56 protein-coding genes and 1 tRNA gene (2 of these 57 running past the window's edge) are annotated in these 56,091 nt (G+C 60.1%); 21 read left to right on the forward strand and 36 right to left on the reverse strand.

The window, feature by feature from the left end; translation table 11 throughout:
• The 3 genes in view from OOZ52_RS00620 to purM are tightly spaced (at most 3 nt apart) and all read right to left on the reverse strand, a layout consistent with a single transcriptional unit that may run on beyond the window.
• Positions 1-681 carry the 5' portion of a sulfotransferase family protein gene (locus tag OOZ52_RS00620; protein WP_274696548.1) on the reverse strand. It extends 522 nt beyond the left edge of the window, so the window shows 681 of its 1,203 coding nt (coding positions 1-681); its start codon is at positions 679-681; the stop codon falls past the left edge of the window.
• 3 nt (positions 682-684) lie between these two features.
• Positions 685-1,659 carry a phosphoribosylglycinamide formyltransferase gene (purN, locus tag OOZ52_RS00625; RefSeq protein ID WP_274696549.1) on the reverse strand — a complete coding sequence of 325 codons (975 nt, stop codon included), beginning with the start codon at positions 1,657-1,659 and terminating at the stop codon, positions 685-687.
• Entirely contained in the window at positions 1,652-2,749 is a 1,098-nt protein-coding gene (gene purM, locus OOZ52_RS00630) for a phosphoribosylformylglycinamidine cyclo-ligase (RefSeq protein WP_274696550.1), read from the reverse strand. The genes purN and purM overlap by 8 nt, the downstream gene beginning before the upstream one ends.
• Positions 2,750-2,817: 68 nt before the next feature.
• On the opposite strand from purM, the gene OOZ52_RS00635 reads away from it, so the two are divergent.
• The 4 genes from OOZ52_RS00635 to OOZ52_RS00650 are packed head-to-tail and all read left to right on the forward strand — an operon-like array spanning position 2,818 to position 5,833.
• Entirely contained in the window at positions 2,818-4,104 is a 1,287-nt protein-coding gene (locus OOZ52_RS00635; RefSeq protein WP_274696551.1) for a heavy-metal-associated domain-containing protein, read from the forward strand.
• A gap of 8 nt (positions 4,105-4,112) precedes the next feature.
• Positions 4,113-4,718, forward strand: coding sequence for an HdaA/DnaA family protein (locus OOZ52_RS00640; RefSeq protein WP_274696552.1), 606 nt, complete (start codon positions 4,113-4,115; stop codon positions 4,716-4,718).
• Between the two features lie 30 nt (positions 4,719-4,748).
• Entirely contained in the window at positions 4,749-5,474 is a 726-nt protein-coding gene (gene epsC, locus OOZ52_RS00645; RefSeq protein ID WP_274696553.1) for a serine O-acetyltransferase EpsC, read from the forward strand.
• Complete coding sequence (locus OOZ52_RS00650) at positions 5,474-5,833, forward strand: DUF2794 domain-containing protein (protein WP_274696554.1); 360 nt, start codon at positions 5,474-5,476, stop codon at positions 5,831-5,833. The genes epsC and OOZ52_RS00650 overlap by 1 nt, the downstream gene beginning before the upstream one ends.
• 9 nt (positions 5,834-5,842) lie before the next feature.
• Here the strand turns inward: OOZ52_RS00650 and OOZ52_RS00655 are convergent, their stop codons facing one another.
• The 3 genes from OOZ52_RS00655 to OOZ52_RS00665 all read right to left on the reverse strand — a co-directional run bounded on the left by OOZ52_RS00655 (position 5,843) and on the right by OOZ52_RS00665 (position 8,135).
• Positions 5,843-6,271: a hypothetical protein gene (locus OOZ52_RS00655; RefSeq protein WP_274696555.1), complete on the reverse strand. Its 429-nt coding sequence runs from the start codon at positions 6,269-6,271 to the stop codon at positions 5,843-5,845.
• A gap of 69 nt (positions 6,272-6,340) precedes the next feature.
• Positions 6,341-7,396, reverse strand: a complete 1,056-nt coding sequence (locus tag OOZ52_RS00660) for a hypothetical protein (protein WP_274696556.1) — start codon at positions 7,394-7,396, stop codon at positions 6,341-6,343.
• 67 nt (positions 7,397-7,463) lie between these two features.
• Complete coding sequence (locus OOZ52_RS00665) at positions 7,464-8,135, reverse strand: HAD-IA family hydrolase (protein ID WP_274696557.1); 672 nt, start codon at positions 8,133-8,135, stop codon at positions 7,464-7,466.
• Between the two features lie 62 nt (positions 8,136-8,197).
• Between OOZ52_RS00665 and glmU the strand changes: the two genes are divergently transcribed.
• From glmU to OOZ52_RS00695, 6 genes are all read left to right on the forward strand, one after another.
• Positions 8,198-9,559, forward strand: a complete 1,362-nt coding sequence (glmU, locus tag OOZ52_RS00670) for a bifunctional UDP-N-acetylglucosamine diphosphorylase/glucosamine-1-phosphate N-acetyltransferase GlmU (RefSeq protein WP_274696558.1) — start codon at positions 8,198-8,200, stop codon at positions 9,557-9,559.
• The gene (locus tag OOZ52_RS00675; RefSeq protein WP_274696559.1) at positions 9,556-9,867 is read left to right on the forward strand and encodes a hypothetical protein; all 312 of its coding nucleotides are present in this window, start codon (positions 9,556-9,558) and stop codon (positions 9,865-9,867) included. The genes glmU and OOZ52_RS00675 overlap by 4 nt, the downstream gene beginning before the upstream one ends.
• A gap of 65 nt (positions 9,868-9,932) precedes the next feature.
• Positions 9,933-10,160: a ribbon-helix-helix domain-containing protein gene (locus OOZ52_RS00680; RefSeq protein ID WP_274696560.1), complete on the forward strand. Its 228-nt coding sequence runs from the start codon at positions 9,933-9,935 to the stop codon at positions 10,158-10,160.
• Positions 10,160-10,525 carry a PIN domain-containing protein gene (locus OOZ52_RS00685; RefSeq protein ID WP_274696561.1) on the forward strand — a complete coding sequence of 122 codons (366 nt, stop codon included), beginning with the start codon at positions 10,160-10,162 and terminating at the stop codon, positions 10,523-10,525. Before OOZ52_RS00680 ends, OOZ52_RS00685 begins: the two co-directional genes overlap by 1 nt.
• A gap of 14 nt (positions 10,526-10,539) precedes the next feature.
• Complete coding sequence (gene glmS / locus OOZ52_RS00690) at positions 10,540-12,363, forward strand: glutamine--fructose-6-phosphate transaminase (isomerizing) (RefSeq protein WP_274696562.1); 1,824 nt, start codon at positions 10,540-10,542, stop codon at positions 12,361-12,363.
• A gap of 55 nt (positions 12,364-12,418) precedes the next feature.
• Positions 12,419-14,779, forward strand: a complete 2,361-nt coding sequence (locus OOZ52_RS00695) for a putative bifunctional diguanylate cyclase/phosphodiesterase (protein WP_274696563.1) — start codon at positions 12,419-12,421, stop codon at positions 14,777-14,779.
• A 3-nt stretch (positions 14,780-14,782) separates the two neighbouring features.
• Here OOZ52_RS00695 and purQ read toward each other — a convergent pair whose 3' ends face one another.
• The 4 genes from purQ to purC all read right to left on the reverse strand — a co-directional run bounded on the left by purQ (position 14,783) and on the right by purC (position 19,620).
• Positions 14,783-15,454, reverse strand: a complete 672-nt coding sequence (purQ, locus tag OOZ52_RS00700) for a phosphoribosylformylglycinamidine synthase subunit PurQ (RefSeq protein ID WP_274696564.1) — start codon at positions 15,452-15,454, stop codon at positions 14,783-14,785.
• Positions 15,454-15,687 carry a phosphoribosylformylglycinamidine synthase subunit PurS gene (gene purS, locus OOZ52_RS00705; protein ID WP_274696565.1) on the reverse strand — a complete coding sequence of 78 codons (234 nt, stop codon included), beginning with the start codon at positions 15,685-15,687 and terminating at the stop codon, positions 15,454-15,456. The genes purQ and purS overlap by 1 nt, the downstream gene beginning before the upstream one ends.
• 123 nt (positions 15,688-15,810) lie before the next feature.
• The gene (locus tag OOZ52_RS00710; protein ID WP_274696566.1) at positions 15,811-18,660 is read right to left on the reverse strand and encodes a M16 family metallopeptidase; all 2,850 of its coding nucleotides are present in this window, start codon (positions 18,658-18,660) and stop codon (positions 15,811-15,813) included.
• Between the two features lie 150 nt (positions 18,661-18,810).
• A complete protein-coding gene (gene purC, locus OOZ52_RS00715) occupies positions 18,811-19,620 on the reverse strand; it encodes a phosphoribosylaminoimidazolesuccinocarboxamide synthase (RefSeq protein ID WP_274696567.1) in 810 nt (269 codons plus the stop codon).
• Positions 19,621-19,798: 178 nt separating this feature from the next.
• Between purC and OOZ52_RS00720 the strand changes: the two genes are divergently transcribed.
• A complete protein-coding gene (locus OOZ52_RS00720) occupies positions 19,799-21,424 on the forward strand; it encodes an FAD-dependent oxidoreductase (RefSeq protein ID WP_274696568.1) in 1,626 nt (541 codons plus the stop codon).
• Between the two features lie 76 nt (positions 21,425-21,500).
• Here OOZ52_RS00720 and OOZ52_RS00725 read toward each other — a convergent pair whose 3' ends face one another.
• The 6 genes from OOZ52_RS00725 to infA all read right to left on the reverse strand — a co-directional run bounded on the left by OOZ52_RS00725 (position 21,501) and on the right by infA (position 24,331).
• Positions 21,501-22,022, reverse strand: a complete 522-nt coding sequence (locus OOZ52_RS00725) for a hypothetical protein (protein WP_274696569.1) — start codon at positions 22,020-22,022, stop codon at positions 21,501-21,503.
• A 186-nt stretch (positions 22,023-22,208) separates the two neighbouring features.
• A tRNA-Phe gene (locus tag OOZ52_RS00730) sits at positions 22,209-22,283 on the reverse strand.
• Between the two features lie 88 nt (positions 22,284-22,371).
• Entirely contained in the window at positions 22,372-22,536 is a 165-nt protein-coding gene (locus OOZ52_RS00735; protein ID WP_274696570.1) for a DNA gyrase inhibitor YacG, read from the reverse strand.
• On the reverse strand, positions 22,533-23,492 hold the full coding sequence (locus OOZ52_RS00740; protein ID WP_274696571.1) for a ribonuclease: 960 nt from the start codon (positions 23,490-23,492) through the stop codon (positions 22,533-22,535). The genes OOZ52_RS00735 and OOZ52_RS00740 overlap by 4 nt, the downstream gene beginning before the upstream one ends.
• Positions 23,485-24,066 (reverse strand): Maf family protein, encoded by a 582-nt coding sequence (locus OOZ52_RS00745; RefSeq protein ID WP_274696572.1) that lies wholly within the window; start codon positions 24,064-24,066, stop codon positions 23,485-23,487. The genes OOZ52_RS00740 and OOZ52_RS00745 overlap by 8 nt, the downstream gene beginning before the upstream one ends.
• A 10-nt stretch (positions 24,067-24,076) precedes the next feature.
• A complete protein-coding gene (gene infA / locus OOZ52_RS00750; protein WP_274696573.1) occupies positions 24,077-24,331 on the reverse strand; it encodes a translation initiation factor IF-1 in 255 nt (84 codons plus the stop codon).
• A 222-nt stretch (positions 24,332-24,553) separates the two neighbouring features.
• Here infA and OOZ52_RS00755 point away from each other — a divergent pair, with 222 nt between their 5' ends.
• Entirely contained in the window at positions 24,554-27,403 is a 2,850-nt protein-coding gene (locus tag OOZ52_RS00755) for a hypothetical protein (RefSeq protein ID WP_274696574.1), read from the forward strand.
• Here OOZ52_RS00755 and OOZ52_RS00760 read toward each other — a convergent pair.
• Genes OOZ52_RS00760 through OOZ52_RS00770 form a run of 3 tightly spaced genes read right to left on the reverse strand, consistent with a single transcriptional unit; the run spans position 27,400 to position 30,651 of the window.
• Positions 27,400-28,581, reverse strand: a complete 1,182-nt coding sequence (locus OOZ52_RS00760; protein WP_274696575.1) for an NAD(P)/FAD-dependent oxidoreductase — start codon at positions 28,579-28,581, stop codon at positions 27,400-27,402. The genes OOZ52_RS00755 and OOZ52_RS00760 overlap by 4 nt on opposite strands.
• Before the next feature lie 4 nt (positions 28,582-28,585).
• Entirely contained in the window at positions 28,586-29,872 is a 1,287-nt protein-coding gene (locus tag OOZ52_RS00765; RefSeq protein WP_274696576.1) for an APC family permease, read from the reverse strand.
• 56 nt (positions 29,873-29,928) lie between these two features.
• On the reverse strand, positions 29,929-30,651 hold the full coding sequence (locus OOZ52_RS00770) for a CPBP family intramembrane glutamic endopeptidase (protein ID WP_274696577.1): 723 nt from the start codon (positions 30,649-30,651) through the stop codon (positions 29,929-29,931).
• A gap of 115 nt (positions 30,652-30,766) precedes the next feature.
• Here OOZ52_RS00770 and uvrC point away from each other — a divergent pair, with 115 nt between their 5' ends.
• Entirely contained in the window at positions 30,767-32,725 is a 1,959-nt protein-coding gene (uvrC, locus tag OOZ52_RS00775) for an excinuclease ABC subunit UvrC (protein WP_274696578.1), read from the forward strand.
• Positions 32,726-32,729: 4 nt separating this feature from the next.
• Here uvrC and OOZ52_RS00780 read toward each other — a convergent pair whose 3' ends face one another.
• From OOZ52_RS00780 to OOZ52_RS00800, 5 genes are all read right to left on the reverse strand, one after another.
• Positions 32,730-34,340, reverse strand: a complete 1,611-nt coding sequence (locus tag OOZ52_RS00780) for a serine hydrolase (RefSeq protein WP_274696579.1) — start codon at positions 34,338-34,340, stop codon at positions 32,730-32,732.
• Between the two features lie 25 nt (positions 34,341-34,365).
• Complete coding sequence (locus OOZ52_RS00785; RefSeq protein ID WP_274696580.1) at positions 34,366-35,262, reverse strand: acyl-CoA thioesterase; 897 nt, start codon at positions 35,260-35,262, stop codon at positions 34,366-34,368.
• A gap of 33 nt (positions 35,263-35,295) precedes the next feature.
• Positions 35,296-36,180 (reverse strand): cupin-like domain-containing protein, encoded by an 885-nt coding sequence (locus tag OOZ52_RS00790; protein WP_274696581.1) that lies wholly within the window; start codon positions 36,178-36,180, stop codon positions 35,296-35,298.
• Positions 36,180-37,373, reverse strand: coding sequence for a GNAT family N-acetyltransferase (locus tag OOZ52_RS00795; RefSeq protein ID WP_274696582.1), 1,194 nt, complete (start codon positions 37,371-37,373; stop codon positions 36,180-36,182). Before OOZ52_RS00795 ends, OOZ52_RS00790 begins: the two co-directional genes overlap by 1 nt.
• Positions 37,374-37,545: 172 nt before the next feature.
• Entirely contained in the window at positions 37,546-39,660 is a 2,115-nt protein-coding gene (locus OOZ52_RS00800) for a sodium-translocating pyrophosphatase (RefSeq protein ID WP_274696583.1), read from the reverse strand.
• Between the two features lie 209 nt (positions 39,661-39,869).
• Between OOZ52_RS00800 and OOZ52_RS00805 the strand changes: the two genes are divergently transcribed.
• Both OOZ52_RS00805 and OOZ52_RS00810 read left to right on the forward strand, forming a co-directional pair.
• On the forward strand, positions 39,870-40,067 hold the full coding sequence (locus tag OOZ52_RS00805; protein ID WP_274696584.1) for a hypothetical protein: 198 nt from the start codon (positions 39,870-39,872) through the stop codon (positions 40,065-40,067).
• Positions 40,064-40,963 carry a fatty acid desaturase gene (locus tag OOZ52_RS00810; RefSeq protein WP_274696585.1) on the forward strand — a complete coding sequence of 300 codons (900 nt, stop codon included), beginning with the start codon at positions 40,064-40,066 and terminating at the stop codon, positions 40,961-40,963. Before OOZ52_RS00805 ends, OOZ52_RS00810 begins: the two co-directional genes overlap by 4 nt.
• A gap of 8 nt (positions 40,964-40,971) precedes the next feature.
• Here OOZ52_RS00810 and thiL read toward each other — a convergent pair whose 3' ends face one another.
• Genes thiL through hisG form a run of 4 tightly spaced genes read right to left on the reverse strand, consistent with a single transcriptional unit; the run spans position 40,972 to position 44,265 of the window.
• On the reverse strand, positions 40,972-41,844 hold the full coding sequence (gene thiL / locus OOZ52_RS00815; RefSeq protein ID WP_274696586.1) for a thiamine-phosphate kinase: 873 nt from the start codon (positions 41,842-41,844) through the stop codon (positions 40,972-40,974).
• On the reverse strand, positions 41,841-42,293 hold the full coding sequence (gene nusB / locus OOZ52_RS00820; RefSeq protein ID WP_274696587.1) for a transcription antitermination factor NusB: 453 nt from the start codon (positions 42,291-42,293) through the stop codon (positions 41,841-41,843). Before nusB ends, thiL begins: the two co-directional genes overlap by 4 nt.
• Entirely contained in the window at positions 42,290-43,585 is a 1,296-nt protein-coding gene (gene hisD, locus OOZ52_RS00825; protein ID WP_274696588.1) for a histidinol dehydrogenase, read from the reverse strand. The genes nusB and hisD overlap by 4 nt, the downstream gene beginning before the upstream one ends.
• Positions 43,585-44,265, reverse strand: coding sequence for an ATP phosphoribosyltransferase (gene hisG, locus OOZ52_RS00830; RefSeq protein ID WP_274696589.1), 681 nt, complete (start codon positions 44,263-44,265; stop codon positions 43,585-43,587). The genes hisD and hisG overlap by 1 nt, the downstream gene beginning before the upstream one ends.
• Before the next feature lie 43 nt (positions 44,266-44,308).
• Between hisG and OOZ52_RS00835 the strand changes: the two genes are divergently transcribed.
• Positions 44,309-45,385 carry a DUF2332 domain-containing protein gene (locus OOZ52_RS00835; protein ID WP_274696590.1) on the forward strand — a complete coding sequence of 359 codons (1,077 nt, stop codon included), beginning with the start codon at positions 44,309-44,311 and terminating at the stop codon, positions 45,383-45,385.
• Here the strand turns inward: OOZ52_RS00835 and OOZ52_RS00840 are convergent.
• Genes OOZ52_RS00840 through OOZ52_RS00855 form a run of 4 tightly spaced genes read right to left on the reverse strand, consistent with a single transcriptional unit; the run spans position 45,382 to position 47,799 of the window.
• Positions 45,382-46,275: an alpha/beta fold hydrolase gene (locus OOZ52_RS00840; RefSeq protein WP_274696591.1), complete on the reverse strand. Its 894-nt coding sequence runs from the start codon at positions 46,273-46,275 to the stop codon at positions 45,382-45,384. The two genes, OOZ52_RS00835 and OOZ52_RS00840, sit on opposite strands and share 4 nt — an antisense overlap.
• Positions 46,276-46,277: 2 nt before the next feature.
• A complete protein-coding gene (locus tag OOZ52_RS00845; protein ID WP_274696592.1) occupies positions 46,278-46,778 on the reverse strand; it encodes an FKBP-type peptidyl-prolyl cis-trans isomerase in 501 nt (166 codons plus the stop codon).
• Between the two features lie 38 nt (positions 46,779-46,816).
• Complete coding sequence (locus OOZ52_RS00850; protein ID WP_274696593.1) at positions 46,817-47,524, reverse strand: glutathione S-transferase; 708 nt, start codon at positions 47,522-47,524, stop codon at positions 46,817-46,819.
• Positions 47,521-47,799 (reverse strand): BolA family protein, encoded by a 279-nt coding sequence (locus OOZ52_RS00855; RefSeq protein ID WP_274696594.1) that lies wholly within the window; start codon positions 47,797-47,799, stop codon positions 47,521-47,523. Before OOZ52_RS00855 ends, OOZ52_RS00850 begins: the two co-directional genes overlap by 4 nt.
• Before the next feature lie 55 nt (positions 47,800-47,854).
• On the opposite strand from OOZ52_RS00855, the gene OOZ52_RS00860 reads away from it, so the two are divergent.
• Entirely contained in the window at positions 47,855-48,445 is a 591-nt protein-coding gene (locus OOZ52_RS00860; RefSeq protein WP_274696595.1) for a DnaJ domain-containing protein, read from the forward strand.
• On the opposite strand, the gene OOZ52_RS00865 is transcribed toward OOZ52_RS00860, so the two are convergent.
• The 4 genes from OOZ52_RS00865 to OOZ52_RS00880 form a co-directional block, all read right to left on the reverse strand.
• Positions 48,446-49,300 carry an oxygenase MpaB family protein gene (locus OOZ52_RS00865; protein ID WP_274696596.1) on the reverse strand — a complete coding sequence of 285 codons (855 nt, stop codon included), beginning with the start codon at positions 49,298-49,300 and terminating at the stop codon, positions 48,446-48,448.
• 39 nt (positions 49,301-49,339) lie between these two features.
• A complete protein-coding gene (locus OOZ52_RS00870) occupies positions 49,340-49,945 on the reverse strand; it encodes a glutathione S-transferase family protein (protein WP_274696597.1) in 606 nt (201 codons plus the stop codon).
• The gene (locus OOZ52_RS00875) at positions 49,942-50,739 is read right to left on the reverse strand and encodes a VOC family protein (protein WP_274696598.1); all 798 of its coding nucleotides are present in this window, start codon (positions 50,737-50,739) and stop codon (positions 49,942-49,944) included. Before OOZ52_RS00875 ends, OOZ52_RS00870 begins: the two co-directional genes overlap by 4 nt.
• A gap of 67 nt (positions 50,740-50,806) precedes the next feature.
• Positions 50,807-51,166: a DUF1428 domain-containing protein gene (locus OOZ52_RS00880; RefSeq protein ID WP_274696599.1), complete on the reverse strand. Its 360-nt coding sequence runs from the start codon at positions 51,164-51,166 to the stop codon at positions 50,807-50,809.
• Between the two features lie 79 nt (positions 51,167-51,245).
• On the opposite strand from OOZ52_RS00880, the gene cobS reads away from it, so the two are divergent.
• The 4 genes from cobS to OOZ52_RS00900 form a co-directional block, all read left to right on the forward strand.
• Positions 51,246-52,220: a cobaltochelatase subunit CobS gene (gene cobS, locus OOZ52_RS00885; protein WP_446698095.1), complete on the forward strand. Its 975-nt coding sequence runs from the start codon at positions 51,246-51,248 to the stop codon at positions 52,218-52,220.
• 136 nt (positions 52,221-52,356) lie between these two features.
• A complete protein-coding gene (locus OOZ52_RS00890) occupies positions 52,357-53,985 on the forward strand; it encodes a M28 family peptidase (protein WP_274696601.1) in 1,629 nt (542 codons plus the stop codon).
• Between the two features lie 159 nt (positions 53,986-54,144).
• The gene (locus OOZ52_RS00895; RefSeq protein WP_274696602.1) at positions 54,145-55,062 is read left to right on the forward strand and encodes a leishmanolysin-related zinc metalloendopeptidase; all 918 of its coding nucleotides are present in this window, start codon (positions 54,145-54,147) and stop codon (positions 55,060-55,062) included.
• Positions 55,063-55,258: 196 nt separating this feature from the next.
• Positions 55,259-56,091, forward strand: partial view of a transglycosylase domain-containing protein gene (locus OOZ52_RS00900; RefSeq protein ID WP_274696603.1) — the 5' portion only. It continues 1,366 nt past the right edge of the window; 833 of the gene's 2,199 nt are visible here — the first part of the coding sequence; its start codon is at positions 55,259-55,261; the stop codon falls past the right edge of the window.

The following is a 56,091-nucleotide window of genomic DNA, read 5'->3' on the forward strand; positions in this document are numbered from 1 at the left end:
ATCTTCGGAAAAGGCGGTGAAACTCGGCACACGCCATTGTGCTTCATAGGCACAGTGATCGAGTGCGCAGGCGAGCCAGCCAAGCTCTTCGTCGGGGCGGGTAGTGCCAAACGGGTGGATCGAATCGAGCCATGGATCGAGCGTACGGGCGAAGAGAAGCGTGAGCGCGGACCATGCCGGGCGCGTGTCGGGTTTGCGGGGAACAGGATGCCAGCTGTCGCAAAACCGGGTTGCCGCAAGGATAGGGTCAGCTGCCAGCAGGCGGTGGACACGCGTGGTACCGCTGCGCATCTGGCCGACGATGATGATCGGTGGGGCAAGCTCGGTTTCGATCAGATCGGGCTGCTGGCTCCAGAGCTCACCCAGTTCCAGCCTTTGCCGGATAACGCGGACCAGTTGCCCGTGCGCCATCGTCAGGCCGAGCGCGTTGAGCTTTGCCTCGCGTTGCAGGGATTCGGCCAGCACTTCCAGCCTTAGACGGAAGTCGGCCATGTCGGCTTCGCTGCGCGGCCCACGTTCGCCTTCTGCCGGAACATCGCGCAGTGCCTTGCCCCAGAGAACGTCCACGTCGAGCGAGGGGCGACTGGTGATGCCGCGTGCCCAGCTCTTCTCCAGCCATCCGCAAACCCGTTCAACATGAGGTGATCGCGCGAGAGGGTGAGGGCGGGGCGGTAAGCTCATGCGCTAGAACTGGTCCGCCGCGTCGTGCAGCTTGGTCAATCGCTTGGGCGCCACCATGCGCCAGCTACGTTCGATCCACTCGGTAACCAGGTCCCAGTCAACGCCCGGACGATTGAGAATGATCCCGACCCAGCCGCTGGCGCCGTAATAGGCGGGCTTGAAATAAGTTTCCGGCGCTGTCTCGGAAAGGCCGATAACCTCGTCCGGTCCGCTGGTTTTTACCAAAATCGAAATGTGCTCGGTCCCGTGGAACTGGTCGAGGAAGTGGGCGAAGAACTTCCCGCTTTTTCCGCCCGTGTGCCAAGCGGGTGAGCCGTGGCTTTCGCGGTGTTCGGCTTCGGGTTGGGCGAGAGCGAGTTTGCTCACCTTCTCCAGCAGCCAGTCCGCCCGATATTGCCGCCCGACATATTCGGCGAACAGGCGAGGGTAGAGCTGGTATTCGGCAAGTATCACCCGCGCGGCCAGGCTGTCTGCGGTGTCATCGGGCAGAATGGCGACGGGCACCTGACCCAGCAGAGGCCCCCCATCGAGCTCTGCTGTCACCAGATGGATCGAGCAACCACCGAACTTGTCTCCTGCATCAATGGCGCGCTGGTGAGTGTCGAGCCCCTTGTACTTCGGCAGCAGCGATGGGTGCGTGTTGACCATCCGGCCTTCCCAGCCGGCCACGAAGTCCTCTGTCAGGATGCGCATGTAGCCGCACAGGGCGAGATACTCTGCACCGCTTTCACGCAGGGCCGCGTCCATAATCTCTTCGTGCTCGCGTCGGTCCATGCCCTTGCTGGGATGGGCGAAGGTGGCGATGCCTTCAGCTTCGGCGATTTTCAGTCCCGGCGCATCGGGGCGGTTGGAGGCGACGAGGACTATTTCATAAGGGCAGCCCGGCAGACGGGACTGGAACAGCAGCGCAGACATGGTCGTGCCATTGCCCGAAAGCAGACAGGCGACCTTTACCTTGAGCTCACTGCCGTCAGGCATCGTGGCCGGCTTCCCAGTCTTCCTTGCCGCTCCAGGTGCCCGCAGAGCCGCGAACGGTGCAGCCGCGCTGACCTTCGGTGATAACGCCGATGTTGAGGACCTCTTCGCCAGCGTCGAGAAGCGAGGCGGTGACTGCATCGACATTGTCCGGCGACACGGCCAACACCATTCCGACGCCGCAATTGAACGTGCGCGCCATTTCGCCAGGCTCGATATTGCCTTGCGCCTGCAGGAACGCCATCAGTCGTGGCTGCTCCCAGCTATCGGCATCTACTACGGCGCGAGCCCCTTCAGGAAGGACGCGCGGCAGATTCTCCAGCAATCCACCGCCGGTAATATGAGCAAGAGCATCGATCTTTCCGGCCCGCACGACAGGCAGCAGGCTCTTAACGTAAATACGCGTCGGCTCGATCAGCGCATCGATCAACAGGCGATCTTGATCGAACAGGGCAGGGCGGTCGAGCCGCCACATCTTGTCCTTTGCCAGGCGACGGACGAGCGAGTAGCCGTTCGAATGTACGCCTGAACTGGGCAGGCCGAGCAAGACATGGCCGGGTGCAACGCGCTCCCCGGTCAGCTGCTCACCGCGTTCCACCGCGCCGACACAGAAGCCCGCTAGATCGTAATCGCCATCGGCATACATGCCCGGCATTTCCGCTGTCTCCCCGCCAATCAGCGCGCATCCGGCTTGCTGGCACCCCTCCGCGATCCCGGCGATCACACGCTCTGCGACGCCGTTGTCCAGCTTTCCGGTGGCGAAGTAATCGAGGAAAAACAGCGGCTCTGCGCCCTGAACGATCAGGTCATTTACGCACATGGCGACGAGATCGATGCCGACGGTATCGTGCCGGTCATTCTCGATGGCGAGCTTCAGCTTGGTGCCGACACCATCATTGCCCGCAACGAGCAGTGGATCTTTGTAGCCAGCCGCTTTGGGATCGAAGAAGCCGCCAAATCCGCCGATTTCGCCATCCGCACCCGGGCGCATGGTGGCTTTCACAAGGGGGCCAATCGCTTTCACGAGACGGTTGCCCGCATCGATCGAGACACCCGCCTGCTCGTAGGTGTAAGAAGTGTTGTCTGCGCTCATGGCACTGCCATAGTCTTTCGGGCTTGGATTTCCACTCGTCATTGGGCAAAAGGCACTCGATTTCCCCGATGAGCATACTTTCGATCACTTCTCGCCCCCAGGCATTGCGCAATCCGGCCCTGTTCGGACTGGTTGCGGCTGCATTGCTGTGCCTGATCGCGGGCGCTTCGCTCGTTGCGCAGGTCTCGGGAGATCGCGGTATCGCGCCCGTGGCGAGCAGTACCGATATCGATGTTCAGGGAATCGAAGTAAACGCGACCGGCGATTCGGCAGAGGATGCCCGCGCCAACGGCTGGCGGCAGGCACAGCGCCTCGCGTGGCAGCAGCTGGGTGGCCCGGCCATCCCCGATTCGCGGCTCGAATCGCTGGTGGCGGCCATAGTGGTGGAAGAAGAGCAGATTGGCCCGCGTCGTTATGTCGCAAGACTCGGCGTGATTTTCGATCGCCAGCGTGCAGGCTCGTTGCTCGGATCTTCGGGACGCCGCGCGCGGTCCGCGCCGATGCTCACCTTGCCGACGCTTATCTCGGGCGGAACACAGACGATGTTCGAGGTGCGCAATCCGTGGCAGCGCGCATGGGCGGAATACCAGTTCGGCAATAGCGCGATCGACTATGTGCGTCCCTCGGGCTCCGGCGGTGAATCGCTGCTCCTTACCTATGGTCAAACCGGTCGCCGCAGCCGTGCCTGGTGGAACAATATCCTCGATCAGTTCGGCGCGGCAGACGTTGTGGTGCCGATTGCCAATCTGGAATTCCAGTATCCGGGCGGTCCGGTGACCGGACGCTTCACCGCGCGCTATGGACCGGACAATCGCTATCTCGACAGCTTTATACTGGAGGCGGACAATGCCGCGCAGCTTCCCGCCATGCTCAATCGCGCGGTGGAGCGGTTCGACTCCATTTTCGCCGAAGCACTGGCATCGGGCCGCTTGCGTCCGGACCCGACTCTGACGCTCGACAATATCGAAATCAGCCCGGAAATCCGCGCCTTGCTCGACGAAGCGCGACGCGCCGAGGCGGCTGAACGTGCTGCCGCTGCAGGGGAGGATGATAGCGTCGCTTCTGCCGGACTTCCTGAAGGAGAGCAGCCCGCCACGCCAGACCAGCCTGCAGCAGCTGCGGCCACCTATGTGGTGCAGGTCGCGACCCCCGATGCAGCGTCTTACGACACGGCGCTCAGCAATCTGCGCGGTACGCCGGGCGTGAGCGGCGTGGCGATCACGTCGACAGCAATAGGTGGCAATTCGGTTATGCGCGTGACCTACTCGGGCGAGCTGTCCGCGCTCGCAGGCGCACTGCGATCACGCGGATGGGCGGTCAATGAAGGGCAGAACGCGCTCGGCATTTCGCGGTAGGTTTGGCCGTGGAGCAGATCGCATTACCTCTGAAGGCCGGAAAAGGCCCCGCAAGCATCGTCATCGGCCATGGAAATGCGCATGTCGCTGAGGCGCTGACTGCGCCCGAAAGTTGGCCCTTCTGCGCCGCTGTTCTCACAGGTCCGCCGCGTTCGGGGAAATCGCTGTTCGCGCGCTGGTTCGCCGAGAGCGGGAAGGGCGAGGTCATCGATGATGCGCAGGCGATGGACGAGGACGCTGTTTTCCACCAATGGAACCGCGCACAGGAAGGTGCCACCGCATTGCTTGTTATAGGCGGAGAGCCACCGTGGGACATTGCCTTGCCGGACCTTAAGTCGCGCCTTGGCGGTTCGCTGCAGCTCGAAATCGGGCAGCCAGACGATGACATGGCGCGCGACCTGCTGCTCTCGCTTGCGGAAGAGCGCGGATTGCCGTTGCGCAGCGATGCAGCGGACTATCTGGTTCCGCGCGCCAGCCGGTCACATGCGGCGCTGGAGCGGCTGGTGGAGACCATCGATCGCTTGTCTCTGGAACGAAAAGCCCCACCTAACCTTGGTATCTGGCGCGCCGCGCTTGAAGCCGTGCACGGCCCGGAAGAGCCGCGCTTGCTTTAGGCAGGTTTTAATGGGAAACTGGTTTGCACCATGTTTGAACGGTTGATCAGCTATCTGGACTCTATCCGTGAAAGGGATCCGGCACCGCGTTCGCGTTGGGAAATTCTGCTTTACCCGGGTGTTATTGCGCTGGGTTTTCATAGGGGTGCGCACTGGCTGTTTGAAGCCAAGTTGTTCTTCCTTGCGCGATTTGTGAACCACTTCAGCCGCTTCCTGACCGCGATTGATATTCACCCGGGTGCCAAGATCGGGAAGAACTTCTTCATCGATCATGGTTTTACGGTAATCGGAGAAACCGCAGAGATCGGCGACAACGTCACCATCTACCAGTGCGTGACGCTTGGCGGCACCAACCCGACCAATGGCAAGGGCGGAAAGCGTCATCCGACGCTGAAGGACAACGTCATTATCGGCTCGGGTGCGCAGGTGATCGGTCCGATCACAGTCGGCGAACGCGGCCGCGTGGGTGCCAATGCTGTTGTCACAGATGATGTGCCCGAAGGCGCAACGATGATCGGCCTGAAAGCCCGCTCCACTCTCGTACCGGCAGAGGAATGGGTGAAGGAATTCATTCCCTATGGCACGCCTTGCGATGATCCTTGCGCAGAGGGTGAGAGCAGCGATTGTGTCGAGAAGCTGCAAAAGGACGTGACGCGGCTACAGGAACAGCTTGAAGCCCTACAAAAGCAACGCGCAGGCAAAGTTGAACCCGCACCTGACCTGTTCGCTGAGCGGAAGAGTGGCACCAAGAGCTGATGCAGCCGGGACCGGTTTCTCCCAACGTTATTGCATTCCCCGGCAACAGGCCGCCATCACAAGTCGGTTTTGACCGGCAGGAACTCGCACGCATTCTCGACCTTTACGGGCGTATGGTCGCAGCGGGTGAGTGGCGCGACTATGCGATGCACTTTGACAAGCACTGTGCGAGTTTTGCCGCTTTTCGCCGCACTGCGGAAGTGCCGCAGTTGCGCGTCGAGAAACGTCCTGCAATGCGCAACAGGCAGGGCATGTGGGCGCTGTTTGGAGAGCAGGGGCAGGTGCTCAAGCGCGGGCATGAGCTTAGTAATGTACTCGCTCCGGTCGAGCGGCGGCTTGTGAAAGTAATCGAAGACTGACAGCAACGTTCAGCCAACGTGCTCCGAGCTCGCTATTTGTGCTTTGCGCCGTCTAATCCCGATTGTCGCTAGCGTGATAAGCGTCGGGAAAAGAAATCCCATGAAATATGACAGCGGGTGGCGGCCTTCGGTGAAGTCCACCTGAAAATCGGTCAGATGCGCCCATAATTGCGTTCCCACCAACGAGCCGATGCATATCCACATCAGCCACAGACCTCCCCGGACACCCAATAACACGCACGACAGGCTGATAGCTATCGCTGCACGCAGGGCGGATTGGAGATACTCGAACCCGGTATGCGTGCTGCTGCCCGGGGAGATGTAGAGATCGAACAACGTGTACGTGTGATACCCTATCAGCAAACCAGCAAGAGCCAGAATTACAAGGCGTAACACCAGCTGGAGGCTGTCAAATCGTGAATTTGTAGCAGAAGCCATATTTTGAACCTTCCCAAGAAAAACCGGGCCCACGAACAATGCGCGGGCCCGGCACTTGTCGTTACGATCTCAGGCAGCGGGTGCCAGAATCCCGACTACAGGGAGTTTTTCCTGCAAATCGCTTGGCAACTTGCTTACTAAGCTGCCGCGGATGCCTGGCCAGAAAGCGGACAGCATCAGCAATGCAGAGCCGATGACCAGAGCAGTCAAAGCAACGCTCAGCTCAACCATGCCGTATTCGCCGAATAGTTCTGATAGTGCGAAGAGCACATAGGCGAGGGCAGAGACAAGAAGCGCACGGCGATCGATGGCGAGGGCCACGAGGCCGAAGGCCAGATAGACCACCAGCACCAGCACAGCGCCTGCGACGCCCACGGTGCTGCCATCGTTGATGCCAAGCCAGTGGAAAATCGGGTGCGCGATCATCGGAGCGGCGAGCAGGTGCAGCCAGAAGGCAACGTCGCTGCGGCGGGTTTGCCGCGCACGATCGCTCATGTCCCAGCGCATCGCGAAGGCGAAAATCGCAAGGCCAGCGATAAAGACGAGAGCGAGCAAGACCTGCTCCGGATTCTCTAGTGTGTCAGGCCCGATGGCCGTGACGATCAGCGCAATCACCGATGCAGCCACCGTCGCAGCAAGCGCGGCAATGGTGATCGGTACCATGAAGCGCCGCCAGTGCACGAATGCGCCCACTGCGCCCGAGATGAAAGTGAGCGTGATCAGCCCGGCAATCACACGATCATTCTGGTCCAGATTGGTCTCGCTCAGCACTTCAATAGGTGCAGCAATAATCCCGCCGACAAAGGCGAGCAGCAAAACGATTGAGGGCAGCGCCATACGGCGGCGCTTGGTGAAAAATTCGGCCATGAACCAGGCCGCAACAGCGACAAGCACGCCTGCCAGTCCCGGGGCGATGGCGCCGCCGATACCGGCCATGGCAACCAGCAGCAACACCGCCGCGATGGTCACAAAGATATCGTTGAATGAATTGACGAGACGGAAGTTCTCTTCATCCGTCACCGGCATCTTGCGAGCGTGCGCGACATGGCTGCGCAAGGCCTCGGCTGCTTCTGCGCTGATTGCCCCACCAGCCACAGCATCGCGAAGATCCTGTTCGCTATACATACAAATCCTCCCCACAGGAGTTGTCCCAGCGGAGAAATGTAGCTTACTGTATTATTAAGTCAATACACTAGAGTGAGCGGATCGAGGGGGCAAGTTCCGCGAAGGCGCTGATCACCGCATCCGCGCCAAGCTTGGTCACCGGCTCGTCGCAATAGCCGAACGAGCAAGCGACAACCGGAAGTCCGGCAGACTTGCCTGCGCGCACGTCGTAGGTTGTGTCCCCAACCATCACCGCGCGGCCACCGCCGCAGTCTGCAATAGCTGCGTGGAGCATATCAGGTGCGGGCTTGGCATTTTCCCGGCCCAGAGTATCTCCGCCATAGATGACAGGAAAGAAGTGCGTCATTTCGAGCGCGTCGAGCAGTTCGCGAGCCGGTTTCTCTGACTTGTTCGTACAGATTGCCAGTTTTGCTCCGGCGGTCTGGAGCTCTTGCAGCGCCTCGATACAGCCGGGGTAGGGCACGGTGTTCACCGCAATATTGTCCCAGTAGAAGTCGAGCAGGGCACGGGTAAGCTGGCGATACTCCCCATCGTCAATCATGCCGCCGGTTGCCTCAAGCGCTCGGGTCAGCATCATATCCGTCCCTCCACCTATCAGCCCGCGCGATGTGTTTTCACTTACAGGATCGCGTCCGATCTCTGCGAGGGCATGATTGACCGCAGGGCAAAGATCACGCGCGGAATCCACCAGCGTTCCGTCAAGGTCGAACAGGACAATATCAAAGGGAATGTTGCTCATCGGCTCACGCAAATAGAGTGCGATATGGAAACCGCAATCATTTGGTGGCATGGGCCATAACCATGAGTGAAAAGAGACCGATTGCCGCCATTATCCTTGCCGCGGGCAAGGGCACGAGGATGAAGAGTACGCGGCACAAGGTGCTGCACGAAGTGGGCGGACGTTCGATGATCGAACATCTGCTGGCGAGCGTTGAAGCCCTGTCACCGGTAAAGCTCGTCACCATTGTGGGTGAATCGCGCGAGCAGTTGCACGAGGCGCTCGGTGATCGCTGCGCTTTCGCGGTGCAAGAACCACAGCTAGGCACGGGCCATGCCGTTCAGCAGGCAGAGGAGGCCCTGGCAGGGTTTGAGGGTGATGTGCTGGTTCTGTATGGCGATGTGCCGTTCGTATCGACCGCCACGATGCAGGCGATGGTTGACCGGCTGAACGCTGCAGACGCTCCGTCATCGGTGGTTTTGGGCTTCGAACCGGAAGATCCGCTCCGCTATGGCCGCGTGATCGCGGAGCAGGGGCAGATCATCAAGATGGTCGAGTGGAAAGATGCTAGCGAGGAAGAACGCGCCTGCACCCTTTGCAACTCCGGTTTGCTGGCGGCGAAAGCTGAAGACCTGTTCGCGCTGCTTAAGCGTGTTTCGAACGACAATGCGCAGGATGAGTACTATCTGCCCGATATCGTCAATATCGCGATTGCGGACGGTGACAATTGCGCGGTTGTCTCGACTGAATGGCCTAACGAGGTTGCCGGGATCAACAGCCGCGCGGAACTCGCTGCCGCCGAAGCGCAGTGGCAGGAATACAAGCGCATGGAAGCGATGGATGCCGGGGTAACTCTGCGCGGTCCGGAGACAGTTTTCTTCAGCTGGGATACCGAGATTGCCGAGGATGTGGTGATCGAGCCGAACGTCGTCTTCGGTCCGGGCGTGTCGATTGCTAGCGGCGCGCACATCAAGGCGTTCAGTCACCTTGAAGGCGCGACGGTTGGCGAGAGTGCCGAAGTTGGCCCTTACGCACGCTTGCGCCCTGGCGCGGTGATGGAAGCGGGCAGCAAGGTTGGCAATTTCGTTGAGATGAAGAAGGCGACGCTGGGTGAGGGCGCGAAGGCGAGCCATCTGACCTATCTCGGCGATGCAACAGTCGGGGCGGGCGCAAATATCGGCGCGGGTACGATCACCTGCAATTATGACGGCTATTTCAAGCATCAAACCAAGATTGGTCCGCGTGCTTTCATCGGATCGAATAGTGCGCTGGTCGCCCCGGTCAACATCGGCGCGGATGCGATTGTCGCAGCAGGTAGCGCAGTCACTCGCGATGTCGCTGATGGAGAGCTGCGGATGGTGCGTGCGGAACAGCTCGTAAAACCGGGCTGGGCCGATCGCTTCCACGATGCGATGAAGAAAAAGAAGAAGGCTGAAGGCAAGTGAGTGATCGCTACGAGGGTAAGCCGTTCCTCCGTCTGCTCGATTCCTATGTGCTCGACACAATCGGGCACCTGGATGAGGCCAATCAAAAATGGCTGAAAGAAGCAGAGCCGTTCTTTCGCGAAACTTTCGGTGTGAATGGTAGCTGGCGTGAAATCGTCGCCGGGAGAATGGAATTTCCTGACAATATGGAAGCTGCCATTCAGGAACTGTGGGATAAGGGCCGCATTCGCTTTCTTCAAGAAACGGGTGAACAGCCGGACCCGGTCCAGTTCACCCATATGTTTGTCGACAAAAATTTCCCGCATTGATGCACTCAAGGCGCTAGGCAGTTTTGCACCTTGTAATGATATCATAGTATGATATCATTCCGGTTATGCGAACGCTGGTCGAAATACCCGATGACGATATCAAGTGGCTCGACCGCATGGCCGAGGAGCGTGGAATTTCGCGTACGGCAATGGTGCGTGAAGCGGTTGCTCAAATGCGCAGCGGCACTTCGCGCAAGGCGGTGGACGATTTCTTCGGCATTTGGCGTGACCGCGCGGATGTGGGGGATGGGCATGCATTCCAACAACGCGTGCGCAAGGGCGGGAAGGGCTAATGGGCGGTGTCGTTTTCGACAGTGCGATCCTGGTGGACGCGCTGGTAGGCCTGTCCTCTGCGCGTACGGAGATTGTGCGCAGCCCGGATCGCTGGATCACGCGTATCGGCTGGGCAGAGGTGCTGGCTGGATCGCGCGGCGATGCTGGCCGGATCGAAGACTATCTCGGCCACTTCAAAATCATTGAGCTCAATGAAGAGATAGCCCGCCGAGCTGCAGGCCTTGTCGAACAACGTCCTGTGGTTGCCCTGGCAGACGCCATCGGCCTTACCGCTGCGCAAGTGACCGGTCGCATTTTCATAACCCGCAACACCAACAGCTTTCCGGCCAGCATGCCGGGCATTCGCATCCCGTACTCTCTTTAAGGAACCCAGCCCCTATGTGTGGAATCATTGGAATTGTCGGTAAAGAAGAAGTCGCTGATCGGCTTGTCGATGGGCTGCGGAGGATGGAGTATCGCGGGTATGACAGCGCGGGGATTTGCACTGTCGATGGCGGCGAGCTGGTTCGTCGCCGTGCCGAGGGCAAGCTTGTAAACCTCGCGAAAGAGGTGGCCGGAAACCCCGCTTCGGGAACCATTGGTATCGCACACACAAGGTGGGCCACGCATGGCGCGCCCACATCCCAAAATGCGCACCCGCATTCAACCGGTGATGTCGCGCTTGTCCATAACGGCATCATCGAGAATTTCAGGCCGTTGCGCCAAGAGCTTCAGCGGCGTGGGCGTGTCTTCGAAAGCGAAACAGATACCGAAGTTGTCGCACATCTTGTTTCCGAAGCGGTCGAAAATGGATCAACGCCGCAAGAGGCGGTCAAAGCAGTCCTGCCGCGGCTGCGGGGAGCATTTGCGCTAGCAATCGCCTTTCGCGAGCATCCCGACATGCTGATCGGCGCGCGGCTCGGGTCTCCGCTGGTCGTGGGATACGGTGACGGCGAGACCTATCTGGGGTCGGACGCACTCGCTCTGGCACCACTCACACAGAGGATTGCGTATCTGGAGGAGGGCGACTGGGTTATCATTTCCGCTGAAGGAGCGCAGATTTTCGACAGCGCAAACAATCCGGTGGAACGTGAAGTCACCACTTCCGGCGCGTCGGCAGCTGCTATTGAGAAGGGGCCGTACCGCCACTTCATGCAGAAAGAGATTTTCGAGCAACCCACTGTGGTTGCCCAAACGCTCGCTTCTTATATCCGGCGAGAGGACAATACTGTTGCGCTGCCACAAATCGACTTCGATCTCGCAGGGATCAACCGCGTCACCATTGTCGCCTGTGGGACCTCTTTTTACGCCGGAATGGTTGCCAAGTACTGGTTTGAACAGTTCGCGCGCTTGCCCGTCGATATCGATGTCGCCAGCGAGTTTCGCTATCGCGACCCAGTGCTAGAGCCCGGTGGTCTGGCGCTCTTCATCAGCCAGAGCGGGGAGACGGCAGACACTCTGGCTGCCCTTCGCCATTGCAAGGATCAGGGACAAACCATTGCCGTGGTTGTCAACGTGCCGACCAGTTCGATGGCGCGCGAAGCAGATCTTTTGCTGCCGACCCATGCCGGTCCGGAGATCGGCGTTGCCAGCACCAAAGCCTTTACTTGCCAGCTCGCTGTTTTGGCGGCTTTGGCGGCGCATATGGCGATCAAACGCGGGCGGATTGACCGGACTGAGGAAGGCGAGATCGTCCGTCACCTGATTGAGGCACCTGCCGCGCTTAATGCCGCGCTGGATCACGATCAGGATATTGCCGGCATGGCTCATCTTATCGCGCCAGCGCGTGACGTGCTTTATCTTGGACGTGGGGCCGACTTCCCTTTGGCCCTGGAAGGTGCGCTGAAACTCAAGGAAATCAGTTACATTCATGCCGAAGGTTACGCTTCAGGTGAAATGAAGCACGGACCAATTGCCCTGATTGACGAAGCCGTGCCGGTCATCGTTCTCGCGCCCTCCGGACCTTTGTTTGAAAAGACCGTCTCCAATATGGAGGAAGTGCGCGCGCGCGGCGGCAAGGTTGTACTGATTTCTGATGCCGAAGGAATCGAGCAGGCGGGTGAGGGCTGCATGGCCACGATCGAAATGCCCAAAGTACATCCGTTGATCGCGCCCCTTGTGTACGCTGTGCCCGTGCAATTGCTCGCCTACCACGTCGCTGTCGCCAAAGGCACCGACGTTGATCAGCCGCGCAACTTGGCGAAGTCGGTAACGGTCGAGTAACAGCCCACCGATTTTACTTCTTGCCCGTTTTACCCTGCAATAACCATTGGTGGTTATGCGAGGGGGGGTGAGCAAGGAACCGACTGGTTTGCCGAAGCTTCCATTGCGGCTTTCACCGCTGGAAGTGATCGGGCTTCGTGACCCTAGCGAGGGCACGTGGGCAAGGCTGCGCGCGCTCCAGTATTCCGAACTACACCAATTCTCCCGAATACGGTTCGCAGCGCATGGAATTGCCGGGACAATGGCAGTTGCGCTTTACCTGGGGACGTTTCCTGCCTGGATGCTCGCAATCTGGCTGTTGTCGATCGTTTTGGCGGTCGCCAATGTCAGCCGGGTGGACCGTCAGTTCGCCGATATCGCGAAGCGGCATATGACTCAGCTGGAATTCAGGCGTCAGGCGTTTGCTGTCGGCCTGTGTGCCGTGCCCTGGCTCATCGCACTCCTGCTCGCCGCCCCTTTGGGAAGTTCGGCGCAACACTTCGGTCTCTGGGCCTTGGCAGCGATGCTGATCGCCGGCAGCGCGGCGACGACCTCTTCGGCGCCCGTTTCTACGGTGGTTTTTGATCTTGTCGTGGGAATTGCCGGATCGGTGTCCTTCGTCATACTTGGCGAATATCCCTTCGCTGTTGCAAGCCTCGCCTTTGTGCTCACCATCGTAGCGGCGGCTCTCAACTCGGCGCGCACCTACCTATCGGCGCGTATCGCAGAGGCTGGTGTTGCGGAGAAGGACGAGGTCGTTTCGCTGCTCTTGCGTGAATTCGAAGAGAAAGAGTCCGATTGGCTTTGGCAGGTCGATAACAACCGCCGCCTACGCTCGGTATCGCCACGCTTCGCCTTTGCTCTTGGTCGTGAACCTGCTGATGTTGAGGGCGAGCGTTTCATTCGCATTATTGCCGGGGACTCCTTTGAAACCGGCGAAGTACCGCGCAGCCTTCACGATCTTGCGGAACGGCTGAAACGGCGCGAGAGTTTCTCCAACCTGATGGTGCAAGTGCATATCGATGAGCAGCGTCGCTGGTGGGAGCTTTCGGGCACCCCGATGCGCGATCAGTCGGGCAACTATATCGGTTTTCGCGGTGTCGGCTCGGATGTGAGCGAGCAGCGCGAGCGTGACGAGAAGATCGCTTATCTGGCGCGCTATGACACGCTCACAGGCCTTCCCAACCGCCTTATGCTCACAGAGGCGCTGGGAGAGGCCATGCGCTTCTCCGAACAATGGCGCACACGCTGCGCGTTTCTGATGATCGATCTCGATCGCTTTAAGCAGGTGAACGATTCCCTCGGCCACCTTGTCGGGGACCGGTTGCTGGCAAAGGTCTCGGAACGCCTCAATTCTGTGTGCACGGACAATGAACGGTGCGGCCGGCTTGGTGGTGACGAATTTGCCGTCGTGATCCGCGATGCGACTGATCACATGCGGGTGGACCGGATTGCCGAGACGATTATCGAACAGCTTTCGCAGCCCTATTCGGTCGACAATCACACGCTCTTCATCGGGGCCAGCGTTGGCTCGGCGATTGGTCCGCGTGACGGACAGAATGTCGAAACGCTCATGCGCAATGCCGACCTTGCTCTCTATCGCGCTAAGGATGAAGGGGGCGGGGTCCACTACAATTACATTCCCTCGTTGCACGCCGATGCCGAGGAGCGTCGCCGGCTCGAGCTTTCACTGCGTCAGGCAATCGAAAAGCGGGAGCTGGAGCTGAACTTCCAGCCCGTGGTGAATGCGAAGTCGGAAAATGTGGTCAGCTTTGAAGCGCTACTGCGTTGGAACAGCGAAGAACACGGTTTCATCAGCCCGGCAAAATTCATCCCGCTCGCTGAAGATACGCGCCTGATTGTTCCGATAGGCAAATGGGTGCTGCACGAAGCCTGTCGTCAGGCCAAGCGTTGGGACGATGACATCAAAGTGGCTGTCAACGTTTCTGGTGAACAGCTACTTGAGCCCGATTTCAGTGCGACCGTGGTGGAAGCACTGGCTGCAACGGGCCTTCCGGCGAACCGGCTCGAAGTAGAAGTCACCGAAAGCGTCTTCCTGCGTGACGGCAAAACGGCAAACGAAACGCTGGATGAAATTCTGGCACTGGGTTGCTCGGTTGCGCTGGATGACTTTGGCACCGGATACTCGTCGCTCGGTTATTTGCGCGATCTACGTTTTTCGACGATCAAGGTCGATCGCAGCTTTGTGCAAGGTGCATCGGAATCGAGCCCTGAAAGCCTGGCGATCATCCGCGCCGTTGTAGCGATGGCGGAGAGCCTGGAGATGTCCACCACGGCGGAGGGTGTGGAAACCATCGAGCAAGTGGAAATGATCCGCGAGCTCGGCTGCACGAAGATCCAGGGATTCTACTTCGGCCGCCCTATGACCGCCGCCGAAGCATATGCACTTGTGGTGCAGCGCCGTCAGGCCGCGTAGCTCTTAAGCTGGGGCGAGAACACCCAGAGCACTTTCGAACAGCCGGCGACCATCGCTTCCGCCGTGATCGCTTTCGATCGCGCGCTCGGGATGCGGCATCATGCCCAAAACATTGCCTGCTGGATTGAGAATGCCGGCAATGTCGCGCCGTGACCCGTTGACTTTCTCGGTGTAGCGGAAGGCCACGCGGCCATCACCTTCAAGCCGGTCAAGCGTGTCTTCATCGGCAAAGAAATTCCCGTCATGATGTGCCACGGGCACGTGGATTTCTTCGTCCGAGGCATATCCGCCGGTGAACAGACTTTGCGTGTTTTCGACCTTGAGCGATACTGTGCGGCAAATGAAATTCTGCCCTGCATTGCGCATGAGTGCTCCGGGCAGCAGCCTTGCTTCGGTCAGTACCTGAAAGCCATTGCACACCCCAAGCACCGGAACGCCGCGCTCTGCCGCCGCGATGACCGAACGCATGATCGGGCTGTTCGCTGCCATCGCGCCACTGCGGAGATAGTCACCGTAGGAGAAGCCGCCGGGCAAGGCGATAAAATCGAGGCCATCGGGAAGATCGGCATCACCGTGCCAGACCTTGTGCGGATCGCGCCCCGTCACATCGCGCAGCGCCACCTGCATGTCGCGGTCGCAATTGGAACCGGGGAAGGTGACAACTGCGGTTTTCATCAGGCCACCTTTTCGATGCGGTAGTTTTCGATGACGGTGTTGGCGAGCAGCTTTTCGCACATTTCGCCCAGTGCTTCGTCATTGGTGCTGTCAGCCACATCGAGTTCCACCGTTCGGCCCACGCGGACATCGTCAACACCGGAGAAGCCAAGCCCCTCCAGCGCGTGATGCACGGCACGACCCTGTGGATCGAGAACACCGGGTTTGAGCGAGATGTGGATGCGAACTTTCATTGCGAGAGGCCTTTTGCGCGAGTCCTTCTGTGTGAGTGGCCTATGGCGAAGGAGAAGCCCGACAGCAAGAGGGCGGCACGGGTGTTCCCCATGCCGCCCCCTGATTGGTCGATCAGACGGTGCTTATTCGCCGGCATCATCCGAAGGCGCGACCAGCACGCGCGCATCGGCACGGCGTTCCGGTACCAGATACTGCTGGGCGAGAGCCTGCAGCTGTTCGGGCGTTACGGCCATGATCGTTTCGATCTGCACGCGCGCGCGGTCGAGGCCTTCGGGATAGCTTTGCGCATCGCTGACGAGGCCCAGCCAGTAGCCGTTGTTCTCCTGTGCCTGCCGGATATTCTCGATCACCGGCTGACGCGCGCGCAGCAGGAAGTCTTCGCTGACGGGCGCGTCACGCAATTCCGCGGCGAGGCGGTGGACGATCGCGAGCGTATCGTCTGCCAGGTTCGGATCGACCACGGCAGACATGCTGATCGTGCCGTAACCGTCATATTCGCCGCTGGTCGAACCGCCGACAGACGGGCTGTAGGTTGCGGCAAATTCTTCTCGCAGGGTTTCGATACCCTTCAGGCGCAGAACACCGACCAGCAGATCGAGCGCTACGGCCTCTGCGTAGTCCTTGTTGTCGGTCGTGCGCCAGATACTGCCCACCAGGGCCTGGTCGTCCTGACCGGTGTGGGTGAACTCGCTGACCGTATCGTCCGACAGATCCTTGAATGTAACAGCGCGCTGTTCTGCGTATTCGGCGAACTCGGCATTGCGCGTGGGCAGGGCGCCGAAGCTCTGCGCGACGGCAGCTATGGCCGCATCGGGATCGATGTCGCCAACAATGCCGATTTCGATTGCGCCATTCGCCGCAGCCGCCTGAATGGCAGCAAGCAGAGCTTCGCGGTCCACGGAATCGAGATCTTCGCGCGTAGGGAAGGCGAAATAGGGGCTGTCGACAATCATCTCGCCCGAATTGAACCCGAATACCGAACCTGGTTGTGACAGAACCTGGTTCCAGACCTGCTCGATAACCGCATTAAAACGCGCATCGGCTTCGGGACGCAGGCCGAGATCGGTCAGGAAGGCCGCGCTGACCTTCATCTGCAGATCAAGATCGTCCGGCGTGGTCACACCGCCCGTACCGAATGTGTCGGGCTGCGAACCGATTCCGGTTGTAATCTGACGGCCTGCCAGCGCTTCCTGCAGTTCATCGGCGCTGTGCGCCTGCGTGCCGCCGACATCGGAGGCAATCTGGAGGTAAATCCCGGCGGCTGTCGAATTCATGTCGCCCAGCGCGAAATTGCCCCCGTCCATAGAGACGTTGAACCGCACACGGCCGGGTTCGAAATCGGTCTGCTTGATGTTCAGGCGCACGTTGTTGGCGAAGGTCACGGTGCGGATGCCGAGATCCTCGATATAGTCGTCCGACACGACCGTGCCGGGGGTTCCCCAGTCGTCATAGGCAAAGACAACCGCGTCGCTGTCTTCCGGCGGGGCAACTGCTACCCGGGTGCTCTCCATGAAGGCTGTGGCGACGGCTTCCTCACCGCCCTCCAGCTCCTTGGCGGTGACGCGGACGAGTGGTTCGCCCACGCTCCATGCTTCGCGGAATGTTTCATTGACGGCGTCCAGCGTCAGCTGCGGACGCATTGCTTCGAACATTTCGAGGCGGAAGGCAGGAGTGGTGATGAAGTCGTTCTCGGTTGCTGCATTCACCAGCGCTCCGGCAAGCTGCGACGTTGTTCGCGCGTCAGCCTGGGCGGCGGCGCGCGTATAGCTGGCCGACGTCTGGGTCAGCGCGTAGTCGAGCTCGCTCTGGGTGAAGCCGTACTGCAACGCACGGCGCAGTTCCTGCTCGGCTATGGCGAGGCCGCGTTCCCACTGCCCGTCGCGTGTCTGGATAGACAGCGAGGTGAAATCAGCCACGCCTTCATCGTCACCACGGCCATAACCACCACCAAGGATCGGGCTGTCCGGCTGGTTCGAAATGCGTTCGATCCGGCGATTGAACATGATGCTGGAAAGGCTGCGCAGCTGGCTGGCGGTCCGCTCTGCCAGTGTGTCTGCGGGATCGGTATACGGACGAAGCTGGTAAATGGCCACGCCTTCACCGATTGCCGGATCGACGAATGTATCGAACTCTGTAGAACGATCGAAGTCGACATCACCCAGCGGCGGGATGACGCCCGGCTCGCCAACGCCACGCCAATCGCTGAAGCGTTCGATGATCTGCGCTTCGATGTCTTCCACATCGATATCGCCAACTACGATCAGCGTGGCATTTTCAGGGCGGTAGAAGCGCTGGTAAAGGCTGCGGAACATCTCTGACGTTGCAGCGCGCACTGTCGCATCTGTCCCGATGGGGAAACGGCTGACGTAGCGTGTGCCCGGGATGCGGAAATCGAACATGTCGCGGAAATTGCGCAGTCCGGCACTGTCTCGCGTACGACGTTCGCTGACGATGATCTCACGCTCGCGGTCCACGGCTTCCGGCTCGAACAGCATTTCGCTAGCCGTTTCGCGCATCAGGAACAGCGCGGTGTCGACGCCTTCCTCGTTCGCATTGGGAATGTCGAGCATGTACACCGTTTCTTCAAAGCTGGTGTAGGCGTTGGTGTCCGCACCGAAGGACGCGCCCAGCCGCTCCAGCAGGGGGATCATCTCGCCTTCGGGTACGTTCGTGGTGCCGTTGAACGCCATATGCTCGATAAAGTGGGCCAGGCCCTGCTCTTCCTCGGACTCGCCGAAGGAGCCGAAATCGATGTGCAGGCGGAAGGATGCCGAAGCATCGGGCGTGTCATTGTGCCGGATGGCATAACGCATGCCGTTGTCCAGCACGCCATAGGTGATTGCCGGATCTTCCTGAACATCGGTGGCTTCGGTACCCCATGCCGACTGCGCGGCGACCGGCGCGGCAAGGGCGAGCGAAAGCGCCAGGGTGGCGCCGGAAATTGTGGAGCGCAATGCGCGGCGAATGGTCATGGATAGTCCTCTCATCTCACATGATATTGCCCGTCGGGAATGCGCGCGACCCTATGCGTGCAGACGGTATCTTGCACCTTATGCAGACGCGATGAACCTGACGCAACAGGCCCTAAGGCCTATTGCGCGATAAGTTCCTCATTTCCGTAATTATTTCTTTGGCTTCGGAACCGGTTGGCGCAGGCGCGAGCGGTGGGCGTCCATGTCGAGAACTTCGCCGGGCGAATTGTCGTCCTCTTTCTGCAGCAGACCGAGACGCTTGGCGACTTCCTGATAGGCCTCTGCTTCGCCACCCAAATCGCGGCGGAAGCGGTCCTTGTCCAGCTTTTCGCCGGTGTTGAAGTCCCACAGGCGGCAGTTGTCGGGGCTGATCTCGTCGGCCAGGATCACGCGGCTGAAATCGCCATCGAAAATGCGGCCAAATTCCAGCTTGAAGTCGACCAGACGAATGTCGATCGCGGCGAACATGCCGCACATGAAATCATTGATGCGGATGGCCATCGCGGCGATATCCTGCATCTCTTCATGACCGGCCCAGTTGAACGCTGCGATATGCTCTTCGCTCACCAGCGGGTCCCCCAGAGCATCGTCTTTCAGGTAGTACTCGATCAGCGTGTGCGGCAGCATCTCGCCTTCTTCGATACCTAATCGCTTGGAAATGGACCCGGCAGCCACATTGCGCACCACCACTTCCAGCGGAATGATTTCCACTTGCCGTACCAGCTGTTCACGCATGTTGAGGCGGCGGATGAAATGGGTGGGGATGCCAAGGTGGGCGAGGCGGGTGAACACGTGCTCGCTGATGCGATTGTTGATCACGCCCTTGCCGTTGATGGTGCCGCGCTTCTCCGCGTTGAATGCGGTCGCATCGTCCTTGAAATACTGGATGATCGTGCCCGGTTCGGGGCCTTCATACAGGATCTTGGCCTTGCCTTCGTAGATCTGGCGGCGGCGGGACATGGGCGATTACCTTTCCAATGCAAAAAGCGAGCGCCCCGGCTGCGCTGTGCACGAGCCGGGGCGGTTGTCCGATCCTATACACAAGGGCAGAGCGAAGGGCAATCACGGCCGTCAATCAGGCTTGCAAGCGCGGCCATCATCGTTCCTAATGCCTGCAACACATTCAAAGGATTGAGACATGGAAGCCATCGCAGCCGATCTGGAAACCATGCGGCGCGTGCCGCTGGCAGATAACCACGTCGCCATGATCCGCGAGATCGGCAAGGAACGCAGCTATGCAGCTGGCGAGGTGGTTGCCGAAGTGGGTGAGCCAATGGACGAATTCGTCTACGTTCTCGAAGGCGAAATCGAGATCGTCGATCCCTGGTCTGACGAGCGTTTGCTCGAAGCGTCGCTAGGCCCGACGCAATTCATGGGCGAGATCGCGTTCCTCAATGCTGGAAGCTGGTTCCTGCCGTTGCGGGCGGCAAAGGACACGAAAGTGATTGCCGCCCCGCGCGAGGCGATGCTTGAACTGATGGGCCGTGTACCCGAGCTGTCCGATCATATCATCAGCGTCTTCGCCGCGCGGCGCCGCAGGCAGTTCGAGCTACAAAACTCCTCCGTCAAGCTGATCGGCGCCGATCAGGACCCGGCGGTGCAGAAGGTGGAGAGCTTCCTGCGCCGCAATCGGATTCCGTACGAGAGCCTGGATCTGGATGGCCGCGACGATGAGACACTCGAAGTATGTAATCTGACCGATCACAAACCCGCAGTGATCGTCGGCAAGGGAGAGATCATGCAAGATCCGACGCCGCGCAAGGTCGCGCAGCGCTTCGGTCTCGATCTCGAGATGTGTTCGCAGACTGTCTATGACGTCCTGATCGTTGGTGGTGGACCAGGCGGGGTTGCAGCGGCGGTGTATGCCGGAGCCGAAGGGCTGTGTGCCCTGCTCATCGAAGATACTGCGATTGGCGGACAGGCGGGCACTTCCAGCCGGATCGAGAACTACATGGGCTTTCCCACCGGTATTTCCGGAGCGGACCTCGTTTATCGCGGTGAAATCCAGGCGATGAAGTTCGGCACGCGTTTTGCCATGCCACGCCGGGTGGCAGGGCTGGAAAAGCGCGAAGACGGGCTATTCTGTGCCACGCTGGATGACGGTACGGAGGTTTGTGCTAGGTCAGTAGTTGTCGCCACTGGGGTACAATATCGCCGCCTTCCGCTCGATGGACTGCGGGAACTGGAAGGCACTGGCATCTACTACGCCGCGACTGACATGGAGGCGCGCTTCTGTCGAAATAGCGACGCGGTGGTGGTCGGTGGAGGCAATTCCGCCGGGCAAGCGGCCATGTATCTGAGCCGCACGGCAAACCATGTGCATGTGATCGTTCGTGGCGATAGCCTTGCAAGCTCAATGAGCGACTACCTGACAAGCCGGTTGGAGCACGATCCGGCGATCACCATCCATTACAATACCACCGTGAGCGAACTTAAAGGCGACGGACGATTGAAAGGGATAACCCTGTCGAAGCCGGATGGTGACGAAGAGCTGGCTTGTGCAGCACTGTTCATCATGATCGGAGCGGCGCCCAATACCGATTGGTTGGCAGGTCACGTACAGCTGGATGAGCGTGGATTTGTTCTGACGGGCGAAGACTATGGCGGCAGGAGCCTGTTCGAGACTTCGACACCGGGCATTTTTGCCGTCGGTGACGTCCGGTCAGGTTCGGTCAAGCGCGTCGCTAGCGCCGTGGGTGAGGGGTCCGTTGTAATCAGTGCCGCATGGCAGCATGTGAACGCACCGGACGGTTCCGGGAGCTAGGCCGGAAGCGCAGCTCAAAAAAGAAAGGCGCCGCGGTTTCCCGCAGCGCCTTGTCTCTTTGTGAAAGTTCTACCGCTTAGTCAGCCGGCGGAACGTCATCCACGCTGGCGTAGAGACCCTGGCCAACAAGGCCTTCACGTACGTCCTCGGCCACTTCGGCGTTGTATTCCGAAACGGTCGAGATCACTTCGCCATCCTTGTCGAGCAGCAGGGCGGGTTCGCCCGAGCCGGTCGGAGCCATGCGGATGTACACAGGATCCGGATAAAGGTTGTTCGAAGCACCGTTGCTGGCGTCCACAACACCGCCGATGAGGCCGCCAGCCAGCAGGTTGCCAGCCACGGAGCCACCGGTGCGGCTCTGCATGTAGATGGTCACAGACTCATAACCGTCTGCCGTGAAGGTCACCATGTTGTCGTCACCACGACGCATTTCGAATGAACAAGGCGTGGTGCAGGTCTGGCCTGCGAGCGTTTCGATGGTGGCGCCTGCCGGCTCCGATTCGAACTCGACCGGCTGGTTCACACCGTTGAGCACAGTTGCGCAGCCCGAAAGGCTGACCGACGCGATAGCAATCGCGGAAGCAATCTTAAGTTTCATGATTATTTACGTCCCCGTCCAAGAATTTGGATGCGGATTTTTAGCCAAGTCGCAAATATCGTTCAATCGCTATTTTTGCACGGCTTGCGGAATGTCGTTGTGATACAATTTCGCCCGATTTGCATTGATGCGCACGTGTCAATGCACAAGGCGTGCGCCTTTGTGGGAGATCACTGCTGAAGAGGGTGGTGCCCGGGGGCGGAGTCGAACCACCGACACGGCGATTTTCAATCGCCTGCTCTACCACTGAGCTACCCAGGCATCTTGTTCACGGCAGACATCTTCGAAGTGCCCGGCGAGCAAGTGAAGCGCGCCTATGGCGAAGCGCGACGCGCTTGGCAAGGGGGAATCAATCCCCTTTTGCGATGTCTTCCGGAGAAGCAGGGTCGCCTGCGACAGCATAGCCATCATTGAACCAAGCGGAGAGGTCCTTGTCGCGGCATCGGCTCGAGCAAAACGGCGAGAAATCTTCGTTGCGCGGCTTCTTGCAGATGGGGCAGGGCTTGGTGCTCATGGTTGCACTACCTGGGCATGCCAGCCCGAGATCGCAAGCGCCGGATCGCTTTTGAGCTCCGTCTTGCGAGCTGTTCGCCGATCCAGTTCTGCGAGCCAGTCGTCCCGCATTGCCGCGATCACCGTGGGATGTGCATTAATCTGGGTAACACCAGGCCCGGCCAGTTCTGCCGCATGATTGATCGCGTATCTCGCACTGGCACCCGTGCGATCAAAATGCAGCCGGTGCAGCAATGAAGGTCGCTCCATGCGTGCAACAATCTGGACAAACCCGAAACCGTTCATAGCGGTCCGCTCGTGCGGCCAGTGAACCAAAGCGGTTTGCAGTGCTGCGTCTACCGCCTTGCGATCTGCCCGATCAGCCAGAGTTGGAAAGTCTATCCCTATCGATCCAGCCAGTCCCATCCACCCAATCGCGGTTGCCAGCGGTTCGACGGCAGCAAGCGCGAGCGAGCGCGGAGAAAGATCGCCGTCGATGTCGATCAAAGTCATCGCTGGCGTCGGGTGGAAGGTCAGTTCGCCTTGCGGGAACTGCCATTTTCCTTCCCAGGCAGCGCTCCAGACTTCGGCCCAGTTGTCGCGATAGAATGTGCTGACGACTTTCGCGTCGAGCTGCTTTGCGAGGCTCGGTGCCTTGCATGGTTCTTCATCCGTCGGGCGAGCCTGTGCCAGCTTGTTTCGGCCAACTTCTCTAGCGGCGGAGCGCGTGACACGCAGGCGTATACGCTCACCTTCGCTGGCTTCTCGTGGCAGGCGATCGACCAGCGCCTCTTCTCCACTATCAAAAAGAGCGCGACCGCGGGCCGTTCCTTTTTCACGTTTCACGAGAAGGGCATCCTCAACAAGTCCCGGTGCCAGCTCGCCCGGCCAGTCGATCTGTGCGGCAAGAACATGATGACCGTCTTTCAGCAGAGCTCGGTGCTCGCCGATGTTCTCGGAGACCAGCCACTCAGCCAAGGCGGAACCCCGCGGCATTGAGCAAGGCGCGTGTCTCGTATAGCGGCAGGCCAACGACACCCGAATGGCTGCCTTTTATCCACGGGATCAGTGCCTCAGCCATCCCCTGAATGGCGTAACCGCCTGCTTTTCCGTGCCATTCGCCGCTGGCGATGTAGGCGTCGATCTCCTCGCCGGAGAGGCGCTTGAACTTGAGCTGCGTTTCGTTCAGTCGCTCACGAACGCTGCCATCTGGTGCGGCGAGGGCGATAGCGGAGAGGACGCGGTGACGGCGGCCAGACAGCAGTTCGAGGCACTGACGTGCTGTGGTTTCGTCCTCTGCTTTAGGGAGGATGCGGCGACCGCAGGCCACGACCGTATCGCCTGCCAGCACATGAGAGGTTCCGCCATCAACTGCTGCCGCCTTTTCACGCGCCATACGCGTGGCATAGTCGCGCGGAAGCTCGCCCTTGTGCGGCGTCTCGTCGATATCGGCTGGGGCCACGGCATCAGGCTCCACACCCAGACGCGCTAACAGCTCCCGCCGCCGCGGGCTGGCCGATGCGAGGATAAGGCTTGGAGCGGGCGTGGTCATGCCCGGCTACTTAGGAAGGGTTGTAGCCTGGAGGGCCGCTGCGGCCCGGCATAAAGCGGTAGGTGATGCGCGCCTTGGTCAGATCGTAAGGCGTCAGTTCGCACAGCACCTCGTCACCCACCAGCACGCGGATGCGGTTCTTGCGCATACGCCCAGCGGTGTGCCCAAGCACTTCGTGGCCGTTTTCGAGCTCTACCCGGAACATCGCGTTGGGCAGAAGCTCTACTACCTTGCCGCGCATTTCGAGGAGTTCTTCTTTAGCCATTCAGTTCAAGATCCTTGCGTGAGGTGTAGAAAATGTGTCGGGCGCGCATAGCCGCCTGCCTCGCAAAATGGAAGAGCGCGTGTGCATAGGGGCTGAATAGGGACGAAAGCCTTTTGACATCTGCGACAATTTAATACTTTAGCCCAGCTTGCCAGATGTTGCGCTGCGCCACATACCGCCGCTGACGGTTGGGACCCGATCTATATTGCTAAAGGGATTTTCGTGCGAACCACCGTTGCCACCAGTAGCCTGGCGATTGCCGTTGCGCTGATATTAAATCCGGTGGCCCCGGTGCGCGCGCAGGATGGCGAAGAGCAGCAGGCAGAGGAACAGCCTGCCGAGCCCGCGCCGGACATTGACCTTGTCGAAGAGGATATGAACAGCATCCTCGTGCTTGGTGCGCGGTTGGTAGATCGTATCGACACAGCACAGGCGCCCATTCTGGAGCTCGATTCAGACGATATCGCCGCTTACGGTGCAGGTTCCATTGCGGAGCTAATCAGTGCGCTCGGTCCCGAGGTGTCTAGTGGACGAGGGCGAGGAGGAGGCGGTCCGCCTGTCATTCTCGTCAACGGCGTGCGGATTTCCTCCTTCCGCGAGCTGCGCAGCTATCCGCCTGAGGCGATCGAGCGGACCGAAGTCTTCAGCGAGGATGTGGCCCAGCAGTTCGGCTATTCACCCGATCAGCGTGTCGTCAACATTATCCTCAAGGACAATTATGAAAGCCGCGTGGTCGAGCTGGAATATAGCCAGCCGTTCGATGGTGGTTACGCGGGCGGCGGGATCGACGGTACCTACCTGCGGATTAATGGCCCCAGCCGACTGAACTTCAATGTCGAGCTGACTGACTCTTCTCCCCTGACCGAGGGGGATCGCGGCGTGATCCAGTCGACCGGAGGTGCGCCGATTTTGGCGGGCGATCCCGATCCGGCCGATTTCCGCACGCTGGTCCCGGACAACTCGGGCTACGAGGCGACAGCCAACTGGACCACTGCCCTGGGCGGCGGCGGCGATTCCATGAGCCTGAGCGCAAGCTATGAGCGCAACAACAGCTTCAGCTTGCAAGGGCTCGATTCTGTCGTGCTGACCGATCCTGCGGGCGACACTTTGCTGCGCACATTCAATCCGCTCGATCCGCTGGCGATTGACCGGCGCAGCGATAGCTACTCTGCGGGCGCGGGCCTCGCTTCACGTATAGGAACCTGGCAGCTCAATATTACCGCTGACGCAACGCTTTCGGACTCGCTCAGTCTCATCCAGAGGCGGATCGACACGGCCGATCTGGTGGCTGACGCTGCTGCGGGCACCCTTGCGCTTGATGCTGACCTTGGCAATTTCGCCGAGGCTGGCGTCGACGAGTCCAAGAGCCAGACCTATCGTATCGATACACTGGCGACCGCGCGCGGCATTGCCTTCACGCTGCCTGCTGGCGATGTGAACACCACGATTTCGGCGGGTTGGACGGGCAATGGCATCGACAGCACCGACACGCGCAATCCGGGCCTGGTCACCAATCTCGACAGGCGTCGTTGGCGCGGCAACGTCAACATGGCCTTGCCCATCACCAGCCGCGATGAGGATTTCGGCGGCGCCATTGGCAATATCACGCTAAACCTCAATGCGGGCGTCAGCGAAGTCTCCGACTTCGGCACACTGCACAGTTTAGCCACCACGCTGATCTGGGGCCCGACGGAAACGCTGAGCTTCAGCGCGACCTACACGGGAAGGGAGGAAGCTCCTTCCCTTACGCAGCTTGGTGCAGCAGAGATATCGACGCCCAATGTCCCGGTGTTCGACATCGTCAATAACGAGACGGTGCTCGCCACGGTTATTTCCGGCGGCAACCCCGACCTTCCCGGCCAGACGCAGAGCGACTGGCAGTTTTCTGCCAATTGGCAACTGCCATTCATCGAGCGCGGCAGCCTGCGTTTCGAATATTTCGATAACCACGCAGAAGACATTACCGAAGGCTTCCCGCTTTTGACGCCCGAGATCGAGGCTGCGTTTCCGGGGAGGATCACGCGTGATGCAACGGGCAGGCTGACACAGCTGGACAACCGTTTTGTGACCTTTGCCCAGCGAGACGTCCGGCGTTTGCGCGTCGGCTTGTTCATGGGCGGCGAGATTGGCGTGGGCAGTCAGGAAGGCGAAGGCGGTAGTGGACCTCCCCCAGGCGTGCGTCGCGAACCGGGCGCTGGTAGAGCTGGTGGCCCGCCGCGCGATCCGGCGCAGTTCGCGGCCATGCGCGAACAGTTTTGTTCGGCTGAACCCGACGAATTGCTGGACCTGTTCAATCGCGCGCTTGCTGCGCAGCGAGCAGGCGAGGACCCGCCTCTCGATGCTGATGGCAACCCGATCTCTATTCCACCACGCATGCTGGAGCGCCTTGCCGGAGAAGACGGGCAGATCGATCCCGAACGCTTCGCCATGATCCGAGAACGTTTCTGTAGTGCCGATGGGGCGCGACAGGGCGTACGCCCGGGAGGCGGTGGTGATCAGGCACGTGCAGGCGGACGTCGTGGCAGGGGCGGCAGGCGCGGCGGTGGTCGTGGTTTTGGTCGTTTCGGCGGCGGTGGTGACGGTCCACCCGTGATCCGCTGGTTTGCCAACCTGCAGTACACGCTTGAGCTTCAAGACGATGTGCTGATCGCTCCGGGGCTGCCGACGCTCGATCTGCTGGAAGGCGATGCCCTGTCCGGTGGCGGGACGTCTCGTCACTCGGCGACGCTTCGCACCGGTGCGTTTTATGATGGCTGGGGCACCTTGATTTTCGCGAATTATCAGGGGGCTTCACGGATCAACGGGTCGGGTCTCGCCGGCAGCACCGATCTGTTTTTCAATGACATTGCCCGCTTCAACTGGCGGCTCTTTGTCGACCTTTCTGAGCGGGATTCGCTGATTGAAGCCGTGCCGTTGCTGGACAATGTTCGCATTTCTGTGGCGGTCGATAATCTCTTCGATGCGCGTCAGCGGGTGGTCGACAGCAATGGCGATACGCCGCTGCGCTACCAACCCTTCCTGATCGATCCGCGCGGGCGCAGCTTTGGTATCGAAATCCGGAAGCTGTTTTAGAGCGACTGCGCCGCCGCGTGGGCGCTCGCCCATGCCCACTGGAAGTTATAACCGCCCAGCCAGCCGGTCACGTCTACCGCTTCGCCTATAGCGTAGAGGCCGGGCACCTTCTTTGCTTCCATCGTTTTGGAGGACAATTCGGCGGTGGAGATGCCGCCCGCTGTCACTTCGGCCTTGGCAAAGCCTTCGGTCCCGTTGGGATTGAAGCGCCAGTTGGCCAAGCGCTCTTCTGCTGCGCGGAGGGTCTTGTCGGGGGCATTGCCAAGGTCACTGTCGATACCGATCTGATCGGTCAGCACGTCTGCCAGCCTATCCGGCAGCGCCTCGCGCAGAATGGCGCGAAGCCGCGCAGAAGGCGTGGTATGCTTGGCTTCGAGTAGCCACCCTGCCGGCTTGTCCGGCATAAAGCGGATCATCACCGGATCGCCGTGCTTCCAGTAGCTTGAGACCTGTAGGATCGATGGACCGGACATGCCCCGATGGGTGAAGAGCGCGGCTTCGCGGAATGTCGTCTTGTTGGCGCTGGCCTCAACATCTGCCGAGACACCCGACAGCTCGCGGAAAAGCACTTCCTCCCCGCCCAGCGTCAGCGGGACGAGAGCGGGGCGCGGCTCGACGATTTTCAAACCGAACTGACGGGCGAGAGTGTAAGCGAAATCGGTTGCGCCCATCTTTGGGATGCTCGGCCCGCCGGTGGCGATGACGAGCCGGGGCGCGGTGAACTGGCCGTATTGCGTGGTGACGGTGAAGCTCTCGCCCTCGCGGCTGACCCGCGAAACCTCCTCGTTGCAGCGGATAGTAACCTTGCCCGGACCGGTTGCACATTCCTCCAGCAGCATATCGACGACCTGGCGTGACGAGCCATCGCAGAATAGCTGCCCCAGCGTTTTCTCGTGCCAGGCGATATCGTGTTTCTCGACCAGATCGAGAAAGTGGCGTGGAGTGTATCGACTGAGCGCGCTCTTGGCGTAATGCGGATTGGCGCTGAGGTAGTTGGCCGGGCCCGCACCAATGTTGGTGAAGTTGCAGCGTCCACCGCCCGAGATCAGGACCTTTTTCCCGACCTTTTCCGCTTTTTCGAGCACGAGCATTGTGCGCCCGCGTTGCCCGGCCAGCGCAGCGCAAAAAAGCCCGGCGGCTCCTCCGCCGAGGATAATGGCATCGAAGCTTTCGCTCATGGTATCAGCTGGCTTGCGTCTCTTCCCCTGCATCATCACGGCGACGCGCAATGAAGTAGAGGAGGGTGCCAACAGCCAGTAGGGCGCCGAACATAGTCCAGGCCTGTGCATTGGCATGGCTGGCAATCCACACCGTCGCGCCAAAGGCAATGACCGAGACCACGGCATGGAGCGGGTTGAGCGCACCTTCGCGCTTCTCGATTACCGGCAGGGCGGCTGCGGTGATCAGGTATGTCAGCAGGCGTGAAAGCGTGCTGGCGGCGGCAAGCGCGGCAAATCCGCCCCAGATGGCGAAGAGTGAGGACAAGATGCCGTAAAACGCAATGGCGTTGGCAGGTGTGAGGTACTTCGGATGCACCTTTTCGAACCAGCGGGGCAGCATCTTCTGCTGCGCCATGCCGTAGGCCATGCGCGGGACGATGATCAGACCGCCAAAGCTGTTCGCTGCGATAGAGAAACCCGCGCCCAGCACGATCATTACCGCGCCCCATTGGCCCAGCGCCACATCGGCGGCTCCTGCAAGTGCATTCTCGTTGGCACCCGGTTCCGGCCCGATGGTGAGATAGGCCCAGATGATTACGGCGTATAGCACGGTGACCCCGGCTAGCACCGTCACCAGAACGCGCGGAATATCGCGCTTGGGATCGCGGATTTCTCCGGCCGGAACGGTGACACCTTCAAAACCGATGAAGGCATAGAACAGCAGCAGCACCACTGTTTCGACTTGGCTGAACTGCGGCAGGACGATGCCGGGCGACGTGAACTGGCCGAAGACCGCTGCGGCAATCAGAATAGCAAGCGGAGCGAGCTTGAGGACGGTCAGTCCGCCCAGCGTATTCACCGATCCGCGCATGGAAAACAGGTTGATCGCGGTGAACAGCAGGATGACGATCACTGTCGTTGCGGTGGCCAGCATCTCGTTCTCGAGCACCGGGAATATCGCCGCGAAATAAGCGACCATCACATGGGTGTTCGCCGCCATTGCGACCATGCCCGAAGCGAAACGGCCCCAGCCGGCCTGGAAGCCTGCAAAGCTGCCAAATGCCGTCTTTCCGTAAAGGATCGGGCCGCCTGTCCCGTCAAACCGCGCGGCAAGCCACGCGAAGACCAACACCAGCGGTAGAAAGATCAGCCCACCGATCAGCATGAGAACGGGCGCAAAGCTGCCGACTGCGGCCACCAGAACGGCGGGGAGGGCGAAGATGCCGCTCCCGATCATGCCGTTCAGCTGGAAGAGCGAAGTGCCCCAGAAGCCGACGGTGCGCGGCGGTGCGATGTCTGTCTTGTCCATTACGATCCCCTTGCGCGCTGTGCTGCCCCGAAACACCGCAGCGCGCAAGCAGGGTGTCAGGCTTCTCCGCGATAGATGCTGACAAAATTGATCGTGTCGATCGCGCCATGAACCAGGATGATCGGCCAGAGATTGCGCTTGAACAGCACGAAAGCCACGCCGAACGCCAGTCCGATCATGCCTGTCATCAGAAAGCCCCATAGGCCTTGATAATAGAAGTGAGCGAACCCGAAGATCATTGCCGGAATTGCGATCGCCAGCGCGGTTCTTCCGCGAAGGTCCCCAAGCCCGTCTTCGATACGCGTAACCATGTATCCACGAAAGAACATCTCTTCGCCGAATGCAGCGCTGGTCCAGACAACACCGAGCCACAGCAAGAGCATGGGAAGGTTGCCTTCCACATCACCCCAGCGATCCTGTGCTCCATCGGGGAGCCCGTCCGGCTGGACAAGACCAATTGCTTCGCCGCCTAGCAACACGATGGCCACGGCAAGACAGAACAGTACGAAGGTGCCCAGTGCCTTGGGCAGGATCATCGCTTTGGCTTTCCAGCCGGGAAGTTGTGCGAAGCCCATCTGGCGCCACCCGATGCCCTTGCGACGCATATAGATTGTCAGCACTGTCAGTGTGAACAGCAGCGAAAGCGGCCCGGCAAACTTCCATGTGATCATTGCGAATAGTGGCCGGGTGCCGAAAGCGAGTGCAGAAAAGGCCAGCACTTCGAGCACGAGCCACCAGTTCGGTTTTGCGGTTTCAGTGGCTTGGGACTTGGATAACAAACAACATCTCCTGTTGGTGTCCCACATGGATAATACACCATGTGGTTTCACGTGCAACTATATTATTGGAGCCGGGGCAGTTCCCAAACCGGATGCGCCGCTCTATCTCGCTTGCATGAGCCGCAGTGACGCCGGATCCCCACCCAACCCGCATGGTGCAGAGCGCTTCAACGAGGAGCGCGCAGCCTACACTGTGAAAGGCAGCGCCAAGGCAGGTGCGCAGCCCGATCTGGAAGCCGGTGTGGGTGCGATCAAAGAGGTTGTGGCAACGCTCAAACCCAAACCGGGCGTGTATCGTATGCTCGATGCGCGAGGCGATGTGCTCTATGTCGGCAAGGCGCGCAGCCTGAAAGCGCGGGTGTCGAATTACACGCAGATCAAAGGCCTGACGAACCGCCTGCAGCGCATGGTCTCCCAGACCCGCGCGATGGAGATTGTCACCACCAACTCCGAGGCAGAGGCGCTGCTACTGGAAGCGCAGTTCATCAAGCGATTTCGACCTCCTTACAATGTGTTATTACGTGATGATAAGAGCTTTCCTTTCATTCTATTGCGGGAAGGGCACGACTATCCGCGCATCATGAAACACCGCGGTGCAAGGCGGGCTAAAGGCAGCTATTACGGGCCATTCGCCAGCGCCGGATCGGTCAACACGACGATCAATGCGCTGCAGAAACTGTTCCTGTTGCGGAGCTGTACCGACAGCTTCTTCGAACGCCGCGACCGGCCGTGTCTGCTTTACCAGATCAAGCGTTGCTCCGCGCCGTGCGTCGGGCGGATCGACAAGGATGGTTATGACGATCTGATCAAGCAGGCGAAGGACTTTCTCGGCGGAAAATCCAGCGCGGTGCAGGCCAAGATCGAGAAGCAGATGGCCAAGGCGGCTGAAGCGCTCGATTTCGAGACGGCGGCTCTGCTGCGCGACCGATTGCGCGCGGCGACTTTCATCCAGGGTTCGCAGGCTGTGAACGCACAAGGCGTAGGCGATGCCGATGTCTTCGCGCTGCATGCCAAAGGTGGCCAGATCGGCATCCAGGGCTTCTTTGTGCGCGGCGGGCAGAACTGGGGGCACCGCGCCTTCTTTCCCAGCCACGTCAAGGGCGTGGAGGAGGACGAGGTCCTGTCCCGCGTGCTCGCGCAGTTCTACGAGGAAGTGCCGCCGCCGCCCAATATCTTGGTCGACCGCGAACTGCCCGAAGAGGCCTTGCTCGAAGAGGCTTTCGCCGAGTTGGCCGGCCGCAAGGTCAGCATTTCTACGCCGCAGCGCGGAGAGCGTCGCAAGCTGATGGAGCAGGCCAAGCGCAATGCCGTGGAAGCGCTCGACCGTCGCCTCGCCGAAAGCGGCACGCAGACGAAGATCATGCGCGAAATGGTGGAGTTTCTTGAGCTGCCCGAGGTGCCCGCGCGCATCGAGGTCTACGACAACTCGCACATTCAAGGTGCGAAAGCGGTCGGGGCGATGGTGGTTGCGGGGCAGGAAGGCTTTATCAAGAACCAGTATCGCAAGTTCAACATCAAGACCGCGCAGACCAATGATGATTTCGACATGATGCGCGAAGTGATGGAGCGCCGCTTCAGCCGCGCGATGAAGGAAGACCCGGACCGGGAAAAGGCAGGCGTCTGGCCCGATCTTGTGCTGATTGACGGAGGCAAGGGCCAGATGAGCGCAGTGCGCGATACACTCGCGGAACTGGGCATCGAGGATGTGCCGCTGATCGCCATCGCCAAGGGCCCGCACCACGGGCGCGAGGGCAGGGAGGTGTTCCACTTCCCCGATGGCCGCGAGAAAATGCTGCCCACCAATTCACCCGTACTTTTCTATCTCCAGCGCCTGCGCGACGAGGTCCACCGCTTCGTGATCGGCGCACACCGCGCGAAACGCAGCAAGTCAATCACCGCATCACCGCTCGACGAAATCCCTGGTATTGGCCCAGCCCGAAAGCGCGCGCTGCTGCTGCATTTTGGCACTGCGAGTAAAGTCCGCGCGGCTGCCCTCGACGACCTGAAGCGTGTGCCGGGTGTAAGCGAAAGCGTGGCGCAGACGGTGTATGACTTTTACCACGCGGGTGGGTGAGTGCTCACTCGGCCTCGACCACCGGCTCCAACCGCAAATCGTGGAAGTCGTAGCTGAAGTCGGTGAGGTCTGAAATCGCTTCCATCGTCACCTGCGTCACCGCGCCATCCTCGACCGTAAAGTCCACAAAGGCATCGGCCTTTAACGAGCTGTCGGGCCAGAAGGCAGCGAAGCGATCGCCATCGTAGTGGGTCAGGGCGCCGTCGAGTACTTCACTACGGCCCATGTCGATGTAGAGAGTGCCTTCCTCGGTCAGGCTGATGGTGACGGTGCCATACCACGGGTCCTGATAGGTGCCGACATAGGCGGGCAGCGGAAGGCTGGGTTCGCTGGCGTTATCCGGCGAGCTGCTCCCCGTTTCCGCGATGAAGGCAGCGCCGCGCTCTTCCGCCGCTGCAAAGGCAGCGCCCCATTCGCCGATAAAGTCATTCTCCGGCGCACCGACGAGCGCACTTGCCACGTGATAGTTGAAGGTCGAGGCAGCACCGCGATAGTCGTTGGAGGCGGAAAAGATCACCGCGTCGTACTCGGGCAGGATCAGGAAGTTGCTGACCACGCCTGGTGCGCCGCCGCCATGGCCGATAGCCAGCGTGCCCTCGAAGTCATGAATGCTCCAGCCCAGCGCATACATGGCAAGGTTGGATGAACCCGCTGCGCGCAGGCCACCGCGCGGGTTTTGCGGGGTGATACCTCGCCACAGCTCGCGCGCCTGCTCCTGGCTGATCAGGCGCTGCCCGCTCGCAGTGACACCATCGTCAAGCCAGAACTGGCCCCATTCCATCATCTCGCCGGCAGGGCACCAAAGACCGCCTGCAGCTGCCCAAGTGGTCGAGAAGTCGATGCGCGGATCGGTCGGAACACCGTCTTCGGCGCCGGCCGCACGTTCATGTCCGGTGACAACCGGCGCACCTTCCGGGATCAGCGGCTTGTCTGCGGCGCACTGCTCCATGCCCACGGGCAGCAGGATTTCCTGTGTCACAAAATCGGTCCAGCTCTGGCCGGAGACCCGCGCGACGATTTCGCCCGCCACAATGTAGAGCAGATTGTCGTAGTTATACTGCGAGCGGAAACCGTCTGACGGGCGGAGGTGCGCGAGGGCGGCGATCACATCGTCCGGCTCGGCATTACCGTCGGGCCAGATCAGCAGGTCACCTGCGCCAAGCGGTAGGCCGGAGCGGTGGGTGAGGGCATCACGCACAGTAAAGTTCTCGCTCACCCACGGGTCCCACATGGTGAATTCGGGAATATATGTCCGGATCGGCTCGTCCCAATCGACCTCGCCACGATCAACCAGAATGGCGAGCGCGGTTGTGGTGAAGGCCTTGGAAATCGAAGCGATGGGGAAGAGCATGTCCTCGGTTACGGGCCGGTTCGTGCCCTCTTCTGCGAGCCCCGCTGCGCCAAGGTAGGCTAGCTCGCCGTCGATCTGAACTGCAGCTACCATTCCGGTTGAATCGTATGCCGCCATCGTGCGTTGCAGTGCTTCAGCGTAGTTCGGCTGGGCGGGGGCCAATTCAGCCGCGGAGGTTGTTGTTTCAGCCGGCTGCACCGTCGCGCAGGCAGATGTCACCGCCAGAGTGCTTGCGGTAATTGCAATTCTTGTGATGCTTTTCATCGTTCCATTCCCTCTTGCAGCACCGTTACTTGACGTGCCGCAGCATGCCTTCCTGAGAAACACTGGCGACCAGCTTGCCTTCGCGATTGAACACTTGTCCGCGCGAATATCCGCGTGCGCCGCCGCTCCACGGTGCCTCGGTCGCGAACAATAACCAGTCGTCCACTGCAAACGGTTCGTGGAACCAGATCGCGTGGTCGAGGCTCGCGGCCTTTACCTCACCGCGATGCAGGCTCTTGCCGTGCGGCTGCAGGGCTGTCGCCAGAATCTGGAAGTCCGAGATGAAGGCGAGAACCGAGCGGTGTAACGATGGTTTTGCCGGCAAGGGCGCGATTGTCTTGAACCAGATATGGCTGGTCGGTTCGCGCTTTTTCGGGGCCAGCCAGTCGCGCGGTTCCACCGAACGGAAATCGACCGGGAAGGGGCGCAGAAGCAGATTCTTGAGCGGCCCGTCCGGTACGAACTTCGCCACTTCCTGCCGCACCTCGGAATCCGGTTTCAGCTCCTCCGGCGGAGGAACATCCGGCATATCGGGATGCTGGTGACTTGGACCTTCGACGGGCTCCTGAAACGAGGTCACGAAGTTCAGGATAGGTTTGCCATCCTGGCTGGCAACGACCCGGCGGTTGGAAAAGCTGCGGCCGTCGAGATCGCGCTTCACCCGGAACTCGATCGGCAAATCATCGCTGCCGGGGCGAAGGAAATAGGCATGCAGCGAATGTACCGTGCGGGATGGATCGACCGTGCGGCTGGCAGCCTCAAGCGCCTGCGCAATGGCCTGCCCGCCAAACACGCGGCCTGTGCCATCGGGCCTGCGCCGCCCGACAAACCTGTCCGGCCCTTTGGGCTCCAGCTCGAGCAGGAAGACGAGCTCTGCAACAATATGTTCGGGTGTAGGTAGTGAAGAAGGCGCGTTGGTCATCGCCTTCTGCAATGCGCGCGGGTGCGCTGTGCGTCAAGCGATGCCAGGCAGGCGACGAGCAACACGCATGGCCTTCGCTTTGCCCGCATTGGAGCCAGGCCAGCGCGCAGGTGGTTTAGGGTTCATGCCGAACTTGCGCAAAAGAGCGTTGAATGCGCGCGCATCGGCCTCGGCATAGCTCCATTCGCTGCGCCAGGTAATTGACAGCGATACCGAATATTCGGGCCCGTTGCGGACAAAATGTGGTGCCATTACCGGGACATAGAGGGCATCACCGACCTCAAGCTCGTACGATAGCCCGCCGCGCTCCAGATTCTTGTTCCACGGCAATTCGCGCGCACCACCAGTGTGATAGGCTTCGTGTCGCCGGTCAGAAGCATATCGGGGGTCGCCCGCGCGGTAGACTGTCATGGTCTTGGAGCCGCGCAGTTGCATCAGGATGTTGTGCTCCGGGTCAAAGTGCAACGGCGTTACAGCGTTCGGACTCGAAATGAAGACATAGGCCTGCGTCGTTAACAAAGGCCCGGTGCGAGCTTCGATAATCGGGCGAAGTTCTTCCAGCAGCTCGTCAAGCAGCATGGCGAAAGGCTTCTTCTGCTCAACATTCTTGAGCACGGCCCAGCTGTTGGAATTCTCGATATTGCGGATGGTGTCGCCGATGGTCATGCCATTGGCTTCGGGCTTGCCGTTGACGGCAATAGGCACATCGCCCCGATTATATTCGATCGACTCTTCCGGCATGGACTCTGCCATCATCGCAAGCTTGTCGATCTGCAGCAGCGGATGGTTGGCAAGGTTATGCTGCAGCTTGAGCGCCCCCTCGGGATAGGAGGCAGCGAAGAAGCTCTGCGATGCAGAGGGGAAAACCCTCTGCCCGCCCAGGGCTCTATCATGCAGACTTTTCTTAAGACGCGGCATCAAATCCCCCCTGACGCGGCGCCGGTTTCAAACCGGACTATTTTGTCAAAGGCCTGACGGCGTAAGCCACCGCCAATGCCGATCGAATAGCGGGCGATGCTGCGCCGTTCCCGCCAGAAATGATCAATCATGGGGTGATCACTGGCGGCGCAACTGTCAATCCAGCCGACACTGCCATGCTGTAAAATTTGCAAGTTGTTACGTTGTAAAAGAACGCCGGGCGAGAATCGCGCGTAGTCCTCGTCAAAGGTCGTCTTGAATGAAAACGCGCCGGGCGGCGCGATGAAATTCGCCAGCATAGCAATCGCACGGCCATCCAGTCTCAGGGTTAATCGTTGCAACCTGCCGCGCCGCGCCGCGCCTGACAGTGCGCGCTTGAATACGCGGCGGGTGCGATCATCGTTGGCGAGAGCCGATCCGTTCTTGCCTTTCCATCCTTTCGCCTCGAGTTCGAGGAATTCGCGCGTCCATTCTGCGATCTCCTCGCAATCGGAGACTTCTTCTATCTCCAGCCGTCCCGCCTCAGCCAATCGCCGTTCCTGACGGCGAAGCTCCTTGCGCTTCTTGGTTGAAAGCGACTGTTCGAAATAGTCTTCCGGCGAGAGATCGCTCTCTAGCAAGGCCCGCTCTTCCAGCATGACCGTTGCGGCCGGGCGCCCGCTCCGCTCGATCTCACGCTTCAAGGCTTCGTGCAAAGCACCGCCAACCGGCATGTGCAGAAAATGGAAAAACAGCGCGAGGCGCGGGTGCGCGTCGGCCCAACGCAACAGTTCTGCCCAGAACAATCGCTCACACCCCTCGAGCACAAGCGGAGTACCCAGAAAGCAGTTATCGTGCGTCCAGCCGCGCAAATGCGGGATAGGGTTGCCATAATAGGACAGATCGCGCCGCAGCGGCAGCAGACCGATCAGTTGTCCGTCAGCCTCGATCGCAAATATCTGTACCCGATGATGCGGATCGAATTGCTCCAGGGCCGGAAGCAAGAACCAGCTTTCATAGAACGGGTTGGGTTCGCTAGCCGATTGCGCCAGCTGGTCCCACGCTGCCACGCGGTCTCCGCGATCAAACGACCGCCAGTCGCGCACCATTCCGCGCACAGTGGGCAGCGTATTGCCCGTCTGTGACGCGCCCACGCCTTCTGCAAGCCGCAGGAGGGGTGGTTTTGGTCCGGTAATGGGAAGATCCTGACCCAAGGGCGATTGTTAACCTGTGCTAGCTTTCACATACGTATGAGAATGCTTGCATAGGAGAGCAGGGGGCAAGAATTGGCTAAATGATAGGGTAAAGAAAGCCCTGCCAAGCGCGAGCCTGGCAGGGCCTTCTTAACGATAATCGGGCCGTGGAAGCCCCGATCCTGTGTGGGTCTTAGTGACCGGCCAGAGCCGCGAGCAGAAGCAGCGCGACAATGTTGGTGATCTTGATCATCGGGTTAACGGCCGGGCCGGCGGTGTCCTTGTACGGGTCACCAACGGTGTCACCGGTCACAGCAGCCTTGTGAGCTTCAGAGCCCTTGCCGCCGTGGTTGCCGTCCTCGATGTACTTCTTCGCGTTATCCCACGCACCGCCACCCGCAGTCATGGACAGCGCGACGAAGAGACCGCCGACGATCACGCCGAGCAGCAGTGCGCCGAGAGCCGCGAAGGCCTCGTTCTGGCCGGCGAGGAAGTAGATCGCGAAATAGATCGCGATCGGCGCCAGCACCGGAAGCAGTGACGGCACGATCATTTCCTTGATCGCGGCCTTGGTCACCAGGTCCACCGTGCGGGCATAGTTCGGACGGCTGGTGCCTTCCATGATGCCCTTGTCGTTGGCGAACTGGTCACGCACGTCGACAACCACGTCACCGGCAGCGCGGCCCACGGCGGTCATGCCCATCGCACCAAACAGGTACGGGAGCAGGGCACCGAGCAGCAGGCCAACGATGACATACGGGTTCTCAAGGCTGAAGTTCACTTCAGCGCTCGGGAAATATTCCCGCAGGTCGGCAGTGTAGGCGGCGAACAGCACGAGTGCAGCAAGACCGGCCGAACCGATGGCATAGCCCTTGGTCACAGCCTTGGTGGTGTTGCCAACAGCGTCGAGCAGGTCGGTCTTTTCGCGGACGCTTTCGTCCAGACCGGCCATTTCGGCGATGCCACCTGCGTTGTCCGTTACCGGACCGTATGCGTCGAGCGCCACAACCATGCCAGCGAGCGCGAGCATTGCGGTTGCACCGAAGGCGAGGCCGATCAGGCCGGCCAGCTGGTACGCACCGATGATCGCGGCGATGATGACGATGGTCGGTAGGGCAGTCGATTCAAGGCTGATGGCCAGGCCCTGGATCACGTTGGTGCCGTGGCCCGTTTCCGATGCCTTGGCGATAGACTTCACCGGACGGAAGTTCGTGCCGGTGTAGTATTCGGTGATCCAGATGATGATACCGGTCAGCGCAAGGCCGATCAGCGAGCAATAAAACAGGTCACGACCGTGGAATTCCACAACGTCACCTGGGTTTAGCACCGTGCTCATGTCCGCACCGCCAGTGCCAAGCGCGTATTCGGTTGCGAACCAGATCAGCGGAATGGCCAGAACGGCAGTGACGATGAAGCCCTTGTACATCGCGCCCATCACGTTGGTCCCGTTGCCGAGACGTACGAAATAGGTACCGATGATCGAGGTCACGATGCATGCACCGCCGATCAGCAGCGGAAGCGCCATCAGTGGCAGGAGCAGATCACCGAGCATCGAACCGAACAGCAACGCGATCAGAACCATCGTCGCGCCAACGGTCACAACGTAGGTTTCGAAAAGGTCAGCTGCCATACCGGCACAGTCGCCCACGTTGTCGCCCACGTTGTCGGCGATGGTCGCAGGGTTGCGAGGATCGTCTTCCGGGATACCGGCTTCAACCTTGCCGACCAGGTCGGCGCCGACGTCTGCAGCCTTGGTGAAGATACCACCGCCGAGACGCGCGAAGATCGAAATCAGCGATGCACCGAAGGCAAGGCCAACAAGACCGTCAATCACTTCACGGCTGCCAGCTGCAAGTCCCATCGTTTCAACGAGCACGTAGAAGAACACAGCGATGGCGAGCAGAGCGAGGCCAGCCACCAGCATGCCGGTGATGGCACCGGCGCGGAAGGCGATGGTCAGGCCCTGCTGCAGGCCGCTTTCGGCTGCCGCAGCAGTACGCACGTTCGAACGTACCGAGATGTTCATGCCGATGTAGCCGGCGACGCCCGACAGGATGGCGCCGATCAGGAAGCCAACTGCTGGAATGACACCCAGGAATACGCCGACGAGCACAGCCACAACCACGCCGACCAGGCCGATCGTGGTGTATTGGCGGTTCAGATAGGCCTGTGCGCCTTCCTGAATAGCTCCGGCAATTTCCTGCATTTTTTCGTTACCGGCAGATGCGCCAAGCACCTGGCGGCTGGTGAAGAAGCCGTAAACTACGGCCAGCGCACCCAGCGCAATACTAATGAGAACGAGTTCCATGACCCCGTTTGTCCCCTCTATAAAATGAAAACGACCCGGTTATGCCGGGTTCGCGTGGGGGCCTCGCTAGGCAATCTGGGGCGCGACTACAAGCGTAAAGCGGTGGTTTTGCCCGAGGTGAGGAGAATTTTCGCGCCTTTGTGGTCTTTCCATCCACCGGCCTCTGCTCAACTTGCCACTATCTGCCAACGCTCCTACGCTTTCCGGCAATGAGCGAGGCAATCCTGAAAGCGGTTTTTGCATGGCTGCCGGTCATATTCGGTATCGGCTTTATCGCGCCGCTTATCATGCAGTTGCTCGCATATCAGCAGCTTACCGCAGTGGGTGGTATCCCGGCCATATGGATCGGGTTGGGCATCGGTTTCGTGTGGGGATCCTACGCCAAGATCCGCGGGCGCTGGATATGACGATGTACCGTAGTCAGTCAGGTGAAGCTCGTGACAGCAATGCTTCGATCGCGGAAGAACGCGACATCGGGCTGAAATACCTCCCCAAAACGTTCGAGATGGTCCCATATGTGATCATCACCATAGGCGGATTTCTGGGCTGGCTGGCGATGTTTCCGCTGACGATGACCGGGCTAGCGCCGCTCTGGGTGGGGTTTGTCTATTCGACCGTGTTCGCCTGTGCGTGCTTCATCCTTTCGCACGAGGCGATGCACGGCAATATCGGGCGGCCGGGAACGCCCATGCGGTTCTGGAATGAGGTGACAGGGCAAGTCGCCACCATCATCATCATCTTTCCCTTCGCGATGGCGCGACTGATGCATCTTGAGCATCACCGCCACTGCAACGACCCCGAGAATGATCCGGACTATGCTGACGATGGCAGAAACGCGTTCGATGCGCTGTACAAGACGTGGCTGAACCGCCAGCCTGGGCCAACCAATTCGATCCATCACTATCGCAGGGTCGTGACGCGGATCGGGACTGTGCAGGCGAAGTTTGCGCTGAGACAGACATTATTGCTCCGGCTGTTTGCGCTGTCGGTAATGTTTGTGATGTGCTGGACCGGCTACGCGTTTCACGCGGCGCTGCTGTGGTGGCTGCCTTGTCACATCGGGACGTCCTACATCCGCTTCTGGCTCAGTTGGGCGCCGCACCATCCTCGCGATGGCAGGGGGCGGTACGACAACACAGTGTTGTTCAAGTCGAAAGCTGGGCATTGGTTGTCGATGGGAATGCAGTACCACCTCATACATCACTTGTGCCCGTGGATACCCAACCACCGCACGAAGGACGCGTTTGAAGAGATGCGCCCCTTGCTCGAAAAGCGCGGGATCGATTGTTCTGTGCTGAATTGATCGGGCGGCTACTCGCCGTGCTGATAGCCGAGACCTTCTGCATTCACCAATGGCTCGCCATCGAGAAACAGCGGCGCAAATCCACTTGGTTCAACGGTACCGATGCGCGTAGCCGGAACCGGCGGGAAAGTTCCATCGGGCATGGTGAAAAGCAGCTCGTAATCGTCGCCCCAACGCAGGCAATCATCGCGGCGGTCCGGGGCCGCAACGGGAACTTGCGTACTGCTGATCGCAAATGAAACCTCGCTCGCCTTCGCCATGCGGAAGGCGTCGAGAAGCAAGCCATCGGAAATGTCCATCATGGCAGTGACGAGCGGGGCGAGATCACTGCCCTCGATCAATCGCGCCATGGGATTGGTGTAGGGCATCGGGTCACCATCGGTTCCGTCACGAAGTGCCTCAAACCCGAGCATGGCTGCGCCAAGCTGGCCAGTCACAAAAATGGCATCCCCGTTGCGAGCGCCGCTTCGCGCGGGGACGGGTCTGTGCGTGGCCTTGCCAATGGCGGTGAGGCCGAAGGCGCGAGGCGATCCACCCGAAACGGTGTCTCCGCCCAGCAAAGGCACACCGTAATGCGACAGGACATCGTCCAGTCCTTCAAGGAACCGCTCGTCATCTTCACCCAGCATATGGCCGAGCAGGACGCCCAGCGGCTGTGCCCCCTTCGCGGCAAGGTCTGATATGTTGGTCGCCACCAGCTTCCACGCGACATCAGCCATGTCCTGGCTGGACAGGAAGTGCTTTCCCTCGACCAGCATATCGTGCGTGATGATCAGCGTTTCGTCGCCGAGTTCAAGAATGGCGGCATCGTCTTCCAAGCCTTTAGAGGCCTGGTGCAAAGGCAGCTTGCGCAGAGCCTCTATGAACGCCGCCTCTTTCAATCCCGTACGTCCTTGGCGACGGCATCAAGGATGCCGTTTACGAATTTGGCTTCGCGCTCATCGAAAAATGCGTGGGCGACATCGACATATTCGCTAATGGCCGTGGCCTTGGGCACATCGGCGCGCGCGATCAGTTCGTAGGCACCGCAGCGCAGGATTTGCAGCATGGTCTTGTCGAGCCGTGCGAGCGTCCAGCCATCGGCGAGCTTCTCGGTTAGCTTCGCATCGATTTCCTCTGCGCGCGCATCGACGCCGGAAACGACATCATCGAAAAAATCGACCTCGGCCTCTTCGTACTGATCGTCTTCGATTTCTTGCCCCAGACGATGCTGGTGGAATTCGTCGAGAAGTTTGGCGAGCGCAGTCTGCTCCATATGCCGCTGGTAAAGCGCTTGTACGGCGGCAAGTCGGGCAGCGGAGCGGGCGCGGCTTCGGCTGGACTGGTTCATTTCAGGCGTACTTTCACACTTGCGGCGTGGGCAGGAAGCCCTTCGATCTCGGCAAGCGTAGTCGCTGCCGGGCCAATCGCCGCCAAAGATTGTTCATCGAGCGAAATGAAGCTGGTGCGCTTCATGAAATCAAGCACAGAAAGCCCGCTGGCAAAGCGCGCGCGCCTACCGGTGGGCAAAACGTGGTTCGGCCCCGCAACATAGTCGCCGACCGCCTCCGGCGTATGGCGTCCAAGGAACACACTGCCGGCGTGGCGGATTTGTGCGAACATCGCTTCGGGATCATCGACCGCGAGCTCGACATGCTCGGCAGCGAGACGGTTGGTAAGGGCCGGGGCATCGCGCGCAAGATCTTCGACCACGATGATCGCGCCATAATCGTCCCAGCTGGCCCGCGCGGTCTCACGCGTTGCGAGCTGAGCGAGCAGAAGTTCGACGCCGTCTGCTACCAGGGTCGCAAAAGCGGCATCATCGGTGATCAGGATACTCTGCGACGTCGGATCATGCTCGGCCTGGCTCATCAGGTCAGCAGCAATCCAGTCGGGGTCGCTCTTGCCATCGGAAATGACCAGGATCTCGCTTGGCCCTGCCACCATGTCGATGCCGACAACACCATAAAGCTGGCGCTTGGCTTCGGCGACCCAGGCATTACCGGGACCGGTGATTACGTCGACAGCTTGAATCGATTCGGTGCCGTATGCGAGTGCTCCAACCGCATGTGCCCCGCCGATGCGCCAGATCTCGTCAATCTCGCACAGGTGCGCTGCGGCGAGCACCAAATCGTTGACCTCGCCCTTCGGCGTGGGGGTGCAAACCACAAGTCTTTCAACACCGGCGACTTTCGCCGGGATAGCATTCATTAGCAGGCTGGAAGGATAGGCGGCGCGGCCGCCGGGGACGTAAAGCCCTGCAGCATCGACGGGATGCCATTTGGCGCCAAGGCGGACATTAGCATCGTCTGTGAAGTCACGATCCTCGGGCAACTGCCCCTCGTGATAGGCACGAATGCGGTCTGCCGCCATGCCGAGCGCGCTCTTCGCCTCGCCATCGAGCGCATCATAGGCGGCGGCGCATTGGTCCTTGCTTATCGACCAGCTTGACGGGTCATCGGTCAGTGCATGCTTGTCAAACCGCATGGTGAGATTGCGCAGGGTATTGTCGCCATCGCGGCGCACCTCGGCGAGGATTTCGGTCACATCGCGCGCCACATTCTCGTCGCTCTCGCGGCGATCATTGACGATGCGCGCGAACTTCGCCTCGAAATCCTCTGCGGTTGCATCAAGCCTTTGCATCAAGCGGCTTCCTTGGTCATCGCGACGCGGAAACGCTCGACAAGAGCTGCAACGCGCGGATCGGTTTTCAATGCAGCACGGTTGACGATCAGGCGGCTGGTCACCTGCATGATCTGCTCTTTCTCGACCAGACCATTGGATTTGAGCGTCTGACCGGTGGAGACGAGGTCAACTATGCGGCCCGCAAGCCCGCTGAAAGGAGCAAGCTCCATCGCGCCGTTGAGCTTGATGCACTCGGCCTGGATGCCCTGCCGTTCAAAATGGCGGCTGGTGATGTTGGGATACTTGGTGGCGACGCGCAGGTGGCTCGCCTTTCCGTACTTGTATTCGACCGGCTCCACCGGCTCCGCGACAGACAGGCGACATGCGCCGATACCAAGATCAACGGGCGCATAGAGCTCCGAATAGTTGAACTCTTCGATCACGTCAGAACCGACAATGCCCATCTGCGCCGCGCCAAAGGCCACAAAGGTCGCCACGTCGAAAGCGCGCACGCGGAAAATGCGCATGTCGCCGCTGGTGTCGGCGAAGCTGAGCGAGCGGTCCTTCTTGTCGTGAAACGCTGCTTCGGGCACAACGTCCGCGCGTTCCATCAGTGGCACCGCTTCATCGAGAATGCGGCCCTTGGGAACGGCAAAAATCAACGGTCCGAAATCGGTCTTGGCGGCGGTGTTGGTCATCGAGGGCGCGATGTAGGGGCATGCAGGCAAAAGGGCAACGTATATGGGTGAAGGCCGCAGCAAACACGGCAATGTGATGGATATCGCTAACCTTGAGGAGGCGATTGCATGGCAGGCCGATCATGCTGACGGGGCCGGAGCACCCTGCACCGCACGCATGGTGCGCGCCCTGCTGGCGGTGATGGAGACCGACACCACGGTCGCGCTCCGGATGACCAATTGGCACGGTCTTTCATTGCAGGACGCCATGCCGCTGCGCATCGCGGGCGGTTTTCACTGGCTGTACCTGACAGGTGAGGAGCTGCGTCTTGGTGATGTCTATCAGGGACTGATTACCGATCAGGGGCAGGTTGACGCGATCGTCTCAGAGGCCGCGCAGACCTTCGATCATGTATTGCTGCCGTGGTTCGACACGCCGCCGCAAACAAACGAAGCCGGGCGATCTGCAAGTATCATGGCTGCACTGATGTGGCTGTCAGGCCGACTTGGTCCAAAGTTCCAGCTATTCGAAATCGGCGCGAGCGCGGGTATCAACACCATGATGGACCGCTTTGCCTTCGATCTGGGCGGAGTGAAGATGGGCCGAGCGGGCTCTCCCATGCTGATCCAGCCAGAGTGGCGCGGCGATGCTCCGCCAGCCAATCCGGTCGACATTGAGAGCATTGCAGGTTGCGATCTTGTACCAATGGACCTGAGCGATCCGGCGCAGGCCTTGCGGCTCAAGTCCTACGTCTGGCCCGATGCGACCGAGCGCATGGTACGTATGGACGCGGCTATTGCACTGGCTAGTGAGCGTGCACCCGATCTGGTGCAGCAGGACGCAGGAGTATTTGTGGCCGAACAACTGGCCAAGCCGCAGCCCGAAGGGGTGACCCGCGTGCTCTTTCACTCGATCATGTGGCAATACATGCCGCAGGAAACACGCGACGGGATTACCCAGGCAATGGAGCTGGCTGGCGGAGTGGCAAGCACCGACAAACCACTTGCGTGGATCAGCCTCGAGACCAACCGCGCCACCTTTCGCCACGAATGCAAGGTACGATATTGGCCGGGCGGCGACGAAGAAGTGATACTGGCAGAGGCCCATCCGCATGGGGCATGGGTGGAGTGGTTGGGCTAGCCCGCCAGAAACGCATCCATCGCCGCATTCACCGCATCGGGCGCTTCCCACGGAATAAAATGCCCTGCGCGTTCGACGCGCTTGATGGTCAGGTCCTCCACCCAATCCTCCAGTCCATCGAGATTGGCAGATAGCAGCGCTTCGTCGCCTGTGCCCCAAACCACCAGTGTCGGGATGCTCAGCGCGGGGAAAGGCGGATCAGAGTAACCTTCGGGCAGACCGAACGCTTCATCCATCGTCGGCACGGCGATGCCACTGGCTCTGTACCAGTTGAGCATGGCGATGGATGTTGCCGGGTCCATCCATTGTTTGTTCAGCAGTGCGAGTTCGGCCGGGTCGTAGTCCGGGCGGCTTTCCCAGCTGAGCGCCGATTTGATCAGACCTGCCAGTCCGTATTCCGCAATAACCGCGTCGTGTGCGGGATCGCGGAAAGTACGCATGTACTGGCTCGCCGCGCGCTGCGCCTCGTCTTCGAACAGCAGGCGCTGGAATACTGCCGGATGCGGCGCATTGGCGATTACCGCGCGTTCAACCACACCCACGGCCTGCCCGAATGCAGCGACTCCCCAAGCAAGCGCGCCGCCCCAGTCGTGACCGACAATGGTGAAGCGGTCGATGCCAAGCTCCTTGGCCAGGGCAAACACGTCACCAATCAGCGATTGAACATCGTAATGCTCCACGCCTTCGAGCTTGGAGGAATTGCCATATCCGCGCTGATCGGGTGCGATGCAGCGGAACCGGTCATTCAGATGCGCGATCTGGTGCCGCCAGGTACGATGGTTCTCCGGAAAGCCGTGCAGGAAAATCAGTGCAGGCGCGTCTTTCGGCCCGCTGTCCCAGACATCCAGCGCAATGCCGTTGGGCAATTTGACGCGGGCCAGATCGCTCACGCTCACACGCCTTGGCTGGGAATGGCGAATAGTTCGATTGTGAACAGCAGTGTCGCGCCGCCGGGGATGGGGCCGCGGCCTTCAAGTCCGTAGGCGCTTGTCGCCGGGATCACGATTTCAGCGGTGTCACCCACGCCCATATACGGGATGGCGACCTGCCAGCCGGTGATCAGACGGGAAAGCGGGAAGGTGGCGGGTTCGCCGCGTTCTACCGAGCTATCGAACACTTCGCCATCGGGGAAGCTGCCAGTGTAATGGATGGTGATCTCGTCCTCGACAGACGGGGCCGGGCCGGAGCCATCGCCTGCAGTGCGGCGGAACATCACCCCGCCATCAAGCCGGTACCAGCCGTCTTCGGCGCTCAGCCTGTGTAGCGCTTGCTGCTGGGCATTGTGCCATTCGATAGAGCCCGGAGCGCCGGGTTCAGGCGCGGCAGGCGCTTCTTGCGCGAAAGCAGGGGTTGCGAGGAAAATGGCGGCGAGGGGGAGGAGTGCGTTTTTCATGCGGTGGGATTAGCGGCAAGCTGGCGTCCAGTCACCTGTCATTGCTCATCAAGCTCTTCGTAATGGCGGAAAACCCCGTCCTCGTTAAACTCGATCCGCCGCTCGCTGGCGAGATACTCGGCGAGGCTTTCGATCTCCGGCACCGCGCCTTGCAGCCCCTCGAGGTGTGGCCAGCTGCCTTGCATCTCCTTCATGTAGTTGGGGAACATGTAGTCGAGCCCTTCCATCAGCTGGAACAGGCTGGTGTCGACATGACTGGGCTGCTGGCCGAGCACGAACGGACCGCCGCTTGCCGCTATGGCATTGTCGAAATGGATCAGGAATTTCGGGATGCGCTGGGCGCGGAAGTATCCGGCTTTCTCGAAAGCGGCATCCATCTGGTCAGCGTAATAGAGCTCTGGCGCGATGGGGTGGTGTACTGCATGAACCTCCCCCACGAAATCGGCAATGTCCATCTGCAGCTGGAGCAGCTTGAGGTCGGTCTCCATCTCGCCTGAACCGTGTCCTTCCTTGTCGGAGAGATACTGCAGGATCAGCGCGGTCTGGCCTATCACAACTTCGCCGTCGATCAGATAGGGCGGGGCGAACGGGCGCACGCCTTCGAGCGCGTGCATGTTCTCGACCAGCGCATCGGCATTCTGCTCGCGCGCCATGTCGGTGTAGTCGATCTCGAAAGCCTCGCAGAACAGGCGGATGAATTCGCCGCGGCCCGGAAGGTCCGGCCAGTACCAAAGTTCGACGCTCATTGGCCTTCACCTGGCGCAAAGCATTTCATCGCGAAGGCGTGGACGCGGTTGCCGGGAATATCGCCAAGCGCGGCAAGCACCATGCGCTGGCGGGCGAGGCGGTTCTTGCCTTCGAAAACGGGGCTTTCGATCACGACGGTGAAGTGGCTCTCGCCGCTGCCGTCGTCTCCCGAGTGGCCCGCGTGCTGGGCACTGTCATTGATGACTTCGAGGCGTGTGGGGAAAAGCGCTTCGGTAAGAAGCTGGGTGATTTCGTTGGCTACTGGTCCGGTCATGCGGCCTAAATTGGGGGTTTCCAACAGCCGGTGCAATCCCCATCCTTACTTGCTCATGCGAAACGAGAAGTTCCACGGGCGCTACGAGAGTGAGGGGAGGGTCTGCGAGCACCCGGCTTGCAGCGAGTCAGGCGAGTTTCGCGCCCCCGGCGGCTATGGTAATTCCTTCGACGGGCCGGGCGAATATCGCTGGTTCTGCCTTGAGCATGTGCGCGAATTCAATTCGGGTTACGACTGGTTCGAAGGAATGAGCGCGGACGAAATCTATGCAGCGCAGGCGCCCGGCAGTGGCTGGCAGACCGAAACGCCTGCTTTCAAGCCGACGGCAGGTGTCGACGGCATGCCGCGGTGGGCAGACTTCGATGATCCTCTGGATGCCATCGGCGCGCGGGCGGCGGGCATCAAGAAGGCCGCAGCTGGCCGCAAGCACGAAAACTACAGCCGGTTTACGCCGCGCGAGCAGGAAGCCCTGCAGGCAATGGGGTTGGGGCCGAAGGCGGACCGGACCGAATTGCGCAAGCGGTATTCGTCACTCGTCCGGCGCTATCACCCTGACCGCAACGGCGGAGACCGCAGCCATGAAGCGCGGTTGCAGCGGGTGGTGGAAGCCTACCAGCTGCTCCGACGGGCCGCCGCTTTCGTCTGATCAGCCGCGCGGTTTCTGTTGAAACGCCCAGCGCATGGTGCTGCCGAGCGCCCCTGTCACCAACTTCGAAGGCAAGGAGGCCAAGCCCGGCGCATCGAGATCGAGCATAGTTCGCGCGAATGGCGGCAGCAGGCTGATGGCGGCATTGGCCATGAACGGCTGGATCGTGCCGGCGGGGCCTGGCGGACGGTGTTCGAGGACCAGCTTGGCGACTTCGCGTGCCTCGGGCGTAGCGCGCAGGTCGGCGCGGAGTGATCGGAACATCGCTTGCGCTTCGGCCTTGGTCTCGGGCACCGGATCGGCACCCAACTTGCGAGCGATCAGCGCAAACTGGCGGAAGTATTCGTCCTGTTCTGCCACGGGCATCTCAGGCCGCACGTGCACCAGCCATGCCTCTAGGAACATCAGCGCTTCGGTTACGTGGACCCAGGCGAGGGTGCGCGGATTGGTTGCGTGATAGACTGAGCCATCGGGCAAGGCGCCGCTGACTCTGGAATGGATGCGATTGACCCGTTCGATTGCTGCTTCGGCATCATCGCGATGACCGTAGGTGGTTACGGCAATGAAGCGCGCGGTGCGGCGCAGGCGACCGTGCATGTCCTCGCGGAAATTCGAGAAGTCGAGCACGCCTTGCAGCGCGTGCGGATGTAGCATCTGCAACAGCAGCGCGGACATGCCGCCCACCATCATACTGACAAGATCGGCATGAACCATGCGGATCGGGGTGTCGGGCGCGAAGAATGCCTCGTCCGACGGCGGGATCGGCGTTTCGCCCTTTGACGCATCGTTGAATGCCGCGCGCACGCGCTCGACAAGCTTTAGTCTCGCAAACTCGATAGGGTCCGGTCGCGCCATGCCGCCAATGTGGGGCAGGGCGGATCGAATTGCGAGCGCTTACATGTCCGGTGGATTCATCGCCGCGGTATAGGTGTCGCGCGAGCGCAATCGCGCCTGATAAGCCTTGAAGCTATCGCGTTCGGTGATCGTCCCGAAATTCAATCCCCAGTCGACTTGCGAACCGACATAGACATCCGCCATCGTAAAACGATCACCGCATACATAATCGTGTGATTGAAACCAGTTGTCGAGCGTATCGACCACGCGTTCGTAACTTCCGAAGCCGACCGTCATTTCCTGTTTCGCGTTTTCAGGCTCCCACCCCATCGCTTTGTTCGTTACCGCTGTTTCGATCGGGCCTGCAGCAAAAAACAGCCAGCGGAAATAGTCGGCCGTCTCGTCTGGACGCGGCAGGAGATCACTCTTTTGCGCGACGGCCAGATAGTGACAGACAGCCGCACCCTCACTCACCACGTGGTCACCATCTGGTGTGTGATGGATAATCGTTGGCAACTTGCCCATCGGATTGGCATCGAGCAGCGATTGCGGCTTGTCGTCCCATTCGACCATCACGAACTCCGGCTCCACCCCCACTTCGGCAAAGGCCCACCTGGCGATCATCGCGCGGCTCATCGGGTTAAAGAAGAGCGTGTAGCTGCTCATTCACTGGGGCTTTTCGATCCGATCACCGAGAACATCGCGCCCTGCGGATCCATCGCGTTGATGCAGTGGTCGCCGCCCGGCACCTCGATCGGTCCATTCAGAATTTCGCCGCCGTTCTCTTTCACATAAGCGACTGCAGCATCGATCTCCGGAACGCGGAAATAGAAGGTCCACATTGAAACCGGCATCGCCGGCGGGCGAGTCATCAGGCCGCCGAACATGAAATCGCGATCCTCGCCGCACTTGAGCATATCGTATCGGCCCATCGGCCCCATATCCATGCTGTCGGCAACCGCCCAGCCAAACTGGTCGCCGTAGAATTTCATCGCGGCGTCCTTGTCTCCGGCCATCAGCTCGTTCCAAGCACAATGGCCGACCTTGGGTTCGTGCGTGGAGAAGGCGTGGCTATCCTCTCCGGACTGGTCATCGATGATGTAGAAGAATGCGCCTTCAGGATCGTGCAACATCGCGAACGGGCCAACGCCGGGCACTTCCTGCCCTTCCATCAGAACGGTCGCGCCTGCTGCCCGCGCTTTCTCCAGCGCTGTGGGCACATTGTCTACACGGATATATCCTACCCACGCAGGGCGCGCGCCGTGTTCAACCATGGGAGGAGTTAGTTGCAGCTGTCCGCCGATTTGCGATTCGCCCGCGGAAAAGACCCGATAATCGACCTGATCCTGCCCGGAGTCCTTGTAACTCCAACCCAGCAGGCCGGAATAAAATTCCTGCGCTGCATTGGAATCGCTTGTCATTAATTCGTACCACACGAAATCGCCGTGTTGATTAGCCATCACTTCCTCCACTCAAGGGCTATCCGCCCGAATCCCGTTAGAACATTATGCGAACATTGTAATCGGGTCAATCGCGCCCGGTGACGAGAATGGGCGAGAAGCCGCCCCACATCATGCGCATACCGTCAAACACCATCTTGAAGTCTTCGCTCTGCCAGAAGGGATCGTCCTGCATGCGTGCCGATGCCGCATCGCACGTTTCCTTGTCCGGCCATATCATCCAGCTGAAGACAATCTTCTCGCCCGGTTCGGCTTTCACCGCCATACGAAAATCGGTGACCTTGCCGTCAGTCACATCCTCTTCCCACGCTTCCACGATTTCGGTGACCCCATACTCGTGGAATTTCTCGGCGGCTCTCTCTGCCATTGCCCGATAATCGTCCTTGTTGCCCTCAGGCACAGGGATCAGGAAACCTTGAACATACATCGCTTCTCTCCTCTATCGCCGCAATACCTTGTTGCAGCCATGCGGTCACCCGTCTAGGCAGCGGCGCGAGATGAATGACATGACCAATTCTGCCGAATCCGGAACAACCATCATGGCCGCGCCCGACACCGAAGTGGATGTGCGCGAGGCCTTTGGCATCGACATCGACATGAAGGTGCCTGCCTTCTCCAAGGCGGATGAACGCGTGCCTGACATGGACGAGAACTACGTTTTCGATGCGGATACGACACTCGCGATCCTGGCCGGCTTCGCGCACGATCGCCGGGTGATGATCCAGGGTTATCACGGCACGGGTAAGTCGACCCATATCGAACAGGTTGCTGCGCGCCTCAACTGGCCGACGATCCGCATCAACCTTGATGCCCATATCAGCCGTATCGACCTGATCGGACGCGATGCGATTGTGTTGCGTGATGGGCTGCAGGTCACCGAGTTCCGCGAAGGCCTGCTGCCGTGGGCGCTGCAGCACCCGGTCGCGCTGGTGTTCGACGAATACGATGCCGGTCGCCCGGACGTGATGTTCGTGATCCAGCGCGTGCTGGAACAGGCGGGCAAGCTGACCCTGCTCGATCAGAACCGCGTCATCCGTCCCGATCCGCATTTCCGCCTTTTCGCCACCGCCAACACTGTCGGCCTTGGTGATACCAGCGGCCTCTATCACGGCACACAGGCGATCAACCAGGGCCAGATGGACCGCTGGAATATCGTGGTTGGTCTGAACTACCTTCCGGCCGAAACCGAGCAGAAGATCGTCAGCGCGAAGACCGAGCTGGGCGATGATTTGGTGGCCGACATGATCCGCGTGGCCGATCTTTCGCGGCAGGGCTTCATGAACGGCGATATCTCGACGGTCATGAGCCCGCGTACGGTGATCACATGGGCGCAGAATACCGAAATTTTCGGCGATCCGGGCTTCGCTTTCCGTCTCAGCTTCCTGAACAAGTGTGACGAGGCGGAACGAGTACTGGTGGCCGAGTATTACCAGCGTGTATTTGGCAAGGAACTTCCCGAAAGCGTTGTCGCTAAGGCTTAAGCCCTCGGTTCCGCGACTTAAGCTCCGGAAGTCTAACCTTTGTGGCCTTTTGGTCGCGTTGCCCTTGCGTAGCGCGCGGCGACGTGTAGCACTCTGTGCGGGATAGATTCTTTCGCTACTGGGGTTCGCGATTCCGATGAAAAAACTGACTGTTCTGGCGGCTCTGGCCGCTTCCGTTCTGGCCGCACCCGTTGCTGCACAAGAAGCGATGACTGATCGCGCGGTTCTGGAGAACGATGTTCGTGTGCTCGCCGATGACGCGATGGAGGGCCGCGAGGCGGGGACCGACGGCTATGATCGCGCTGCCCAGTATGTCGCGGGCCGTTACGCCGAAATCGGCCTGACCCCGGGCGGCGATGACGGCGGCTGGTACCAGAGCTTTGGCCTGGTGCGCACCAGCCTCGCGCGGGACACCAGCATGGCAATTGTCAACGCGGAAGGCCGTTCGGTAAAGATGAGTTACGGCACCGATTTTGTTGGTGGCGGCTTACCAAGCGCTGGCAGCGGAGCGTTCGAAGCAGAACTGGTTTTTGTCGGCTACGGGCTCGATCGCCCCGATCTGGGTTTTGACGATTTGGGTACTGTCGATCTTGAAGGGAAGGTCGCACTTTGGGTATTTGACAACCCCGAAGGTCTCGACCCGCTCGAAGAGCGCATCCTGCAGCAGCGCGCGAATGAACGCTTCGCGGCACATGGTGCGATCGGCGCGATTATGCTGTGGACGCCGGCGCTGGATATGCGCATTCCGTTCGAACGCGGCAGCAACTTCTTTGCCAGCACCGGTGGCCTGACATGGATGGGCCCTGACGGAGTGCCGGGAGACACTGCCAATGGCCTGCGTGTTTCCATGGTCGCATCGTCGGATATGGCGCGCACCCTGTTGGAAGGTCAGCAGCTTACTCTGGACGATGTCGCCGCTGCGCAGAGCGAAGGTATGACGCCTTTGCCTGCATTCGAAACCGGCAGGCGTGTGCGCATCAGCTATGCCAACTCGGTTGAGCCTGTGCTCGAGACATCGAACGTGATCGGCATGTTGCCGGGTACTGATCCGGCGCTCGCCGATCAGTATGTGGTGATCACAGCGCACCTTGATCACGAGGGGATTTCACCTTACCCGCTGCCCGGTGGTGATCGCATCTACAACGGCGCTATGGACAATGCGACTGGCGTTTCGGCGATGATGGAAATGGCGCGTCTGTTGCGGGCCAATCCGCCGCGTCGCCCGATTCTGTTTGTGGCGCTCGGCGCGGAAGAACTTGGCTTGCTGGGCTCGTCCTATCACGCGGCGTTCCCTGGGCTCGAAGAGGGTGCTGTCCTTGCCGCCAACGTCAATGTCGACATGCCGGTGCTGACCTGGCCGTTCACCGATGTTGTGGCGTTTGGTTCGGATCGATCTAATCTCGGCCCTTATGTTGCCTCTGCTGTGAGCGAATACGGGCTGGAGCTGGTGCCTGATCCCAATCCGGGGGAAGCCTTTTTCTTCCGCTCTGACCAGTACTCCTACGTCGAACGCGGCATTCCTGCGGTCTATGTCGAGCTTGGTTTTGGCAATGGCGGTGAAGAGGCGCAGACGAGCTTCCTCAGCACCCATTACCACCAGCCGTCGGATGAACCGGACCGCATCGTCTACGAGCAACTCGGCCGCTTTGCCGATATCGCCTATCTGGTCGCGCGCAATGTCGCGAATATGGATGAGCGTCCCGGCTGGTTACCAGACGAATACTTCGGTCGCGCCTTTGGCGGGCCCATTGCAGGCGAAGAGTAGGCTGTCTCGCAACGGGATTTCGGGACGAGTTGAGGCCTATTTGGGGTGGGGAAACAGTGGATTACCCAAATGTATCATTGCCAGCGAAAGTCTTTCCGGTAACATTCGAGTCAGCAACACTTTGTGATTGCAGTTAACTTGGGAAATGGGGACGTCTGAATGTTTTCACCAATAGTAGATGTATTGCCGGAAGACCGTGGCCTTGGCTTGGACATGCGCGGCCGACCGACCAGCATATTCGATCAGGTCATTGATGTAGATCTCGCTCGCGAAATCGAAGTTGATCATTTCGGTGTCGATCTCGCCTATGCGCGCCCTGACCGTCCTGGCGGCGGCAACGGCAACGGTGGCGGCAATGGCGGCGGCGATGGCGGCCTGAGCTTCGATCCGTATACCAGCGGTGCCGAAGGTGGTTTCAACATCACCATCGTTTTCGAAGGGACCTGGACGCAAGAACTCTACGATATCTTTGTGGCTGCAGCTGACTTCTACAGCTCGCTGATCGTCGGTGACCTTACGGATGTCGTGGTCACCAGTGGTCGTGGTCGTAACCGCACGACGGAAACAATCGACGATCTCACGATCACTGCTTCGCTCATCAATATCGATGGCGCGGGCGGCGTTCTTGGTCGCGCCGGACCGACTTCCGTCCGTACCGACGGCTCGCTGCCGGTTCAGGGCATCATGGAATTCGACATTTCCGATGTCGATGCCTTCAACGCTGCCGGCCTGTTTGACGACATCGTGATCCATGAAATGGCGCACGTTCTCGGCTTCGGTACACTGTGGGATACCTTCGGCCTCATTAACGGTGACAACACCTTTGGTGGCGATCTCGCTTCGGCTGAGCATGGCCTGCAGTTCAATGGCGATACGACTATCGAGATTGAAACCGATGGCGGTCAGGGCACGGCATTTGGCCACTGGGATGATGCAACATACGGCAACGAGCTGTTTACCGGCTTCATTTCCGATCCGAACTACCTCAGCTACTGGAGCGCGGCTTCGTTCGGCGACCTTGGTTACGAGCTGAACCCGGCCTACCGTGACGTGGTGGACGAGCTCAACCTCGCCTAATTGCCCGCTGCAAAGCGGCACGAAACCGGGGTGGATGCAATGCGCATCTGCCCCGTTTTCTTTTTGCGGCGAACGCGCGATAATTTGCCATTCAGCTCGGTTGTTGCAGACGGTGATCTCTGTCCGACAGCAGCCACTGACGATAAATGTATCATCGAGTCTCGCCATTGCTGTATTATGCTGCTAACACAGCCGAATGAACTTCGTGTGGCGCAATCCTTTTTCCCGTCGCAAACCCAAGGATAGCTGGTCCGAGCGTGATATTGCGCTGGAGAACGCGCCGTGGACACCACTTAATGATCTGGACGACGAGGATTTCGACGACTGGCGTGAACGCCGCGCGTGGGAAAACAGCGGGTGGGAATCACCCGGTCATTATCCGCCCCCTGCGAAGTATCGCAAAGGCTGGCGCCGCTTTATGCCGGAGCGGTTTCAGGAGAAGTCATGGCTGTGGTGGATCAGCCGCTGGCTCGCCGCGATCATCATGGTGTTCATCCTGCTGGTCGCATGGCTTGCCTTCACCGCTCCGCTCTCCAAGAGCCTTGAGCCGATTGCTCCGCCGCAGATCACATTGCTGGCTGCAGACGGCACGCCGATAGCGCGCAACGGGGCGATGGTGGACGAGCCGGTACTTGTTGCCGACTTGCCGGAACATGTGATCGAGCCGTTTCTCGCGATTGAGGACCGGCGTTTCTATTCGCACTGGGGCGTGGACCCGCGCGGAGTAGCGCGCGCGCTTTTTACCGGCGTAGGCGGTGGCTCGACGATCACCCAACAGCTCGCCAAATTCACTTTCCTGACACCCGAGCAGACGCTGACCCGAAAGGCGCGAGAAGCGCTGATCGCCTTCTGGCTGGAAGCATGGCTGACCAAGGACGAGATCCTCGAACGCTATCTCTCCAACGCCTATTTCGGTGACAACATGTACGGCATCCGCGCGGCGAGCCTGCACTACTTCTACCGTCAGCCCGAGAACTTGCGCCCTGAACAGGCTGCCATGCTGGCGGGGCTTCTGCAGGCGCCCAGCCG

This window comes from Aurantiacibacter sp. D1-12, from assembly GCF_028858515.1.
Taxonomy (GTDB): Bacteria; Pseudomonadota; Alphaproteobacteria; order Sphingomonadales; family Sphingomonadaceae; genus Alteraurantiacibacter.

Bases quoted from the DNA above. Each gene is read 5' to 3' on its own strand.
- purN (WP_274696549.1), bottom strand. From the start codon at position 1,659: ATGCCTGACGGCAGTGAGCTCAAGGTAAAGGTCGCCTGTCTGCTTTCG.
- purM (WP_274696550.1), bottom strand. From the start codon at position 2,749: ATGAGCGCAGACAACACTTCTTACACCTACGAGCAGGCGGGTGTCTCG.
- OOZ52_RS00635 (WP_274696551.1), top strand. From the start codon at position 2,818: ATGAGCATACTTTCGATCACTTCTCGCCCCCAGGCATTGCGCAATCCG.
- epsC (WP_274696553.1), top strand. From the start codon at position 4,749: ATGTTTGAACGGTTGATCAGCTATCTGGACTCTATCCGTGAAAGGGAT.
- OOZ52_RS00650 (WP_274696554.1), top strand. From the start codon at position 5,474: ATGCAGCCGGGACCGGTTTCTCCCAACGTTATTGCATTCCCCGGCAAC.
- OOZ52_RS00655 (WP_274696555.1), bottom strand. From the start codon at position 6,271: ATGGCTTCTGCTACAAATTCACGATTTGACAGCCTCCAGCTGGTGTTA.
- OOZ52_RS00660 (WP_274696556.1), bottom strand. From the start codon at position 7,396: ATGTATAGCGAACAGGATCTTCGCGATGCTGTGGCTGGTGGGGCAATC.
- OOZ52_RS00665 (WP_274696557.1), bottom strand. From the start codon at position 8,135: ATGAGCAACATTCCCTTTGATATTGTCCTGTTCGACCTTGACGGAACG.
- glmU (WP_274696558.1), top strand. From the start codon at position 8,198: ATGAGTGAAAAGAGACCGATTGCCGCCATTATCCTTGCCGCGGGCAAG.
- OOZ52_RS00680 (WP_274696560.1), top strand. From the start codon at position 9,933: ATGCGAACGCTGGTCGAAATACCCGATGACGATATCAAGTGGCTCGAC.
- OOZ52_RS00685 (WP_274696561.1), top strand. From the start codon at position 10,160: ATGGGCGGTGTCGTTTTCGACAGTGCGATCCTGGTGGACGCGCTGGTA.
- glmS (WP_274696562.1), top strand. From the start codon at position 10,540: ATGTGTGGAATCATTGGAATTGTCGGTAAAGAAGAAGTCGCTGATCGG.
- OOZ52_RS00695 (WP_274696563.1), top strand. From the start codon at position 12,419: ATGCGAGGGGGGGTGAGCAAGGAACCGACTGGTTTGCCGAAGCTTCCA.
- purQ (WP_274696564.1), bottom strand. From the start codon at position 15,454: ATGAAAACCGCAGTTGTCACCTTCCCCGGTTCCAATTGCGACCGCGAC.
- purS (WP_274696565.1), bottom strand. From the start codon at position 15,687: ATGAAAGTTCGCATCCACATCTCGCTCAAACCCGGTGTTCTCGATCCA.
- OOZ52_RS00710 (WP_274696566.1), bottom strand. From the start codon at position 18,660: ATGACCATTCGCCGCGCATTGCGCTCCACAATTTCCGGCGCCACCCTG.
- purC (WP_274696567.1), bottom strand. From the start codon at position 19,620: ATGTCCCGCCGCCGCCAGATCTACGAAGGCAAGGCCAAGATCCTGTAT.
- OOZ52_RS00720 (WP_274696568.1), top strand. From the start codon at position 19,799: ATGGAAGCCATCGCAGCCGATCTGGAAACCATGCGGCGCGTGCCGCTG.
- OOZ52_RS00725 (WP_274696569.1), bottom strand. From the start codon at position 22,022: ATGAAACTTAAGATTGCTTCCGCGATTGCTATCGCGTCGGTCAGCCTT.
- OOZ52_RS00735 (WP_274696570.1), bottom strand. From the start codon at position 22,536: ATGAGCACCAAGCCCTGCCCCATCTGCAAGAAGCCGCGCAACGAAGAT.
- OOZ52_RS00745 (WP_274696572.1), bottom strand. From the start codon at position 24,066: ATGACCACGCCCGCTCCAAGCCTTATCCTCGCATCGGCCAGCCCGCGG.
- infA (WP_274696573.1), bottom strand. From the start codon at position 24,331: ATGGCTAAAGAAGAACTCCTCGAAATGCGCGGCAAGGTAGTAGAGCTT.
- OOZ52_RS00760 (WP_274696575.1), bottom strand. From the start codon at position 28,581: ATGAGCGAAAGCTTCGATGCCATTATCCTCGGCGGAGGAGCCGCCGGG.
- OOZ52_RS00765 (WP_274696576.1), bottom strand. From the start codon at position 29,872: ATGGACAAGACAGACATCGCACCGCCGCGCACCGTCGGCTTCTGGGGC.
- uvrC (WP_274696578.1), top strand. From the start codon at position 30,767: ATGAGCCGCAGTGACGCCGGATCCCCACCCAACCCGCATGGTGCAGAG.
- OOZ52_RS00780 (WP_274696579.1), bottom strand. From the start codon at position 34,340: ATGAAAAGCATCACAAGAATTGCAATTACCGCAAGCACTCTGGCGGTG.
- OOZ52_RS00785 (WP_274696580.1), bottom strand. From the start codon at position 35,262: ATGACCAACGCGCCTTCTTCACTACCTACACCCGAACATATTGTTGCA.
- OOZ52_RS00790 (WP_274696581.1), bottom strand. From the start codon at position 36,180: ATGCCGCGTCTTAAGAAAAGTCTGCATGATAGAGCCCTGGGCGGGCAG.
- OOZ52_RS00800 (WP_274696583.1), bottom strand. From the start codon at position 39,660: ATGGAACTCGTTCTCATTAGTATTGCGCTGGGTGCGCTGGCCGTAGTT.
- OOZ52_RS00805 (WP_274696584.1), top strand. From the start codon at position 39,870: ATGAGCGAGGCAATCCTGAAAGCGGTTTTTGCATGGCTGCCGGTCATA.
- OOZ52_RS00810 (WP_274696585.1), top strand. From the start codon at position 40,064: ATGACGATGTACCGTAGTCAGTCAGGTGAAGCTCGTGACAGCAATGCT.
- nusB (WP_274696587.1), bottom strand. From the start codon at position 42,293: ATGAACCAGTCCAGCCGAAGCCGCGCCCGCTCCGCTGCCCGACTTGCC.
- hisD (WP_274696588.1), bottom strand. From the start codon at position 43,585: ATGCAAAGGCTTGATGCAACCGCAGAGGATTTCGAGGCGAAGTTCGCG.
- hisG (WP_274696589.1), bottom strand. From the start codon at position 44,265: ATGACCAACACCGCCGCCAAGACCGATTTCGGACCGTTGATTTTTGCC.
- OOZ52_RS00835 (WP_274696590.1), top strand. From the start codon at position 44,309: ATGGGTGAAGGCCGCAGCAAACACGGCAATGTGATGGATATCGCTAAC.
- OOZ52_RS00845 (WP_274696592.1), bottom strand. From the start codon at position 46,778: ATGAAAAACGCACTCCTCCCCCTCGCCGCCATTTTCCTCGCAACCCCT.
- OOZ52_RS00850 (WP_274696593.1), bottom strand. From the start codon at position 47,524: ATGAGCGTCGAACTTTGGTACTGGCCGGACCTTCCGGGCCGCGGCGAA.
- OOZ52_RS00855 (WP_274696594.1), bottom strand. From the start codon at position 47,799: ATGACCGGACCAGTAGCCAACGAAATCACCCAGCTTCTTACCGAAGCG.
- OOZ52_RS00860 (WP_274696595.1), top strand. From the start codon at position 47,855: ATGCGAAACGAGAAGTTCCACGGGCGCTACGAGAGTGAGGGGAGGGTC.
- OOZ52_RS00865 (WP_274696596.1), bottom strand. From the start codon at position 49,300: ATGGCGCGACCGGACCCTATCGAGTTTGCGAGACTAAAGCTTGTCGAG.
- OOZ52_RS00870 (WP_274696597.1), bottom strand. From the start codon at position 49,945: ATGAGCAGCTACACGCTCTTCTTTAACCCGATGAGCCGCGCGATGATC.
- OOZ52_RS00875 (WP_274696598.1), bottom strand. From the start codon at position 50,739: ATGGCTAATCAACACGGCGATTTCGTGTGGTACGAATTAATGACAAGC.
- OOZ52_RS00880 (WP_274696599.1), bottom strand. From the start codon at position 51,166: ATGTATGTTCAAGGTTTCCTGATCCCTGTGCCTGAGGGCAACAAGGAC.
- cobS (WP_446698095.1), top strand. From the start codon at position 51,246: ATGACCAATTCTGCCGAATCCGGAACAACCATCATGGCCGCGCCCGAC.
- OOZ52_RS00890 (WP_274696601.1), top strand. From the start codon at position 52,357: ATGAAAAAACTGACTGTTCTGGCGGCTCTGGCCGCTTCCGTTCTGGCC.
- OOZ52_RS00895 (WP_274696602.1), top strand. From the start codon at position 54,145: ATGTTTTCACCAATAGTAGATGTATTGCCGGAAGACCGTGGCCTTGGC.